The 55,894-nt window shown below is 66.5% G+C and carries 59 protein-coding genes (2 of these 59 running past the window's edge); 44 read left to right on the forward strand and 15 right to left on the reverse strand.

All coding sequences use genetic code 11. The features are described 5' to 3' along the window. From ASE00_RS11475 to tatC, 29 genes are all read left to right on the forward strand, one after another. Positions 1-265: the final stretch of a division/cell wall cluster transcriptional repressor MraZ gene (locus ASE00_RS11475; RefSeq protein ID WP_235538638.1), read on the forward strand. The gene continues 293 nt to the left of window position 1, outside the view; 265 of the gene's 558 nt are visible here — the last part of the coding sequence; the start codon falls outside the window, past its left edge; its stop codon occupies positions 263-265. Beyond that, on the forward strand, positions 262-1,230 hold the full coding sequence (gene rsmH / locus ASE00_RS11480; protein WP_056380334.1) for a 16S rRNA (cytosine(1402)-N(4))-methyltransferase RsmH: 969 nt from the start codon (positions 262-264) through the stop codon (positions 1,228-1,230). Before ASE00_RS11475 ends, rsmH begins: the two co-directional genes overlap by 4 nt. Then, positions 1,227-1,856 (forward strand): hypothetical protein, encoded by a 630-nt coding sequence (locus ASE00_RS11485; RefSeq protein ID WP_156405397.1) that lies wholly within the window; start codon positions 1,227-1,229, stop codon positions 1,854-1,856. Before rsmH ends, ASE00_RS11485 begins: the two co-directional genes overlap by 4 nt. Then, the gene (locus ASE00_RS11490; protein WP_056380338.1) at positions 1,853-3,610 is read left to right on the forward strand and encodes a peptidoglycan D,D-transpeptidase FtsI family protein; all 1,758 of its coding nucleotides are present in this window, start codon (positions 1,853-1,855) and stop codon (positions 3,608-3,610) included. The genes ASE00_RS11485 and ASE00_RS11490 overlap by 4 nt, the downstream gene beginning before the upstream one ends. Then, a complete protein-coding gene (locus ASE00_RS11495; RefSeq protein WP_056380340.1) occupies positions 3,597-5,024 on the forward strand; it encodes a UDP-N-acetylmuramoyl-L-alanyl-D-glutamate--2,6-diaminopimelate ligase in 1,428 nt (475 codons plus the stop codon). Before ASE00_RS11490 ends, ASE00_RS11495 begins: the two co-directional genes overlap by 14 nt. After that, complete coding sequence (locus ASE00_RS11500; RefSeq protein WP_056380342.1) at positions 5,021-6,421, forward strand: UDP-N-acetylmuramoyl-tripeptide--D-alanyl-D-alanine ligase; 1,401 nt, start codon at positions 5,021-5,023, stop codon at positions 6,419-6,421. The genes ASE00_RS11495 and ASE00_RS11500 overlap by 4 nt, the downstream gene beginning before the upstream one ends. Next, entirely contained in the window at positions 6,409-7,479 is a 1,071-nt protein-coding gene (gene mraY / locus ASE00_RS11505) for a phospho-N-acetylmuramoyl-pentapeptide-transferase (protein WP_056380344.1), read from the forward strand. Before ASE00_RS11500 ends, mraY begins: the two co-directional genes overlap by 13 nt. Then, on the forward strand, positions 7,476-8,750 hold the full coding sequence (gene murD, locus ASE00_RS11510; RefSeq protein ID WP_056380346.1) for a UDP-N-acetylmuramoyl-L-alanine--D-glutamate ligase: 1,275 nt from the start codon (positions 7,476-7,478) through the stop codon (positions 8,748-8,750). The genes mraY and murD overlap by 4 nt, the downstream gene beginning before the upstream one ends. Further along, entirely contained in the window at positions 8,747-9,964 is a 1,218-nt protein-coding gene (locus ASE00_RS11515; protein ID WP_056380348.1) for an FtsW/RodA/SpoVE family cell cycle protein, read from the forward strand. The genes murD and ASE00_RS11515 overlap by 4 nt, the downstream gene beginning before the upstream one ends. Then, on the forward strand, positions 9,961-11,121 hold the full coding sequence (gene murG, locus ASE00_RS11520) for an undecaprenyldiphospho-muramoylpentapeptide beta-N-acetylglucosaminyltransferase (protein WP_056381598.1): 1,161 nt from the start codon (positions 9,961-9,963) through the stop codon (positions 11,119-11,121). Before ASE00_RS11515 ends, murG begins: the two co-directional genes overlap by 4 nt. Beyond that, positions 11,118-12,539 carry a UDP-N-acetylmuramate--L-alanine ligase gene (gene murC, locus ASE00_RS11525; protein WP_056380350.1) on the forward strand — a complete coding sequence of 474 codons (1,422 nt, stop codon included), beginning with the start codon at positions 11,118-11,120 and terminating at the stop codon, positions 12,537-12,539. Before murG ends, murC begins: the two co-directional genes overlap by 4 nt. Continuing rightward, positions 12,536-12,736, forward strand: a complete 201-nt coding sequence (locus ASE00_RS11530) for a hypothetical protein (protein ID WP_056380353.1) — start codon at positions 12,536-12,538, stop codon at positions 12,734-12,736. Before murC ends, ASE00_RS11530 begins: the two co-directional genes overlap by 4 nt. Continuing rightward, positions 12,733-13,650 carry a UDP-N-acetylmuramate dehydrogenase gene (gene murB / locus ASE00_RS11535; RefSeq protein ID WP_200957922.1) on the forward strand — a complete coding sequence of 306 codons (918 nt, stop codon included), beginning with the start codon at positions 12,733-12,735 and terminating at the stop codon, positions 13,648-13,650. Before ASE00_RS11530 ends, murB begins: the two co-directional genes overlap by 4 nt. Then, positions 13,647-14,588 (forward strand): D-alanine--D-alanine ligase, encoded by a 942-nt coding sequence (locus ASE00_RS11540; protein WP_056380354.1) that lies wholly within the window; start codon positions 13,647-13,649, stop codon positions 14,586-14,588. Before murB ends, ASE00_RS11540 begins: the two co-directional genes overlap by 4 nt. Further along, positions 14,585-15,502 carry a cell division protein FtsQ/DivIB gene (locus tag ASE00_RS11545; RefSeq protein WP_056380355.1) on the forward strand — a complete coding sequence of 306 codons (918 nt, stop codon included), beginning with the start codon at positions 14,585-14,587 and terminating at the stop codon, positions 15,500-15,502. Before ASE00_RS11540 ends, ASE00_RS11545 begins: the two co-directional genes overlap by 4 nt. A gap of 31 nt (positions 15,503-15,533) precedes the next feature. Beyond that, positions 15,534-16,802, forward strand: coding sequence for a cell division protein FtsA (ftsA, locus tag ASE00_RS11550; protein WP_056380356.1), 1,269 nt, complete (start codon positions 15,534-15,536; stop codon positions 16,800-16,802). A 139-nt stretch (positions 16,803-16,941) separates the two neighbouring features. Continuing rightward, positions 16,942-18,426 (forward strand): cell division protein FtsZ, encoded by a 1,485-nt coding sequence (gene ftsZ / locus ASE00_RS11555; protein ID WP_056380359.1) that lies wholly within the window; start codon positions 16,942-16,944, stop codon positions 18,424-18,426. 110 nt (positions 18,427-18,536) lie between these two features. Continuing rightward, complete coding sequence (locus tag ASE00_RS11560; protein ID WP_235538639.1) at positions 18,537-19,961, forward strand: SPOR domain-containing protein; 1,425 nt, start codon at positions 18,537-18,539, stop codon at positions 19,959-19,961. A gap of 76 nt (positions 19,962-20,037) precedes the next feature. Continuing rightward, on the forward strand, positions 20,038-20,241 hold the full coding sequence (locus ASE00_RS23475; RefSeq protein WP_235538640.1) for a hypothetical protein: 204 nt from the start codon (positions 20,038-20,040) through the stop codon (positions 20,239-20,241). An 80-nt stretch (positions 20,242-20,321) separates the two neighbouring features. Further along, a complete protein-coding gene (locus ASE00_RS11565) occupies positions 20,322-21,485 on the forward strand; it encodes a deoxyguanosinetriphosphate triphosphohydrolase (protein WP_056380362.1) in 1,164 nt (387 codons plus the stop codon). After that, on the forward strand, positions 21,485-23,329 hold the full coding sequence (locus tag ASE00_RS11570) for a M20/M25/M40 family metallo-hydrolase (RefSeq protein ID WP_056380364.1): 1,845 nt from the start codon (positions 21,485-21,487) through the stop codon (positions 23,327-23,329). Before ASE00_RS11565 ends, ASE00_RS11570 begins: the two co-directional genes overlap by 1 nt. Before the next feature lie 60 nt (positions 23,330-23,389). After that, on the forward strand, positions 23,390-25,120 hold the full coding sequence (gene argS / locus ASE00_RS11575; protein ID WP_056380366.1) for an arginine--tRNA ligase: 1,731 nt from the start codon (positions 23,390-23,392) through the stop codon (positions 25,118-25,120). Then, entirely contained in the window at positions 25,120-25,887 is a 768-nt protein-coding gene (locus ASE00_RS11580; RefSeq protein ID WP_056380368.1) for an SPOR domain-containing protein, read from the forward strand. The genes argS and ASE00_RS11580 overlap by 1 nt, the downstream gene beginning before the upstream one ends. Before the next feature lie 10 nt (positions 25,888-25,897). Next, positions 25,898-26,959: a beta-N-acetylhexosaminidase gene (gene nagZ / locus ASE00_RS11585; RefSeq protein ID WP_056380370.1), complete on the forward strand. Its 1,062-nt coding sequence runs from the start codon at positions 25,898-25,900 to the stop codon at positions 26,957-26,959. Positions 26,960-27,003: 44 nt separating this feature from the next. Then, positions 27,004-27,783: a segregation and condensation protein A gene (locus ASE00_RS11590; RefSeq protein WP_056380372.1), complete on the forward strand. Its 780-nt coding sequence runs from the start codon at positions 27,004-27,006 to the stop codon at positions 27,781-27,783. Next, the gene (scpB, locus tag ASE00_RS11595; protein ID WP_056380374.1) at positions 27,780-28,358 is read left to right on the forward strand and encodes an SMC-Scp complex subunit ScpB; all 579 of its coding nucleotides are present in this window, start codon (positions 27,780-27,782) and stop codon (positions 28,356-28,358) included. Before ASE00_RS11590 ends, scpB begins: the two co-directional genes overlap by 4 nt. A 26-nt stretch (positions 28,359-28,384) precedes the next feature. Next, positions 28,385-28,642 carry a twin-arginine translocase TatA/TatE family subunit gene (locus ASE00_RS11600; protein WP_056380375.1) on the forward strand — a complete coding sequence of 86 codons (258 nt, stop codon included), beginning with the start codon at positions 28,385-28,387 and terminating at the stop codon, positions 28,640-28,642. Between the two features lie 32 nt (positions 28,643-28,674). Further along, a complete protein-coding gene (gene tatB / locus ASE00_RS11605; protein ID WP_056380377.1) occupies positions 28,675-29,112 on the forward strand; it encodes a Sec-independent protein translocase protein TatB in 438 nt (145 codons plus the stop codon). Continuing rightward, a complete protein-coding gene (tatC, locus tag ASE00_RS11610) occupies positions 29,109-29,867 on the forward strand; it encodes a twin-arginine translocase subunit TatC (RefSeq protein ID WP_056380379.1) in 759 nt (252 codons plus the stop codon). The genes tatB and tatC overlap by 4 nt, the downstream gene beginning before the upstream one ends. 45 nt (positions 29,868-29,912) lie before the next feature. Here tatC and ASE00_RS22960 read toward each other — a convergent pair whose 3' ends face one another. The 4 genes from ASE00_RS22960 to ASE00_RS11625 form a co-directional block, all read right to left on the reverse strand. Next, entirely contained in the window at positions 29,913-30,044 is a 132-nt protein-coding gene (locus ASE00_RS22960; RefSeq protein WP_082594642.1) for an entericidin A/B family lipoprotein, read from the reverse strand. Positions 30,045-30,148: 104 nt separating this feature from the next. Next, entirely contained in the window at positions 30,149-30,289 is a 141-nt protein-coding gene (locus ASE00_RS11615; RefSeq protein WP_056380381.1) for an entericidin A/B family lipoprotein, read from the reverse strand. A 334-nt stretch (positions 30,290-30,623) separates the two neighbouring features. Beyond that, the gene (locus tag ASE00_RS11620) at positions 30,624-32,174 is read right to left on the reverse strand and encodes a sensor histidine kinase (RefSeq protein ID WP_235538641.1); all 1,551 of its coding nucleotides are present in this window, start codon (positions 32,172-32,174) and stop codon (positions 30,624-30,626) included. A gap of 78 nt (positions 32,175-32,252) precedes the next feature. Then, complete coding sequence (locus tag ASE00_RS11625) at positions 32,253-32,474, reverse strand: NepR family anti-sigma factor (RefSeq protein WP_056380386.1); 222 nt, start codon at positions 32,472-32,474, stop codon at positions 32,253-32,255. Positions 32,475-32,740: 266 nt separating this feature from the next. Here ASE00_RS11625 and ASE00_RS11630 point away from each other — a divergent pair, with 266 nt between their 5' ends. Both ASE00_RS11630 and ASE00_RS11635 read left to right on the forward strand, forming a co-directional pair. After that, positions 32,741-33,535: a response regulator gene (locus ASE00_RS11630; RefSeq protein WP_056380388.1), complete on the forward strand. Its 795-nt coding sequence runs from the start codon at positions 32,741-32,743 to the stop codon at positions 33,533-33,535. A gap of 165 nt (positions 33,536-33,700) precedes the next feature. Continuing rightward, positions 33,701-34,336, forward strand: coding sequence for a sigma-70 family RNA polymerase sigma factor (locus ASE00_RS11635; RefSeq protein ID WP_056380390.1), 636 nt, complete (start codon positions 33,701-33,703; stop codon positions 34,334-34,336). Positions 34,337-34,413: 77 nt separating this feature from the next. Here the strand turns inward: ASE00_RS11635 and ASE00_RS23480 are convergent, their stop codons facing one another. Next, complete coding sequence (locus tag ASE00_RS23480; protein ID WP_156405400.1) at positions 34,414-34,590, reverse strand: hypothetical protein; 177 nt, start codon at positions 34,588-34,590, stop codon at positions 34,414-34,416. A 73-nt stretch (positions 34,591-34,663) separates the two neighbouring features. Between ASE00_RS23480 and ASE00_RS11640 the strand changes: the two genes are divergently transcribed. Both ASE00_RS11640 and ASE00_RS11645 read left to right on the forward strand, forming a co-directional pair. Next, positions 34,664-37,354, forward strand: a complete 2,691-nt coding sequence (locus tag ASE00_RS11640; RefSeq protein ID WP_056380392.1) for a bifunctional [glutamine synthetase] adenylyltransferase/[glutamine synthetase]-adenylyl-L-tyrosine phosphorylase — start codon at positions 34,664-34,666, stop codon at positions 37,352-37,354. 321 nt (positions 37,355-37,675) lie between these two features. Then, entirely contained in the window at positions 37,676-38,137 is a 462-nt protein-coding gene (locus tag ASE00_RS11645; protein WP_056380394.1) for a peroxiredoxin, read from the forward strand. On the opposite strand, the gene ASE00_RS11650 is transcribed toward ASE00_RS11645, so the two are convergent. After that, the gene (locus ASE00_RS11650) at positions 38,138-38,614 is read right to left on the reverse strand and encodes an RNA pyrophosphohydrolase (protein ID WP_056380396.1); all 477 of its coding nucleotides are present in this window, start codon (positions 38,612-38,614) and stop codon (positions 38,138-38,140) included. Next, positions 38,611-39,561 (reverse strand): alpha/beta hydrolase, encoded by a 951-nt coding sequence (locus ASE00_RS11655; RefSeq protein WP_056380398.1) that lies wholly within the window; start codon positions 39,559-39,561, stop codon positions 38,611-38,613. The genes ASE00_RS11650 and ASE00_RS11655 overlap by 4 nt, the downstream gene beginning before the upstream one ends. Before the next feature lie 35 nt (positions 39,562-39,596). On the opposite strand from ASE00_RS11655, the gene ASE00_RS11660 reads away from it, so the two are divergent. From ASE00_RS11660 to ASE00_RS11685, 6 genes are all read left to right on the forward strand, one after another. After that, the gene (locus tag ASE00_RS11660) at positions 39,597-40,508 is read left to right on the forward strand and encodes a histone deacetylase (protein WP_056380400.1); all 912 of its coding nucleotides are present in this window, start codon (positions 39,597-39,599) and stop codon (positions 40,506-40,508) included. Between the two features lie 3 nt (positions 40,509-40,511). Next, positions 40,512-41,363 carry a ferritin-like domain-containing protein gene (locus tag ASE00_RS11665; protein WP_082594643.1) on the forward strand — a complete coding sequence of 284 codons (852 nt, stop codon included), beginning with the start codon at positions 40,512-40,514 and terminating at the stop codon, positions 41,361-41,363. Positions 41,364-41,446: 83 nt separating this feature from the next. After that, on the forward strand, positions 41,447-42,094 hold the full coding sequence (locus ASE00_RS11670) for a M23 family metallopeptidase (RefSeq protein WP_321164020.1): 648 nt from the start codon (positions 41,447-41,449) through the stop codon (positions 42,092-42,094). Positions 42,095-42,167: 73 nt separating this feature from the next. Beyond that, positions 42,168-42,503, forward strand: a complete 336-nt coding sequence (gene erpA, locus ASE00_RS11675) for an iron-sulfur cluster insertion protein ErpA (RefSeq protein ID WP_056380404.1) — start codon at positions 42,168-42,170, stop codon at positions 42,501-42,503. Between the two features lie 52 nt (positions 42,504-42,555). Further along, positions 42,556-43,335 (forward strand): exodeoxyribonuclease III, encoded by a 780-nt coding sequence (gene xth, locus ASE00_RS11680; RefSeq protein WP_056380406.1) that lies wholly within the window; start codon positions 42,556-42,558, stop codon positions 43,333-43,335. A 60-nt stretch (positions 43,336-43,395) separates the two neighbouring features. Next, positions 43,396-44,136 (forward strand): hypothetical protein, encoded by a 741-nt coding sequence (locus ASE00_RS11685; protein ID WP_156405401.1) that lies wholly within the window; start codon positions 43,396-43,398, stop codon positions 44,134-44,136. A gap of 127 nt (positions 44,137-44,263) precedes the next feature. Here ASE00_RS11685 and ASE00_RS11690 read toward each other — a convergent pair whose 3' ends face one another. The 6 genes from ASE00_RS11690 to lptF all read right to left on the reverse strand — a co-directional run bounded on the left by ASE00_RS11690 (position 44,264) and on the right by lptF (position 49,580). Then, positions 44,264-44,557 carry a DUF1244 domain-containing protein gene (locus ASE00_RS11690; RefSeq protein ID WP_056380410.1) on the reverse strand — a complete coding sequence of 98 codons (294 nt, stop codon included), beginning with the start codon at positions 44,555-44,557 and terminating at the stop codon, positions 44,264-44,266. Positions 44,558-44,570: 13 nt separating this feature from the next. Further along, entirely contained in the window at positions 44,571-45,203 is a 633-nt protein-coding gene (locus ASE00_RS11695) for a LysE family translocator (protein WP_056380412.1), read from the reverse strand. Between the two features lie 49 nt (positions 45,204-45,252). Then, on the reverse strand, positions 45,253-46,401 hold the full coding sequence (locus ASE00_RS11700) for a hypothetical protein (RefSeq protein WP_056380414.1): 1,149 nt from the start codon (positions 46,399-46,401) through the stop codon (positions 45,253-45,255). Between the two features lie 17 nt (positions 46,402-46,418). Beyond that, on the reverse strand, positions 46,419-47,126 hold the full coding sequence (locus ASE00_RS11705) for a sterol desaturase family protein (RefSeq protein WP_082594730.1): 708 nt from the start codon (positions 47,124-47,126) through the stop codon (positions 46,419-46,421). A 157-nt stretch (positions 47,127-47,283) separates the two neighbouring features. Continuing rightward, positions 47,284-48,378: an LPS export ABC transporter permease LptG gene (gene lptG, locus ASE00_RS11710; protein WP_056380418.1), complete on the reverse strand. Its 1,095-nt coding sequence runs from the start codon at positions 48,376-48,378 to the stop codon at positions 47,284-47,286. Further along, on the reverse strand, positions 48,378-49,580 hold the full coding sequence (gene lptF, locus ASE00_RS11715; protein ID WP_056380420.1) for an LPS export ABC transporter permease LptF: 1,203 nt from the start codon (positions 49,578-49,580) through the stop codon (positions 48,378-48,380). Before lptF ends, lptG begins: the two co-directional genes overlap by 1 nt. Positions 49,581-49,697: 117 nt before the next feature. Between lptF and ASE00_RS11720 the strand changes: the two genes are divergently transcribed. The 5 genes from ASE00_RS11720 (at position 49,698) to ASE00_RS11740 (ending at position 53,493) form a co-directional block, all read left to right on the forward strand. Next, positions 49,698-50,216, forward strand: a complete 519-nt coding sequence (locus ASE00_RS11720; protein WP_082594644.1) for a DUF2141 domain-containing protein — start codon at positions 49,698-49,700, stop codon at positions 50,214-50,216. A gap of 3 nt (positions 50,217-50,219) precedes the next feature. Next, positions 50,220-51,191 carry a diacylglycerol/lipid kinase family protein gene (locus ASE00_RS11725; RefSeq protein WP_056380424.1) on the forward strand — a complete coding sequence of 324 codons (972 nt, stop codon included), beginning with the start codon at positions 50,220-50,222 and terminating at the stop codon, positions 51,189-51,191. 8 nt (positions 51,192-51,199) lie between these two features. Next, positions 51,200-52,123: a hypothetical protein gene (locus tag ASE00_RS11730; RefSeq protein ID WP_056380426.1), complete on the forward strand. Its 924-nt coding sequence runs from the start codon at positions 51,200-51,202 to the stop codon at positions 52,121-52,123. A gap of 42 nt (positions 52,124-52,165) precedes the next feature. Continuing rightward, complete coding sequence (locus tag ASE00_RS11735) at positions 52,166-52,471, forward strand: hypothetical protein (protein WP_056380428.1); 306 nt, start codon at positions 52,166-52,168, stop codon at positions 52,469-52,471. A 164-nt stretch (positions 52,472-52,635) separates the two neighbouring features. Next, positions 52,636-53,493 carry an OmpA family protein gene (locus ASE00_RS11740; RefSeq protein WP_056380430.1) on the forward strand — a complete coding sequence of 286 codons (858 nt, stop codon included), beginning with the start codon at positions 52,636-52,638 and terminating at the stop codon, positions 53,491-53,493. 96 nt (positions 53,494-53,589) lie between these two features. On the opposite strand, the gene ASE00_RS11745 is transcribed toward ASE00_RS11740, so the two are convergent. Next, positions 53,590-55,575: an ATP-binding protein gene (locus ASE00_RS11745; RefSeq protein ID WP_056380432.1), complete on the reverse strand. Its 1,986-nt coding sequence runs from the start codon at positions 55,573-55,575 to the stop codon at positions 53,590-53,592. A gap of 79 nt (positions 55,576-55,654) precedes the next feature. Next, positions 55,655-55,894: the 3' end of a serine palmitoyltransferase gene (gene spt, locus ASE00_RS11750; protein WP_056380434.1), read on the reverse strand. The gene runs 963 nt beyond the window's last position; 240 of the gene's 1,203 nt are visible here — the last part of the coding sequence; its start codon lies beyond the right edge, outside the window; its stop codon occupies positions 55,655-55,657.

Here is a 55,894-nt window from a genome sequence, read left to right on the forward strand (position 1 = left end):
CATGCATGGCGACGTCCTCGAAGAGGAAGAGGCCAAGGCCTATCCACTGATGAAGGACGTCAATTTCGACGCAGCCGGCCGGATGATCCTGCCCGAGCGGCTGCGCATCAAGGCGAAGATCGACGGCGACGCCTTCTTCGTCGGCCGGGGCCGGCGCTTCCGCATCTGGAATCCCGAGATCCTCCGCGCCACCGAAGGCGGCGAGACCGCCGACGTGATCGAGGAGATGGAAGACCTGCTCGCCCGGCGGAAGGAGCGCGCATGACCGCCCCCGCGCCCCATATTCCCGTCCTCCTCGACGAGGTGATTGCCGGCCTGGATCCCAAGGCGGGCGAGACCCATGTCGACGGCACCTTCGGCGCGGGCGGCTATACGCGCGCGATCCTGCGCACCGGCGCACGCGTGATCGCGTTCGACCGCGACCCCGATGCGATCGAGGCTGGCCGCGCCCTCGAAGCGGGGAATGACGGCGCACTCACCCTTGTCCAGGACCGCTTTTCCCGTCTGGCCGAGGCACTGAACGAGCGTGGCGTCGATCAGGTCGACGGCGTGACGCTCGACATCGGCGTGTCGTCGATGCAGCTCGACCAGGCCGATCGCGGTTTCTCCTTTCAGGCCGACGGCCCGCTCGACATGCGGATGGAGCAGGCCGGCATGAGCGCCGCCGACTTCGTCAACGAGGCCGACGAAGCCGAGATCGCCGACGTGCTGCACGAACTGGGCGAGGAGCCCCGCGCCCGCCGCGTCGCCCGCGCGATCGTCGCCGCCCGCCCGATCAGCCGGACCGGCGAACTGGCCGATGTCGTGCGCCGCGCGCTCGGCCATCGTCCGCACGAGAAAAAGGATCCGGCAACCCGCACCTTCCAGGCGATCCGCATCCATCTCAACGCCGAACTGGACGAGCTCGAACAGGGTCTGGCCGCCGCCGAGCGGGTGCTGCGCCCCGGCGGCCGGCTCGCGGTCGTCTCCTTCCATTCGATCGAGGATCGGATCGTAAAGCGTTTCCTGCGCGAGCGCAGCGGGGCAACCCCCGCCGGATCGCGTCACCTTCCCGATGTGCGCGGCGGGGGGCCGCGCCCCAGCTTCGACGCCGTCGCCAAACCCGTGCGCGCCAGCGAAGCCGAACTCGCCCGCAACCCCCGGTCCCGCTCCGCGACATTGCGCGTCGCCCGCAGGACCGAGGCCTCCGCCTGGGGCCTCACCGCACAAAAAGAAGGACGTCAGGGATGATCACGACCCGCTTTCGAGAGGTGGTGTGGACGGGCGGCATCTGCGCCGCCGCGCTGGCCTTCTACATGGTCTCGCAGACGGTGGCGGCGAAGCGCGCCGAACTGTCCGGGGTGGAGCGGAAGATCGTCGCGACCAACCAGGAAATACGCCAGCTGCGCACCGAGATCGATACGCGCGGCGGGCTCGCGCAGATCGAGAAGTGGAACGCCACCGTCTATGGCCTGCAGGCACCCGGCGCGGAGCAGTTCGTCTCGAGCTCGATCAAGCTGGTCGCGCTGGCGCAGCCGCAGCCCGGGACCTCGGCGCTGCCGCTCGATCCCGCGATCGTCGCCAGCCATGGCGCGGTCAACCAGGTCAGCCTGAACGTGATCGAGGATGGCGGTCTGGACCGCACGGCGAAGCCCACTGCCGTGGCCGCGCCACCGGCCCCCGTCGTCGCGCAGCCCGCGCTGCGCCAGGCCAACTATGTCCAGGCGAAACCATCGGCGCTGGCCCCCGCCACGCCGTCGCCGGTGCGCGAGGTTGCCCTGCGGAAGCCCGCCAGGGCGGCCGCGCTGGGCGACGACTTCCTCGCCGATCTCGGCGACGAAGGCTCGGCGAACCGCTCGCGCAAAGTGAAGCCATGAACGCGATCGCCGTCGGGCTTGCCCCGCCGCGCGACCGCGCCCTCGCCAAGACCAACCACCATAGCCAGACGGCCCATTACCGGCTGATGATCCTGATGATGGCGTTCGCGCTGATGATCGGGGTCATCGGCCTGCGCCTGCTCTATCTCGCCATCTTCGACGCCCCCGACCGGTCGCAGGCGATCGCCAGCCGCGTTCAGCGCGCCGACATCACCGACCGCAACGGCGTGGTGCTGGCCGGCAACATCAAGGGCATCAGCCTGGCGATCCGCCCGCCGCGCATCATCGGCGACAAGGAGAAACTGGCGGTCGAGCTGGCCCGCCTGTTCCCGACGCGTCCCGTCGACTATTATCGCCGCATTCTCAGCGGCCCGAAGAAGTTCGTCTATCTGGAGCGCGGCGCGACCCCCGCCAAGATCCACGCGGTGCGCCTGCTCGGCGAGCCCGCGATCGAGGAAGTGCCCGAGCCCAAGCGTTTCTATCCGCAGGGCACGATGGCCAGCCAGGCGATCGGCTATATGGACCTGGGCGGCGTGCCGGTCAGTGGCATGGAAGCCTTTCTGGACAAGCGGCTGACCAGCCCGGCCAATGGCGGCCGCCCGGTGGCGCTGTCGATCGATAGCCGTGTCCAGGCCGCGATGGAAAATGCGCTGCGCAACCAGGTGATCAAGCATAGCGCGGTCGGCGGCGCGGGCATCGTCCTCGACGTCCATACCGGCGAGATCCTGGCGATGGCGTCGCTGCCCGTGTTCAACTCGAACGCGCCGGGGCTCGTCCCCGTCGGCACCGATCCGCTGCGCCCCGACGCGCGCTACAACCGCGCGATCAGCTCGGTCTACGAGCTCGGTTCGACCTTCAAGATGATCACTTTCGCCAACGCGATCGAGAATGGCGTGATCACCGACTTCGGCAAGCGCTATGACGCGACCGCGCCGCTCCAGGTCGGCAAGTTCAAGATCAAGGACGACCATCCCGAGAATCGCTGGATGTCGATTCCCGACATCATGATCCATTCGAGCAATATCGGCACCGCGCGGATCGCCGACGAGCTGGGCGAGGCGCGTACCGCCGCCTTCTTCCGCAAGCTGGGCTTCGATCGTCCGGTCGAGCTGGAGCTCGGCGCGCGCGGCAAGCCGCTGTGGCCGGGCTTCTGGGCGCGCACCACCGTCATGACCACCGCCTATGGCCATGGCATCGCGGTCAGCCAGCTCCATCTCGCCAACGCCTATGCCGCGCTCGTCAATGGCGGAATCATGCGCCCCGCGACGATGCTGAAGCGCGCGCCCGGCGACGTGCCGCAGGGCCATCGGGTCATTTCGGAAGAGACGAGCCGTCGCGTGCGCCAGCTCATGCGTCTGGTCGTCACGCACGGCACCGGCAAGACCGGCAATGTCCCCGGCCTGCGGATCGGCGGCAAGACCGGCACTGCCGAAAAGAACCTGAACGGCCGTTACATCCACAACAGCCTGGTGACGACCTTCGCCGGGGCCTTTCCGATGGACGCGCCCCGCTATGTCGTGATCGTGACGATGGACGAGCCGCAGGGCATCAAGGAGACCTACGGCTTCCGTACCGCTGCGTGGACCGCGCTGCCCGCCGTCAAGAATATCATCGCGCGGATCGGCCCGATGCTTGGCATCATTCCCGACACCAGCAAGGACATCGATCTGTCCGACATCCTGCCCTATGTCTATGAGGAGCAGCAGAAGGCGAAGGGGGAGAAGCAGGAAGAGACGGTACATGCGATTGATTGACCTTCTTCCCGGCATTTCCCCGGACGGGGGGCAAGCGCGCGTCACCGGATTCGCCATCGATCACCGCAAGGTCGCACCCGGCACGGTCTTCGGCGCCTTCAAGGGGGCGCGCTTCAACGGCGAGGATTTCATCAGCCAGGCGGTCGCCCACGGCGCGATTGCCATCGTGTCCGCGCCGGGCGTGACGGTCGAGGGCGCGATCCATGTCGCCGATGCCGAGCCGCGCCGCGCTTTTGCGAGCCTCGCCGCCAACTTCTTTGCGCCATTTCCCGAGACGACGGTCGCGGTCACCGGCACCAACGGCAAGACATCGACCGTCGAACTTACCCGCCAGCTGTGGCGGATGGCGGGCTATCACGCCGCGTCGATCGGCACGCTGGGCGTCACCACCGCCGACGATCAGGTCTCGACAGGGCTGACGACGCCCGACATCGTCACCTTTCTGTCGAACATGGCCGGGCTGAACCGCGAGGGCGTGACCCACGCCGCGTTCGAGGCGTCGAGCCATGGCCTGTCGCAATATCGCACCGAGGGCCTGCCGGTCCGCGCCGCCGCCTTCACCAATCTGAGCCGCGACCACCTCGATTATCATGGCACGATGGAGGACTATTTCGCCGCCAAGATGCGCCTGTTCACCGAGGTCGTCGATCAGGACGGCGCGGTGGTGGTGTGGGCGGACGATGCCAAATCGGCCGAGGTGATGGCGGCGGTTCGGACCCGGGGCGTCAGGCTGCTCAGCGTCGGTTCCCACGGCGAGACGATCCGCCTGCTCGATCGCACCCCGACCGCGCTCGGCCAGACATTGAAGATCGAGATCGACGGCAAGACCCGTGACCTCAAGCTGCCGCTGATCGGCGCCTATCAGGCCGCCAATTCGCTGGTCGCGGCGGGCCTCGTCATCGCGACGGGCGGCGATGTCGATACGACGCTCGCCAATCTCCAGCGCGTTGCCCCGGTGCGCGGGCGGCTCGAGCGCGCGGCGATCACCAAGACCGGCGCGCCGATATATGTCGATTATGCCCACACTCCGGACGGGCTGGAAGCGGCGATCACCGCGCTGCGCCCGCACACCGCGGGCAAGCTGACCACCGTGTTCGGCGCGGGCGGCGACCGCGACACCGGAAAGCGGCCGCTGATGGGCGAGGTCGCGACCCGCCTGTCCGACCGCGCGATCGTGACCGACGACAATCCGCGCAGCGAGGACCCCGCCGCGATCCGCCGCGACGTGATGGCGGGAGCGCCCGGCGCGACCGAGATCGGCGGTCGGCGCGAGGCGATCGCCGCGGCCATCGCCGAAGCGCAGGACGGCGACATCGTCCTGATCGCCGGCAAGGGCCACGAACAGGGCCAGATCATCGGCGACCGTGTCCTGCCGTTCGACGACGTCACCGTCGCGCGCGAGTGCGCGGCATGACGCCGCTCTGGACCGCCTTCGACATAGCCGCCGCTGCCGATGGCGAGATTCATGGGGATTTCGCGGCCAATGGCGTCGCGTTCGATTCGCGCGAGATCGGCGCGGGCGACCTGTTCATCGCGCTGAAGGGCGAGACGACCGACGGCCACCGCTTTCTCGACAAGATATTCGACGCCGGGGCCGCGGGTGCGATCACCTCCGACGCCTGCAACGGCCCGCATGTTCGCGTCGCCGACACGATGGCGGCCCTCAACGCGCTGGGCGCGGCGTCCCGCGCGCGGATGACGGGCAAGGTCATCGGCGTGACCGGCTCGGTCGGCAAGACCGGAACCAAGGAGGCGCTGTTCGCCTGTCTGGACCGCGCCATGCCCGGCCAGGTCCATCGCTCGGTCAAGAGCTACAACAACCACACCGGCGTGCCGCTGAGCCTCGCCCGCATGCCGGCCGACACCAAAGTCGGCGTCTTCGAGATGGGGATGAACCATCAGGGCGAGCTGGCGTCGCTGACCCGCCTCGTCCGTCCGCATGTCGCGATCGTCACCGCGATCGCCCCCGCGCACAGCGCCTATTTCGCGAACGAGGAAGCGATCGCCGACGCCAAGGGCGAGATTTTTCAGGGCCTCGAGCCCGGCGGCACCGCGATCATCCCCTTCGACAGCCCCCACCGCGACCGGCTGATCGCGGCGGCAAAACCCCATGCGGCGCGCATCCTGACCTTCGGCATGACCCAAGGCGCGGATATCCGCGCGCAGGATGTCATCCCGCTCGACAAGGGCACGCTCGTCTCGCTGATCCTGCCAGATGCCGAGCTGACCTTCACCATCGCGCCGCCCGGCGACCATTGGGTGTCGAACGCGATGGCGGTGATCGCTGCGGTCTGGGCAGTCGGCGGTGATCTCGCCGCGGCGGGGCTGGCCTTTGCCGAGATGCCCGGCCTGGCGGGGCGCGGTCAGCGCAGCCAGGTGCCGGTCGGCGACGGCGAGGCGCTGGTGATCGACGAGAGCTACAACGCCAATCCCGCGTCGATGGCGGCGACGATCAAGGTGCTGGGAGAGCAGCGCGCCGAGCGCCGCATCGCGATCCTCGGCGAGATGCGCGAGCTCGGCCATAGTTCGCCGGCCTATCATGCCGACCTGGAAGCCCCGCTGCGCGCCGCCAAGGTCGACTTCGCTCTGCTCGTCGGATCGGAGATGACGCCACTCGCAAACGCGCTTGAGGGCCGGATCGATTTCGCGCATGTGCCCGACGCCGGCGCGGCGCTCGATTCGATCGGGACCCTGATCGCGCCCGGCGACGCCATATTGATCAAGGGATCGAACGCGATCGGCTTGTCGCGGCTCGTCGAGCATCTGCGCTCGGGGGCCCTGGCCGGCGAAAGGACGACATGCTCTACCTGATTGCCGAACAGCTTGGGTTTCCGGGCGTCCTGAATCTCATCCGCTACCTGACCTTCCGGGCGGGCGGCGCAGCGCTGACCGCGCTGTTCATCGGCCTGATCATCGGCCCGCGCTTCATCGGCTGGCTTCGCGTCCGCCAGGGCAAGGGACAGCCGATCCGCGCCGACGGCCCGCAGACCCATCTGAGCAAGATCGGCACCCCGACGATGGGCGGCCTGATGATCCTGATCGCGGTGATCGTTTCGCTGCTGCTGTGGATGGACCTCAACAACCGCTATGTCTGGGCGTGTATCCTGGTGACGCTCGGCTTCGGTCTGATCGGATTCCTCGACGATTATGACAAGGTTACGAAGCGCAGCCACAAGGGCGTTTCGGGCAAGGTGCGCCTGCTCGGCGAATTCGCCATAGCCGGTGTCGCGAGCTGGCTGATCGTGTCGGGCAACGGCACCCAGCTCTACGTGCCTTTCTATAATGGTCCGGTGATCGACCTCGGCCCCTTCTACGTCGTCTTCGCGGCGTTCGTGATCGTCGCCTTCGGCAACGCGGTGAACCTGACCGACGGGCTCGACGGGCTCGCGACGATGCCGGTGGTGATCGCCAGCCTCGCCTTCTTCGTCATCGCCTATCTGGTCGGCAACAAGGTCTTCGCGCATTATCTGGGCATTCCGCATGTGCCCGGCGCGGGCGACCTGACGATCCTGACCGCCGCGATCATCGGCGCTGGCCTCGCCTTCCTGTGGTTCAATGCGCCCCCAGCGGCGGTGTTCATGGGCGACACCGGCAGCCTCGCGCTCGGCGGCGCGCTCGGCGTCATCTCGGTCGTCACCCATCACGAGATCGTGCTGGCGATCGTCGGCGGCCTGTTCGTGATGGAGACTGTCTCGGTCGTCCTTCAGGTGTTCTTCTACAAGCGCACGGGCAAGCGCATCTTCCGGATGGCGCCGATCCACCATCATTTCGAACAACTCGGCTGGAGCGAACCGACCGTGGTGATCCGCTTCTGGATCATCTCCTTCGTCCTCGCCCTCGCCGGCCTCGCGACGCTCAAGCTGCGGTGATCACAAGCCGCGCCTTTGCGGGGAAGACCTATGCCGTGCTCGGCCTGGCGCGCTCGGGCGTGGCGACGGTCGAGGCGCTGCTCGCCTCGGGCGCGACAGTGGTGGCGTGGGACAGCAAGGAAGAGGCGCGCGCGAAGGTCAGCGGCGTCAGCTTCGCTGATCCGGTCGAGGCCGACCTGACCGGCTTTGCGGGCGTGATCGTCTCTCCCGGCGTGCCGCTCAACAAACATCCGATCGCCGCGCACGCCGCGAGATTCGGCGTCCCCGTGATCGGCGACATCGAGCTGTTCGCCCAGGCGCGCGCCGACCTGCCCGCGCACAAGGTGGTCGGCATCACCGGAACCAACGGCAAATCGACCACCACCGCGCTGATCAAGCATATCGTCGAGACGGCGGGCATTCCGACGCTGATGGGCGGCAATATCGGCCTGCCGATCATGGGCCGCGATCCGCTGCCCGGCGGCGGCGTCTATGTGCTCGAACTGTCGAGCTACCAGATCGATCTGACCTTCAGCCTCGATTGCGACATCGCGGTGCTGACCAACATCACCCCCGACCATCTCGACCGCTATGATGGCTTCCAGGGCTACGCCGACAGCAAGGAACGGCTGTTCGCGATGCAGACGCCTACCCATGTTGCGATCGTCGCGACCGAGGACGATCCCAGCCGGGCGATCGCCGCGCGGCGCAAGGCGATCGGCGTCCGGTCGACCGATGTGGCGGGGCAGGAGAACTGGCCCGCGCTGCAAGGCCCGCACAATGCCCAGAATGCGGTAATCGCGATCTTCGTCGCCCGCGCGCTGGGGATTTCGGACGAGGTCATCGAGCGTGGCCTCGCCACCTATCCGGGCCTGCCGCACCGCATGGAGCGGATCGCGGAAAGGGGCGGCGTGCTGTTCGTCAACGACAGCAAGGCGACCAACGCGACCGCGACCGCGCCCGCACTAGGCGCCTACCCCAAGATCCACTGGATCCTCGGCGGTCTGCCCAAGACCGACGATCTCGACGATTGCGCGCCCTATTTCGATCATGTCGCCGCCGCTTACACGATCGGCCAGGCGGGCCCGATGTTCGCCCGCATCCTGCGCGAGGCGGGCAAGCCGGTCACCGAGAGCGGCACGCTCGACCAGGCCGTGAAGGACGCCGCCGCCGCCGCCCGGCCGGGCGAGGTGGTGATGTTGTCGCCGGCCTGCGCGTCCTTCGATCAGTTCAGCGATTATGAGGCACGCGGCGACGCCTTCCGTCGCGCGGTGGAGGGGCTTTCGCTATGAACGTCACCATGTCCTTCGACTCCTCCGTGCCGACCCACGCCTCCCCCTTCAAACGATCACGCTTCGGACGCGGCAAGCGCACCCCGTTCGCGCGCTGGTTCTGGGAAATCGACCGGGTGCTGCTGCTGCTCGTGACGATGCTGATCGGCATCGGGCTGATCGCAGTCGCCGCGGCGTCGCCCGCCGCGGGCGTGCGCTATTCGGGCAATGGCGTCACCGTCGCCGCCCGCCATTATTTCTGGATGCAGCTGGCCTGGACGGTGATCGCCGTCCCGGTGATGATCGGGGTGTCGGCACTGCCGGTGAAGATGGCGCGGCGCATGGCGTTGATCGGCGGGCTGATCTTCCTGGTGTTGCTCGCATTGGTACCAGTGATCGGCAGCAGCGCCAACGGCGCGCAGCGCTGGATCGGCGTCGGTTCGGCCAAGCTCCAGCCTTCGGAATTCCTGAAGCCGCTGTTCGCGGTCGGCATGGCGTGGCTGTTCTCGCTGCGCGTCCGCAATCCGGGGATTCCCTTCGCGCTGATCTCGGTGGTGCCGATGGCGCTGGTCGCCGGCCTGCTGATGAAGCAGCCCGATTTCGGCCAGACGGTGATCTTCGTCTCGGTGTGGGTGGTGCTGCTGATGCTTTCGGGCGCATCGCTCAAGCTGCTCGGCATGCTCGGCGCGGGCGGCCTCGCCGCGATCGTCTCGGCCTATCTCTTCTATTCGGTGGCCACCGAGCGCATCAACAAATTCCTGTTCAAGCAGGGCGACACCTATCAGGTCGACCGCGCCCATGCGACATTGACCAATGGCGGGCTGCTGGGCACCGGCCCCGGCGCAGGCACCGAGAAGTTCAGCCTGCCCGAACCGCACACGGATTATATCTTCTCGGTGATCGGCGAGGAATTCGGGCTGATCGCCTGCATCGCCATCGCGTGCCTCTATCTGGCGATCGTCGCGCGCGTCTCGCTGCGGCTGCTGCGCGAGGAGAATGACTTCATCCTGCTCGCCTCCGCGGGCCTCGTCTCGCAATTCGGCCTGCAGGCACTGATCAACATGATGGTCAATGTCGGCCTCGCGCCGTCCAAGGGCATGACCCTGCCCTTCATCAGCTATGGCGGTTCGTCGATGATCGCGCTGTCGATCGGCGTCGGCCTGCTCCTCGCCTTCACCCGCGAAAATCCGCATCTGAAGGAAAACAGCTATACGGTGCGGTGGGGCGGCAGATGAGCATCGTTCGCCATTATGCCCTCGCGGCAGGCGGTACCGGGGGCCATATGGTCCCCGCGCATGCATTGGCGGCGGAGCTGATGCGGCGCGGCCATCGCGTCGCGCTGGTGACCGACGAGCGCGGTGCGCGCATCCCCGGCTTGTTCGACGGGGTGCAGACCCATGTCATCCCCGCCGGACGGATGGGCGGCGGCCCGCGCGAATGGCTGAAGGCATGGCGAGACATCCGCGCCGGGACCGCGATGGCGCGGCAGCTCTACGCGACCTTCGAGCCCTCGGCGGTGATAGGCTTCGGCGGCTATCCCGCCCTGCCCGCGCTGCGCGCCGCCTTCAAGGCGAAGATCCCCACCGTGATCCACGAGCAGAACGCCGTGCTGGGGCGGGTCAACCGGTTCGTCGCGGGCCGGGTCGACGCGATCGCCACCGCCTATCCCGAGGTCTATCGGCTTCGCGAGAAATATGACGGAAAGACCTTCCTCGTCGGCAATCCGGTGCGCGACATTGTCAAGGATATCCGTAACCAGCCCTTCCCCGATCTCGGCCCCGACAGCATCTTCCGCGTGCTGGTGACGGGCGGAAGCCAGGGCGCGTCGATCCTGTCCGATGTCGTGCCCGACGGCCTCGCGCTGCTGCCGCAGGGTTTCCGCCGCCGGCTGCAAGTCACCCAGCAATGCCGGCCCGAGGATATCGAAGCGGTCCGCACCAAATATAAGGTGCTGGGCATTCCCGCCGATCTCGCCACCTATTTCACCGACCTGCCCGAGCGGCTGGCCTGGGCGCATCTGGTGATCGCCCGCGCGGGCGCATCGACGATCGCCGACATCAGCGTCGCCGGGCGGCCCGCCATCCTGATCCCGCTGCCGTCCGCCGCCGACGATCACCAGACCGCCAACGCCCGCGAGCTCGCGGCGGTCGGCGGGGCGCGGTCGATCCGGCAGGCGAACTTCACGCCACAGGAACTGGCCAAGCAGATGCAGAAGCTGGCGCTCGATCCCAAGGCGCTGGTCAACGCGGCCCGGCGCGCGCATGGCGTCGGCCGGCCCAACGCAGCCGAAGACCTCGCCGACCTGGTCGAACGGATCGGGCTCAACCCGGTCATGGAACCGATCCCGGTCGAAAATCTCGAACTCCGTCCTCTGAAAGGCGCATTCGCATGAAGGGTGTCGCAATCGACATCGGCACCATCCATTTCATCGGCATCGGCGGCATCGGCATGTCCGGCATCGCCGAGGTGATGCACAATCTGGGTTACAAGGTGCAGGGCTCCGACGTCGCCGAAGGCTATGTCGTCGAGGGCCTGCGCAAGCGCGGCATTCCAGTGATGATCGGTCATAAGGCCGAGAATCTGGGCGATGCCGCAGTCGTCGTCACCTCGACCGCGATCAAGCGCGGCAACCCAGAGGTCGAGCTGGCGCTGGAGAAGCGCATCCCCGTGGTCCGCCGCGCCGAGATGCTGGCCGAGCTGATGCGCCTGAAATCGACCGTCGCGATCGCGGGTACCCATGGCAAGACGACGACCACCTCGATGGTCGCGGCGCTGCTCGACGCGGGCGGGGTCGATCCGACCGTGATCAACGGCGGCATCATCAACAGCTATGGCTCGAACGCCCGCCTCGGCGCGTCCGACTGGATGGTGGTCGAGGCCGACGAGAGCGACGGCAGCTTCTTGCGCCTCGACGGGACGATCGCGGTCGTCACCAACATCGACCCCGAGCATCTCGACCATTATGGCTCGTTCGACAAGGTGAAGGACAGCTTCGTCGAATTCGTCGAGAACGTCCCCTTCTACGGCGCGGCGCTGCTGTGCATCGACCATCCCGAGGTGCAGGCGATCATCCCCCGCGTGCGCGACCGCAAGGTCGTGACCTACGGCTTCTCTGCGCAGGCGGACGTGCGCGGCGACAATGTCACTCCGATTCCGGGCGGCAACCGTTTCGACGTGGTCATCCGCAACCGCGATGGCGAGACGCGGCGGATCGAGGGCGTCATCCTGCCGATGCCGGGCCGCCACAATGTCCAGAACGCCCTCGCCGCGATCGGCGTTGCGCTGGAGATGAACATTGCGGACGCGGTGATCGCCAATGGCTTCGCCAAGTTTGGCGGGGTCAAGCGGCGCTTCACCAAGGTCGGCGAAGTGCCGGTGGGCGACGGCGTGGCGACGATCATCGATGATTATGGCCATCATCCGGTCGAAATCCGCGCCGTTCTGGCGGCGGCGCGCGAGGGCGCGCGGGCGAAGGTGATCGCGGTCGTCCAGCCGCACCGCTACACCCGGTTGCGCGACCTGATGGTGGAGTTCCAGACCGCGTTCAACGACGCCGACACCGTCTATGTCGCTCCGGTCTATCCCGCGGGTGAGGCACCGATCGAGGGCGTCGACGCGGCGGCCCTGGTCGCGGGGCTCAAGCAGCGCGGCCACCGCGCGGCTCAGGTGATTTCCGGACCCGAAGAACTGGCCTCGACCCTTGCGCAGACTGTTGGACAGGACGACATGGTCATCTGCCTCGGTGCGGGCGACATTACCAAATGGGCGGCGGGGCTTTCAGCGGCGATAGCCAAGGAGAAGGCAGCATGACCGATTATTTCGCATCCTGGAAACTCCTCCAGGACCAGGTGCTCCACATGCAGAAGACCGCGGTCGACGCCGCGTTCAAGGCGATGGGCAGCGGCGAGCAGTTCGACAATGCGGCGAAGGCCGCCAAGCAGCTGGCCGATGCCCAGGTCCAGGCCTGGGAGCAGTGGATGGCCATGTGGGGCATCGAGAAGAAATGAACGCAGCCGCCAGCAGCGTGTCTTCGCCGTCCCTGCCGCCCGTGCGCGGCCGGCTGACGGCGGACGCGCCGCTGGCGCCGCTTGTCTGGTTCAAGAGCGGCGGCGCGGCCGAATGGCTGTTCGAGCCCGCCGACGTGGACGACCTGAGCGAATTCCTGGGCGCGCTCGATCCAGCGGTGCCGGTGATGGGCCTCGGCCTCGGTTCCAACCTCATCGTGCGCGACGGCGGCGTCCCCGGCGTCGTGGTCCGCCTCGGCAAGCCTTTCGCGAAAGTCGAACGGCTCGACGCGGTGACCCTGCGCTGCGGCGGCGGGACGAGCGGTATCCTCGCCTCCTCCACCGCACGCGACGCGGGGATCGGCGGGATCGAATTCCTGCGCTCGATCCCCGGCACGGTCGGCGGCTTCGTGCGGATGAACGGCGGCGCCTATGGCCGCGAGGTCAAGGATGTGCTGGTCGAAGCGGACGTCGTCCTGCGCTCGGGCCAGCGCAAGATTCTCGGCCTGGCCGACCTGGGTTACACCTACCGCCACAGCGAGCTGCCCGAAGGCGCCATCGTGGTGAGCGCGACCTTTCGAGGCCATATCGACGAACCAGCCGCGATCGGTGCCGAGATGGACCGCATTGCTGCCGAGCGCGAAGCGAGCCAGCCGTTGCGCAGCAAGACCGGCGGATCGACCTTCAAGAATCCGGACGGCCATAAGGCCTGGCAGCTCGTCGACGCCGCCGGCTGCCGCGGGCTGACGCGCGGCGACGCGCAGGTCAGCGAAAAGCATTGCAATTTCCTGCTCAACCTCGGCGCGGCCAGCTCGTCGGATATCGAGGCTTTGGGCGAAGAGGTAAGGGACAAGGTGAAGGCACAGTCAGGCGTGACGTTGGAGTGGGAAATTCAGCGGGTGGGGGTGGCGAAGTGAGCCATAGCCCCCTTCACATCGCCGTTCTCATGGGCGGCTGGTCCTCGGAGCGCGAGGTGTCGCTGACCTCGGGCAACGGCGTCGCCGACGCGCTCGAGAGCCTCGGCCATAAGGTCACGCGGATCGACATGGATCGCGACGTCGCGCTCAAGCTCGCGCAAGCGAAGCCCGATGTCGTGTTCAACGCGTTGCACGGCACCCCCGGCGAGGACGGCACGGTTCAGGGGATGATGGACCTGATGGGGCTGACCTATACCCATTCGGGGCTGACCACCTCTGTGATCGCGATCGACAAGGAACTGACCAAGCAGCAGCTCATGCCGCACGGCATCCGCATGCCCCAGGGCACGATCGTCGCCAGCGAGAGCCTCTACGAGAGCGACCCGATCGCGCGGCCCTATGTGCTCAAACCGGTCAACGAAGGCTCTTCGGTCGGGGTCGCGATCATAAAAGAGCGTGACAATCACGGCACGCCGATTCATCGTGATTCGCATGGCCCGTGGCAGACCTTCGATACGTTGCTTGCCGAGCCCTTCATCCGGGGGCGCGAACTGACCGTCGCGGTGCTCGGTGATCGCGCCCTGTGCGTGACCGAGCTGGTCCCCAGCAGCGGCTTCTATGACTATGAAGCCAAATATACCGACGGTCTGACCACCCATATCTGCCCCGCCGACGTGCCCCAGGACATCGCCGACGCAGCGATGAAGATGGCGCTCGACGCGCACCGGCTGCTCGGCTGCAAAGGCACGTCACGCTCCGACTTCCGCTGGGACGACGAGCAGGGCGAGGCCGGGCTCTATCTGCTGGAGGTCAACACCCAGCCGGGGATGACCCCGCTCAGCCTGGTGCCCGAGCAGGCGAAGCATATCGGCATGAGCTATGCCGATCTCGTCCAGGCAATCGTCGACGAGGCACTGGCGGAGAAAGCCATCGCATGACCGCCGCCCGCGCCCGATCCGCCGACCGCAGGCCCCGCCCCAAGGCGGCCCCCGCGCGCCGGGCGCCCGCCAAGCGCCGCGCGTCGACGCTGGACAGCGCGATCGAGCAGTTGCCGATCTCCCGCGAGACGCTGCGCCGGACGGGCAACTGGGTGCTCGGCGGCGGCATCACCGTGGCGATCGTCGCCGGCCTGATCGCGATGGGCATCCCGCAGATGATCGGCCTGCTGATCGCCGAGGGGATCGGCGACGCCGGGTTCAAGGTCCGCAACGTCGAGATATTGAACCGCCAGCAGGTCGACAGCGCCTTCGTCTACGACGTCGCGATGCGGCAGCAGGCCCGGCCGATGCCGCTGGTCGATCTGGAGGGCACCCGCGCCGAACTGATGAAGCTGGGCTGGATCGCCGACGCCCGCGTGTCCCGCCGCCTGCCCGACACGCTGGTCGTCGACATCGTCGAACGCGTGCCCACAGCGATCTGGCAATATCAGCACCGGCTGGCGCTGATCGATAAGGACGGCGTGGTGATCGGCCCGGTCGACGACCGCGCGATGCCCGATCTTCCGGTAGTGGTCGGCCCCGGCGCGAACCGGCGCGCGACGCAGCTTTCGGCGCTGATGTCGGCCGCGCCGTCGCTCAAGCCGCTGGTCACCGCCGCCAGCTGGCAGAGCGGCCGCCGCTGGGACATCATCTTCCAGTCGGGCGAGAAGCTGATGCTGCCCGAAGGCGACGACGAAGCCGCGAAGGCGCTTGCCTTCTTCGCGGTGGAGGACCGGCGCGCAGGCCTGCTGGGCAAGGGGCTGGTGTCGATCGACATGCGCGACCCCACCCGCGTGGTCGCGCGCATGTCGCGCGAGCCGGGCAGCAAGATCGAAGCGCCGGCACCGGCGCTCAGTGCGAAATCGGTGACATGAGGGTGGACCGGTGAGCTTGTGGGGAAAAGCCGTGGCATTACCGCAATCGCGTAACGATGGGCTGATCACGGCCATCGATATCGGATCGTCGAAGATATCGGCGCTGATCGCGCGGGCCGACGAGGCCGGCGAGCTCGAAGTGCTCGGCTCCGGCCAGCGCGAGAGCCGCGGCGTGCGGCGCGGCTATATCGCCGACATGGAGGCAACCGAAGCGGCGATCCGCGAGGCCGTCGAACAGGCCGAGACGATCGCGCGCACCAATATCGACCATGTCTGGGTCAGCTTCTCGGCGGGGGGACTCGTCAGCGACGTGGCACAAGTCGAGGTCGACCTGGGCGGCGTGCAGATCGAACAGCAGGATATCGACGAACTGCTTCATCAGGGCCGCCGCTCGCTCAATCCCGAGGGGCGGATGGTGCTTCACGCCCAGCCGACGCTCTACACGCTCGACGGGCTCAACGGGGTGAAGAACCCGCTCGGCCTCCATGCCGACAAGCTGGGGGTCGAAATCCATGTCATCGCGGCCGAGCCTTCGCCGGTCCGCAACCTCGCGCTCTGCGTCCGCTCGGCGCATCTCGGGGTGCGTTCGATCGTAGCTTCGCCGATCGCGACCGGGGTTTCGTGCCTGACCGAGGAAGACCGCGAGATGGGGATAGCGCTGGTCGAGATGGGTGCGGGCGTGACCAACGTCTCGCTGTTCGCGGGCGGTCTGCTGGTTGGCCTGACCTCGCTGCCGATGGGCTGCGCCGACATCACCGACGACATCGCTTCCGCCTTCAACATCCGCCGCGCCCAGGCCGAGCGGCTGAAATGCGTCCATGGCTCGGCGCAGAACTCTCCGCGCGACAATCATGAGATGCTGGAGATCGGTTCGCCCGAGGAGGTCGCCGACGGCTCCGAGCCGCCGCGCATCAGCCGCGCCCAGCTGATCCAGGTGATCCGCCTGCGGCTCGATCACTGGATGGATGCGGTCGCGAAGGCGCTGACCGAACTGGGCTATGTCGGCCCGGTCGGGCGTCAGGTGGTGCTGACGGGCGGCGGTGCGGAACTGCGCGGCATCGCCGATTATGCCCAGGGCGTGCTCGGCCGCAGCGTGCGGATCGGCCGCCCCCGGCACATGAGCGGCCTGCCCGACGCACATAGCGGCCCGGGCTTCGCGACGCTGGTCGGCCTCGCCCAGGTAGCGGCGACTAACCCCGCCGATCTGCGCCCCTTCGCCGCCGAGCCGCAGACCGTTCACCGCACGCAAGCGACCGGGCTGATGGCGCGGCTGATGACCGCGCTGAAGAGCGGCTACTGACCATGGATTGCCACGCTTCACCCCGGTTAACCTCGAAATCTGTGGATAGAGAGATTTTTCGCGTGCTTCGCCGAATCGCGTCTGGCAAGATTCACCGGACGACGTGCTTCAGCGGGCAGGGCCGCCAAGGAGAAAATCTATGACGATCGAGTTCATGCGGCCGCAGGTCGACGAGCTGAAACCCCGGATTGCCGTGATCGGTGTCGGTGGTGCGGGCGGAAACGCGGTCGCGAACATGATCGCTGCCGAGGTGCAGGGCGTCGACTTCATCGTCGCCAACACCGACGCGCAGGCGCTCAACGCCTCTCCTGCGGAGCGCCGGATTCAGCTCGGCCTGAAAATCACCCAGGGCCTTGGCGCCGGAAGCCGTCCCGAAATAGGACGGGCGGCCGCCGAAGAGACTATGGAGATGGTCGAGAAGGCACTCGACGGATCGCACATGTGCTTCATCGCCGCCGGCATGGGCGGCGGCACCGGCACCGGCGCCGCGCCGGTCATCGCCAAGGCGGCGCGCGACCGCGGCATCCTGACCGTCGGCGTCGTCACCAAGCCGTTCAGCTTCGAGGGCAACCGCCGCATGCGTTCGGCCGATGCCGGCATCGAGGAACTGCAGAAGCATGTCGATACCCTGATCGTCATCCCGAACCAGAACCTCTTCCTGATCGCCAACCCGAACACGACCTTCAAGGAAGCGTTCCAGATGGCCGACCAGGTGCTGCAGCAGGGCGTGCGCGGCATCACCGACCTGATGGTGATGCCCGGCCTGATCAACCTCGACTTCGCCGACGTCCGTTCGGTGATGAGCGAGATGGGCAAGGCGATGATGGGCACCGGCGAAGCGACCGGCGACAATCGCGCCATTGAGGCCGCCGAAAAGGCGATCGCCAACCCGCTGCTCGACGGCGTCAGCCTGAACGGCGCGAAGGGCGTCATCGTCTCGATCACCGGCGGCGAGGATATGCGCCTGCTCGAAGTCGACGAGGCGGCGAACCATATCCGCCAGCTGGTCGACCAGGACGCGAACATCATCTGGGGTTCGGCCTTCAACAACGAGCTGGAAGGCAAGATCCGCGTGTCGGTGGTCGCCACCGGCATCGAGGTCGACGCCGCGACGATGCCCGAGCCGGCCAAGAGCTTCAGCTTCCCGCCGCGCACTCCGGTACGCGACGACAAGCCATCGGTCGCGGTGCCGCAGGCCGCCGCCCCGCAACCGGCAGAGCCCGTCGCCGAGGCTGCGCCCGCGCCGCTGACCGCGCCCGCGATCGAGCCGGCCGTCGAGGTTCCCGCCGAGGAGCGCATCGTCCTCGAAGCACCCGAGGCTCCCGCCGAGCCGCTCGAACTGACGAACCTTTTCAACGACGAACTGCTGCTTCAGCCCGAGGCGGCGATGCCGACCCCGGCGCCCGAGACGCCCGAACCCAATGGCCAGGACGACGCGCAGGGCAGCCGCCGCTGGGTGGCCGACGCCGAGCCGCCGCGCCGTCCCTCCTCGGCCGGCGCCACCCTGTTCGAGCGCATGTCGAACATCGCGCGCGGCGCCGCCAAGGCACAGGTCGAGCCCGAGGAGAACAGTGCGGAAAGCACCGAGATCCCGCGCTTCCTGAATCGTCAAAGCAACCAGTAATCGGCCAGCCCCGGCCGGTCGCCAAATGGCGCGGCCGGGTCTCGTCCTGTCGTTCGGCCCCTATTCATCTCTTGCGGACCACACAGCGAATGTCTGTAAGCGATGCGCCTATGAAAATATTCCTCCACATTAGCGCCCTTGCGCTGCTTGCCGGCCTTCCGGCGCTTCCCGCCGCCGCCCAGATGGATGGACAGCTGGGCGAGGAACCGCTGATCGTCGATCCGATGAGTTCGGCGCGCGATGCGATGGCACGTGGCGACCCGGCCGAGGCGCTCGCCCGCTATCTGCGCGTGCTGGCGCGCGATCCCGGCGATCTCGACGCTCTGTCGGGCGCAGGTTCCGCCGCGCTCGCCGTTGGCGATGCCGATGCGGCGATCAACTTCTACGTCCGCGCCGAGAAGATCTCGCCACGTGACGGCCGGGTGAAGGCCGGCCTGGGATCGGCGCTCGTCCAGAAAGAGCAGCCGCGTGCCGCGCTGCGCCTGTTCGACACGGCGACCGATCTGGGCGTCGCGCCCTATGAGGTCGCGCTCGACCGCGGACTCGCCTATGATCTGCGCGGCGACAACCGCAAGGCGCAGGCCGAATATGCCCTGTTGCTGCGCGTTCGCCCGAACGAGGCCGAAGCGAGCCGCCGTCTGGCGCTGTCGCTGGCGATGAGCGGCGACCGTGCGGGCGCGCTGGCGATCCTCGATCCGCTGCTGCGCAAGCGTGACATCCCGGCGTGGCGCGCGCGCGCCTTCGTGCTGGCGATGACCGGCGACAGCGCCGGGGCGCAGGCCGCCGCCTATGCGGTGCTGCCGCGCTATCAGGCCGATGCGCTAAAGCCTTTCCTCGAGCGCCTGCCCTCGCTGAAAAGCGCGGAGAAGGCCGCTGCGGTCCATTTCGGCCACTTCCCCGAGGACAAGGTGCCGCTCGAAATGGCGGCGTCGAGCCCGGTCGCCTCCGTCAAGGCGTCTCCGGCCCCCAACACCCCGCCGCCGCCGCCGAAGTCCGCCAAGCCGGCGTTCGACAGCACCGGCCGGCTGGTGATGAAGGTCGATACGCTGGCCGCCAAGGCCGGATCGGCCCCGATGGCCGGCATCGCCGGCGATGCGAGCGGCGATGGCGCGCCGACGGCGGCCGAGCAGCGCGCCAGCGACGCCCGCAGCCTCGCCGAGGACCGCCGAGCCGCGCAGAAGAAGGCCGCTGCCGAAAAAGCGGCCGCCGAGAAAAAGGCCAAGGCAAAAGAAGAGGCACAGGAGGCGGCCAAGGCCAAGAAGGCCAACCCGTCGCGCTACTGGGTGCAGATCGCCAGTGGCTCCTACAAGCCCGATCTCGACAAGGAATGGGACAAGCAGAAGTCGCGCCACGGCAAATTGCTGTCGGGCAAGTCGCCCTGGACGACGCCCTTCAAGGCAACAAACCGGCTGCTCATCGGCCCGTTCGCGAGCAGCGACGCGGCACAGGATTATGTCAACGAGGCGCGCGCCGCCGGACTGAGCTGCTTCCCGGTGACGACGTCCGCCGGGCAGAAGGTCGAACGGCTCAACTGACGCTTTATTAATCCGGACATGTCATGTTAGCCTCTTCGCGGGGGTTGGCATGCGAAAAGCTGTATATTTTGCGTTGATGGCGCTGAGTGCGGCGCCGATTGGAGCTTCGACAGGACGGATGGAGACGGCGATAGCCGACGCCAAGCCGGTCGACTGGCTCTATCCCGAAATACCGGTGGACGACGAGGGCTGGCGCGGCCTGCTGCCCGTGATCCTGCTCGACACCGAGGCTGTGGTGGATAAGCCCGCGCCAAAGGATGTCCGCAGCGAACGGAAGTAGGATCATCCTTCCCATCGCTTCGCGACAAGGAGGATTTTTGCTCCTCGACTTCGCAATCGCCCTCGGCCATCACGGCGCCGATGCCGACGCTCGCCCCCTATGCCACCGATCCCGCCCGCAGCCGGGGCAGGTTCCACGATCTCGGCGGCGGCGAGACACGAGGCCCGCGTGACGCCTTCCAGCGCGACCGCGACCGCATCATCCATTCGATCAGCTTCCGGCGGCTGCGCCACAAGACCCAGGTGTTCGTCGCCCCTGATGGCGATCATTATCGCGTCCGGCTGACTCACAGCCTCGAAGTGGCCCAGATCGGCCGCACCATCGCCCGCGCGCTCGGCCTGAACGAGGACCTTACCGAGGCGTTGTGCCTAGCGCACGACATCGGCCACCCGCCCTTCGGCCATGCCGGCGAGGACGCGCTGCAGGCGGCGATGGCCGACGCCGGGGGCTTCGATCACAACGCCCATACGCTGCGGATGCTGACGCTGCTCGATTCCCCCTATCCCGCGCACGAGGGGCTGAACCTGAGCTGGGAGACGCTGGAAGGGCTCGCCAAGCATAATGGTCCGGTAAAGCGCCGCACCTGGGCGATGGCGGAAATCGACGCGCAATGGCCGCTCGACCTCGACAGCTGGGCGGGACCCGAGGCGCAGGTCGCGGCGCTGGCCGACGACATCGCCTATGACAATCACGACATCGACGATGGCGTCCGCGCCGGGCTGCTCAGCCTCGATCAGGTACTCACCGATCCGCTCGTCAAATCGAACTGGGACAAGGTTCGCGCCCGCTATCCCGACGTGCCGACCGCACGGCTGCTGGGTGAATTGGTCCGCGAGCAGATCGGCTGCATGGTCAACGACCTGCTCGCCGAAAGCAGCCGCAGGCTCGCCGAGGCCGCACCCCGCTCGGTAGAGGATATCCGCGCCGCGGGCCGCGCGCTGATCGGTTTTTCGGACGAGATGGCGGCGCGGGAAAAGGCACTGACCCGCTTCATGTATGCCAATCTCTATCATCATCCCGAGCAGCTGGAGATGGCGGCGCGGATGGCGGAGATCGTCGCCGGACTTGCCGCGCTCTATAAAGGCGACCCGGATCGCATGCCCGAAAACTGGCGCGCGCGCCTGCCTGCCGCAGAACCCGGTATTACCCGCCATGTCGGTGATTTCATCGCCGGAATGACCGATCGTTATGCCTTGTCCCGTTACCGCGAACTGATTGGTCCCATATCGATCGAGGGCTTCTGATGCATCGGACCTACGCGCTCGCCGCCGCGCTCGCTGCCGCCCTGATCTGGGCGATATTGGCGATCATGCCGCCCGCGGCGCTGGGCTCCGACGCACCCGCCACCGCCTTCTCGGCGAACCGCGCCTTCACCGACATCGAGGCGCTGAGCCGCGCGCCGCGCCCGGTCGGATCGCCGGGCAATGCGGCAGGCGTCACATATCTGACCGAACGTCTCCGCGCGCTCGGCGCGGGAGTGACCGAGCAGCGGACGCCGCTCGACGCGAAGACGCTGAAGGCGCTAAGCAAATGGAGTGGCCGCCCGGAAAGGAACGTCACGGTCCGCAACCTGATCGGCGTGATCCCTGGCCGCGACCGCACGAAGCCCGCGCTGCTGCTGATGGCGCATCATGACAGCGTCTGGGGATCGCCGGGTGCCGCCGATGATGCGATGGGCGTCGCCGCCGCCATGGAGGTGGCGCGCGCGATCAAGGCGCAGGGCCAGCCCGTGCGCGACATGATCCTGCTGTTCACCGATAGCGAGGAGTTGGGCCTGAACGGTGCGGAGGCCTTTTTCGGCAAGCGTCCGCATCCGCTGGCCGCGCGCGTCGGTGCGATCATCAATTTCGAGGCGCGCGGCGCGGGCGGGCGGGCGAACATGTTCGAAACCGGCCCAGGCAACGGTGCGATGATGCGGCTTTACGCCAACAAGGTCGCACGCCCCGCGACCAATTCGCTGTCGGTGCTGATCTATGATCTGATGCCGAACTATACCGATTATACCGTGGCCAAGAAGAAAGGTGTGCCGGGCTTCAACCTGGCGACCCTCGACCGCGCTTTTGCCTATCATTCGCCGATGGCGACCCCGGCGGTCGTCGATCCGGACTCGGTGCAGGACATGGGCGATCAGGCGCTGGCACTCGCATCCGCGCTGGCATTTGCGGCCGACCTGCCGGCGCGCGCAGACAACGCCGCCTTCTCCGATCTGATGGGCCGGGTGACGATCGTCTATCCGGGCTGGGCTGGCTGGCTGTTGCTGCTCGCCTCCGCCACGCTGATCGGCGCGGCGCTGTGGCGCACCCGCTCCGCCACGCGCGCGATCGGCGGCGGGACGATCCTCGTCGCGGCGCTGCTGCTCCACGGCGCGCTGTTGCTGACCACGCTCAATGCGCTGTCCGGCAGCGGCGGCGCGAATTATTATGACCGGCTCGCCGCCCTGCCCCGGCTCGAAACCATTGCCGCGCTGGGCGTCGTCACGCTGATGACCCTGCTCGGCCTGTTCCGCCGCCAGGAGGCGCGCCTTCTCGCCATCGCTCCTGCCATGGCGCTGATGTGGGCGGGGCTCCTCGCAGGCGGACCGCTGGCCGTTCTGGTGGTGATCGCGCTGCTGGCAATGATCGCCGCCTGGTTCCTGCCGGTGGCGCACGAAGATCAAGGCATCGGCGCGGCCTTGCTGCTGCTCGCCGCCGCGCTGCTCGTCCAGGCCTGGCAGCCGACCGCCGGGCCGCTGCTGCAATGGCCGCTGTTGCTGGCGAGCATCGCGATCCGGGCGCGGGCGTCCCTGCCGGAAACTGCCGGGCTGGCCGTCAGCGCGCTCTGCGCCGCGATCGGGGTCGGCCATCTGCTCGCCCAAGCGCATTTCATCTTCCTGGGCATCGGCGCGGAAATGCCAGCGGTGACGATCCTGCTCCTGTTCGCGGCGCTGCCCCTATTGCTGCCGCTCTGGCCCGCACGGATTCCCCGCTGGGTTCCGGGCACCGCATTGGCGGCGGCGCTGGCCCTGACATTATGGGTGCGGCTCGATCCGATCGCCCCGTCGGTTCCGGTCTACAGCAAGGCCGAAGGCGGGACGAAAACTAGGGACTGACGTTTCCGGGATGATCCGCTAAGCGCTTCCACAGTTTGTGAACGCTGAACGGAAATCTCCTTGCCTACCCTCTATGCCAGCTTCGCCGCACGGATCGGCGCCATTCTCGACGAACTCGCCGCCACGGGAGCCATCCCGGCCGGGCTCGATCGACGCAATGTCGCGGTCGAGCCGCCGCGCGACGCCGCCCATGGCGACCTGGCGACCAACGCGGCGATGGTTCTCGCCAAACCCGCCGGGATGAACCCGCGCGCGCTGGCCGAACTGATCGTGCCGAAGCTCGCCGAGCTGCCGGAGATCGCCAGTGCCGAGGTCGCCGGCCCCGGTTTCATCAATGTCCGGCTGACCGAACAGAGCTGGCGCGACGAACTCGCCGGCATCCTGTCCGCCGCCGGAGATTATGGCCGGTCGCAGCTGGGCACGGGTAAGCGCGTCAACGTCGAATATGTCTCGGCGAACCCCACCGGGCCGATGCATATGGGCCATTGCCGCGGCGCGGTCGTCGGCGATGCGCTCGCCGCCTTGCTCGAATATGCCGGCTATCAGGTCACCCGCGAATATTATGTCAACGATGCGGGCGCGCAGGTGCAGACGCTCGCCCGCTCGGCGCATCTGCGTTACCGCGAGGCGCTGGGCGAGACGATCGAGATTCCTGAAGGCTTCTATCCCGGCGACTATCTGATCCCGATCGGCCAGAAGCTCGCCGCCGACTATGGCAGCCGCTATGTCGGCGCGCCCGAGAGCGAGTGGCTCGACCTGTTCCGCGAGCAGACCGTGGCGCAGATGATGGACCTGATCCGCGCCGACCTCGCGCTGCTCGGCATCCATCACGACCTGTTCGCGTCCGAGGCCGCCGTTCAGAAGGCGGGCCGGGTCGATGCCGCGCTCGAGCGGCTGACCGCCAAGGGACTAGTTTACAAAGGCACGCTCGAGCCGCCCAAGGGCGAGCTTCCCGACGACTGGGAACCGACCGAGATGACGCTGTTCAAGGCGACCGAGTTCGGCGACGACAGCGACCGTCCGGTGCGCAAGTCCGATGGCGGGCTGACCTATTTCGGCACCGACCTCGCCTATCACGCCCAGAAGGCCGAGAGCGCCGACATGCTCATCGACATCTGGGGCGCCGACCATGCAGGCACGGTCAAGCGGATCAAGGCGGCGGTGCAGGCACTGACCGGCGGCAAGGTGCCGCTCGACGTCAAGCTGGTGCAGATGGTGCGGCTGCTTCGCGGCGGCGAGCCGGTGAAGATGTCGAAGCGCTCGGGCAGCTTCGTGACGCTCGCCGATGTCGTCCGCGAGGTGGGCAAGGATGTCGTTCGCTTCACCATGCTGACCCGCAAGGCCGATGCGCAGATGGACTTCGACTTCGCCAAGGTGGTCGAGGCATCGAAGGACAACCCGGTCTTCTACGTCCAATATGCCCATGCGCGCGGGCGCTCGCTGCATCGCCGGGCGGGCGAGGCGGGGATCGACCTGGCGCCCCCCGCCGACCTGTCGTTGCTCGACGGCGAGGAACTGGCGCTGGTCAAGCTCGCCGCGCAATTCCCTCGCATCGTCGAGAGCGCGGCGGTGGCGCATGAGCCGCACCGCATCGCCTTCTACCTCTATGATCTGGCGGCGATGTTCCATGCGCTGTGGAATCGCGGCAATGACGATCCCGCTCGTCGCTTTTTGCTGGCCGACAAGCCCGAAATCACCCGCGCGCGTCTGGCGCTCAGCGATGCGATCGGGCAGATTATCCGCAATGGACTTGGCGTGATGGGCGTCGCCGCCGCGGAGGAGTTGCAGTAATGACGGATTACTCGCGCGACCGGCTCGGCCCCGACGACGAGGATCGCCTGCCGTGGCTCGAGCCCGTCGAAGAGGAATATGAGGATAGCGGCAGCGGTTCGGGCCGCCTGCTGCTGTGGATCGCCATCGCGGTGCTGGTGGTCGCCGTGGTCGTCGGCGGCTTCTTCTGGCTGCGCGGCAAGGACCAGGCGTCGTCCGGCGACGGCGCGCTGATCGCGGCGCCCGACAGCTATTATAAGGAACGCCCCGCCGCCGAAGCCCCCGCCGCCGGCGACGACGAGATCGTCTACAGCGCGAGCAAGGGCAACGAGGTCGAAAGCGTGATCGACACCAGCGGCGCCGCCGAGACGCCGGTAAACATCGATCGTCCACCGGTCGCGACGCCCGCCGTGACCCCGCCCGCCGCCAAACCCGCTGCAGCGGCGGCAAAGCCGGCAGCGCCGACGGCAACGGCGGCTGTTACGCCGCCCAAGCCTGCGCTGAAACCGGCCGTCAAAGCCACCGCGCCCGAACCGGTGGCCGAGAAAATCCCGGCTTCGGGAGGATCGATGATCCAGATCGGCGCTTTCTCCAGCGAAGCCAAGGCGAAGGCGGCGTGGAAGACGCTGTCGGGCCGCTTCTCTTTCCTGGCGGGGCTCACCGAGTCGGTGGTGCCGGTCCAGTCGGGTGACAAGACGCTCTATCGGCTGCGGGCGTCGGGCGGCAATGCGCGCGACCTGTGCGGCCGCTTGAGGACCGCAGGCGAAACCTGCTCGGTGGTAGGATAAGCGGCGGCCCATGACGCCACTATTCCTGGGCCTCGCCGGCCCCGCGCTCACCGATGCCGAACGCAGCTTCTTCGCCGGGCTCGATCCGGCGGGCTATATCCTGTTCAAGCGTAACGTCGTCGACGCCGCGCAGCTGCGGGCGCTGACGGACAGCCTGCGCGATCTGTCGGGCCGCGACGACTTGCCGATCCTGATCGATCAGGAAGGCGGTCGCGTCGCCCGGATGCAACCGCCGGTCTGGCCCGCCTTTCCCAAGGCCGAGCTGTTCGACCGGCTCTATGACATCGCGCCGGTGACGGCGATCGAAGCGGCGCGCCACAATGCGCAGGCGATCGCGGTGATGCTCGCTGAAGCCGGCATCAACGTCGACTGCCTGCCGCTGCTCGACGTCCGCCAGCCCGGCGCGCACGACATTATCGGCGACCGCGCGCTAGGCGCCGAGCCGTTGCGTGTCGCCGCGATGGGCCGCGCAGTGATCGAAGGGTTGCGCGCGGGCGGCACGGTGGGCGTGGTGAAGCATGTTCCCGGCCATGGCCGCGCCATGGCCGACAGCCATGTCGAGCTCCCCGTGGTCGACGCCGATGCCGCGGCGCTGGAAACCGATCTGGCCCCCTTCATCGCGCTGAACGGCGCGCCGATGGCGATGACGGCGCATGTCGTCTACCCCGCCTGGGACGCCGATCGGTGCGCGACCATGTCTGCCAAAGTGATCGGCGGGATCATTCGCGGGCGGATCGGTTTCGACGGGCTGCTGATGTGCGACGATATCGGCATGCACGCCCTGTCCGGCGGCTTCGGCGACCGGGCGGCGGGCGCATTGGCGGCGGGGTGCGACATCGTCCTCCATTGCTCAGGCAGGATGGACGAGATGGAGGCGGCCGCCGGCGCAGTCGGCGCGATCAGCGAGACCGCGAAGAACCGGCTCGATCGCGCCATGGCGACAATCGCGGGCCGCAGCAGCGATATGCCTCTCGACGAGCTCATCGCCAAGCGCGACGCGCTGCTCGGCATCCTGCCGGACGCGGGGCAACAATGGGCCGAGGGCCGCGATCCGACCAACTTCGTCCGCTGAGATGATGGTTCCCACGGGCTGCGAATCCTGATTTACTCCCGCCAATGCTGGGGGATGACGAAGACGAGAATTTCGATCTGCCGTTGGCGAGCGCCAGCGACGACGTCCTCACGCTCGAACTCGACGGCTGGGAAGGGCCGCTCGATCTGCTGCTCAATCTGGCCCGCGTTCAGAAGGTCGATCTGCGCGAGATATCGATCCTCGCGCTGACCGAGCAATATCTGGCGTTCATCGAGAATGCCAAGGCGCTGAAGCTGGAGCTCGCCGCAGACTATCTCGTGATGGCTGCCTGGCTCGCCTACCTCAAATCCTGCCTGCTGCTGCCCAAGGATCCCGCGATCGATCCGAGCCCCGAGGAACTGGCGCTTCGGCTTCAGCTTCGCCTGCAGCGGTTGCACGCGATGCGCGAGGCCGGCGCGCGGCTGATGGGACGCGACCGGATCGACCGCGACGTCTTCCTGCGCGGCAATCCGGAGGGACTGAAGCTCGTCCGCAAGGCGGCGTGGGACGCGAGCATCTACGACCTGATCTCCGCCTATGGCGTCGTCCGCGCGCGCGCCGACGTGCCGATGCACGTCGTCCAGCGCCGCCCGGTGATGACCCTCGAACAGGCGATCGAGCGGGTGTCGATGATGGTCGGCACGGTGATCGAGTGGACCAGCCTGGAGGCGTTCCTGCCCAGCGATGCGACCGGCGACTATCGAAAATCGGCGCTCGCCTCCAGCTTCGTCGCCGCGCTCGAGCTGGCACGGCAAGGCCGTGTCGCGCTCATGCAGGAGACGGCCTTCGCGCCTTTGATGTTGCGCCCGCCGGAGGCAGCATGAGCGAGGAGCCCGACAACCTGCTCCGCGCGATCGAGGCGGCGCTGTTCGCGGCCGAAGCGCCGATGGGCCCCGCCGAGCTGATGAACGTCATCGGCGTCGATGCGCTGGGCGACGCGCTGCCGCGTCTCGCCGAACTTTATGCGGGACGCGGCATCGAGCTGGTCGAGCGCGGCGGGCGCTGGCATTTCCAGACCGCCGCCGACCTGGCCCATATCCTGCGCCGGACGCGCGAGGAGCCGCGCAAACTGAGCCGCGCGGGAATCGAGACGCTGGCGATCATCGCCTATCATGAACCGGTGAGCCGCGCCGAGATCGAAGCGATTCGCGGCGTGCAGATATCGAAGGGAACGCTCGACGTATTGCTGGAAGCCGGCTGGATCCGCCCCGCCGGCCGGCGCGAAACGCCCGGCCGGCCGCTGCTTTTCGCCACAACACCGGCTTTCCTGGCCCATTTCGGGCTGGGAAGCCGCAAGGACCTGCCCGGCATCGCCGATCTGCGTGCGGCAGGGCTGCTCGATCCCGTCGATCTGGCTTTCGAACAACTACAGATGGAAAAAGCGGACGAGGACGACTAAATGCACCTCATCCAAGGAGATTTGACATGGGTGGTTTGAGCATCTGGCACTGGCTCATCGTCGGCGTGGTCGTGATGCTGCTGTTCGGCAAGGGCCGTTTTTCGGACCTGATGGGTGATGTCGCCAAGGGCATCAAGAGCTTCAAGAAGGGCATGGCCGAGGAAGACGAGCCCGTTCAGCCCGCGCCGCCGCGCCCGGCGGCCCGCCTTCAGCAGCAACCGCCGATGGAGCCCAACGCCGATCCCAAGCTGCAGCCGATGCAGGATGATCGGCCGCATAGCTGATCCGTCGCAGGACCGTCCGCTGAAGCCGCGCGATGCTTGACGTCGCTCCGACAGAATTGCTGCTGGTCGCGGTGGTCGCCTTGCTGGTGATCGGCCCGAAAGACCTGCCGCGCGCCATGCGGTTCGTCGGTCAGTGGGTTGCGCGCGCGCGCGGTGTCGCCCGGCATTTCCGCAGCGGCATCGACGAGATGATCCGCCAGGCCGAGCTGGAGGAGATGGAGAAGAAATGGGCAGCGGAGAATGAGCGCATCATGCGCGAGCATCCGCCGCAGCCTGCGATGATCGAAGGCGAGATGGTGCCGCTGGGCGGTCCGCCGGAAACCGGGGCAGCAGCCGCGATCGACGCTCCCGCCGCCGATCCCGATCCGGCCCCCGCGCCACCCAAGTCCCTCACGCCGGCCCCTGCCGCTACTCCCGATCTGTTCGATCCGGCCCCGGCCGAATCCCCGTCCAAACCGCCGCTACCATGAACGATATCGACGAGAGCCGCGCGCCGCTGCTCGATCATTTGCTGGAACTGCGCCGCCGTCTGCTGATGTCGGTCGCCGCGCTGGTCGTCTGTTTCGGTATCTGCCTCTATTTCGCCCGGCCGATCTTCGCGTTCCTCGTCCAGCCGCTGTTGCGCGCCGGGCAGGGCAAGCTGATCTACACGCAGATTTTCGAGGCCTTTTTCGTCGAGATCAAGGTCGCCTTCTTCGCGGCGACGATGCTCGCCTTCCCGATCATCGCCAACCAGATCTGGCAATTCGTCGCACCCGGCCTCTATCGCAACGAGAAGCGCGCGCTGCTGCCCTTCATCCTGGCCACGCCGATATTGTTCCTGACCGGCGCGGCGCTCGCTTATTATGTCGCGATCCCGGTGGCGCTGCACTTCCTGCTGAGCTTCCAGGGCAATCTCGGCGGCATCCAGCAGGAGGCCCTGCCCGCCGTCGGCAATTACCTGTCCTTCATCATGCAATTCCTGTTCGGCTTCGGGCTGTCCTTCCTGCTGCCGGTGCTGCTGATGCTGCTCGAACGCGCCGGAATCGTTACCCGCAAACAGCTGGTCGGCGCACGGCGCTACGCTATCGTCGGCGCCTTCGCGATCGCGGCGGTGCTGACCCCGCCCGATGTCGGATCGCAGCTGCTGCTCGCGGTGCCGCTGGTGTTTCTCTACGAACTGGCGCTGATCGGGATCTGGTTCACCGAACGCCGCCGCAAAAACGAAGCGCCCGAAACGGCCTGACCGTCCGGGCGCTCAATCGTCCTGGACTGGACGGTTAGCTTCGTCTCACTTCGCTGCGTCGGATACTGTCCGGCCGACCGAGGAGACATCCTTGCCAACGCCCTCGAATGTGTTGCACGCCGTAACGGCCATAAAGGCGCCGCCCGCGAGCATGAGAGCGATAACGCGTTTGATCATGAAAAAGCCCCTTTCGCTTGCGGGACCGCCGTCCTCTCGAATGGCGATCCCCGGTGGTCGTTGCCGTAACAGACCACATCAAGCGGCACGGGGCCAGCGCTGTTTTACTTGGCGTCGTCCGCCGCGTTGGCAACGGCCTTGCCGGCCGAGGAAACGTCCTTGCCGGCGCCTTCGACGGTATTGCACGCCGCAACGGCGAGCAGGCTGACGCTGACGAAGGCGATAGCGATAGTGCGCTTGAACATGGTGAACCCTCTCGATTGAACTGGGCTTCCACTGGGAAGCTCGACGGTCAATGCGCCCGGGACGGCTTTGTTCCCCATCTGTAATGGAATCGCCATATTTTCTATTTCAGAACAGTGGCTTGCCCCAAAAGAAAATGGGCCCGGCTGCGTCTACGGGGGGGATGACGCGACCGGGCCCTTGTTAAGCGGATAGCGGGAGCGGGGGGGGCAAAGCATCGCTATCCGAATAACAGAACGGCTTGCCGTGCATCGGGTTCCGCCCGCCGAGATTTTTTTATCGTGAACTCGGAACGGCGACAGCGCGGGACAGGATCGGCGAGAAAGCCGCGACCGGTCAGGCCAGGATACTGATCTGGATTTCGAACCGGCCGGCGTCGAGGTCCTGCGTCAGCGGCGACCGGAACTGACGCGCAATGCCGGTGACCACGCGATCGAAGCGGCCGATACCGGGATAGTCGCCCAGCGTGTCGCCGACGAGGCCCACCGTTTCGATTCGCAGCGTCGCGCGTTCGGGCTCCCCGGTCGCTTCCAGCGAGATCAGTACCGACCCTTGCGGGTTGCAGTGCATCAGCAACTCGACAACCTCGGTGATCAGGAACGCCACCGGGACCGCGACGTCCTGCGTCACGTTGACGTCGATCATGTTGAGCGCGATCGGCATGCCTGCGGCGGAGGCGGGTGCCGAGGCACGCAGCGAGGCCGCCAATTCCCCGGCCAGCGCGCGCATCGACACGCCGCGATTCTCCTCGAGCTCGGCATAGTGGTTGCGGTGGACCACCGCGAGCGCATCCACCCGCCGCTGGATTGCGCCATAGGCGTCGGCCACCGCCCCTTCCGCGCCGCGCGCATGGAGGTTGATCAGGCTGGAAACGACTTGAAGGTTGTTCTTGACCCGGTGATGGACCTCGCGCGTCAGCTTGGTCTGGCGGGCAAGCCCTTCCTCCAGTTCGCGTTCATGCTGATAGATGCGCGTCGACACCGCCGCGAAACTGTCCGTCAGATCGCGTATCTCGTGGCTGGGCGTCGTCATCCGGGGCAGCAGCAACGGCCCGCCGGCCCCCTGCCAGGCATCGATCGACTGCTTCAGCTGCGCCAGCGGAAAGAGCAGCAGCCGGTTGACGATGAACCAGCCGGTGAACGCCGCCGCCGCCCACATCAGGATCGGCAGCATCACCAGCAGCATGGTGCGCGCCCGCGCCGGAGCCAGCCGATATTCGGCGATGATCGCCAGCCGGCCATCGCCGACCGGCTGCGACAGCCGCAGCAGTTCGTCGCGGTCGTTGTTCGGCAAGCGGCGGTCGATCAGGATGACTTCGGACTGCCCTTGGCGCAGCGAGAGACGCGTTAGCGGCAGCCCTTCCTTGCGCTGGCCGCCGAGCGCAATGGCGCGAACCGGAATATCGGCCTCGGCGCGAAGGCTCGCATCGCCGCGCGCGGACGTGAAGCGGAAGCGCCGGCCCTCGGGATCGAGCCAGACATGGTCGACGCTGGGATCGGAGGCCGCGATCGACGGGATCGACGGACCCCAGGACTGGCAGAGCTTGCGTCCTTCGCGATCGAACAGTGCGGTCGGCGGCCGCCCGCTGGGATTGAGCCGGGCCTGCCGCGCCAGCGCGGTGCACAGATCGTCGGCCGGCTGGGTACTAACGACCGGTGAGCGGACGGCGTCGAGGCCCACATTGACGACGGCGTCGGCCTGCGCCGCATACATGGCGGTGGTTATCTGCGCCGCCGTCTCGCGCTCGGCGGAGGCTGACCGCGCCATGTCCAGCGAGGTCAATAGCGCGATGAATCCGAGCGGCAGCATCGCGGCCGACAGAATCAGAAGCATCTTGGTACCGGTCGAGAGCCGGGCGAAAAGGATCTTTGCCGGCCAATTCTTCACGACAGGATTCATCCGCCGGCAGCGTCGTGCCTGAGCCGCCAGGCCATCCAGGGGGTAGGCATCACCACCCGCATGGCCTCAGTCCAGCTTGCTCAGCAAATCCAAAAATTCGTCGGGAACGGCTTCGTCGACGGTCTGCGAATAGACCGAACGCAGCGCAGCGCCCACGCTCGCGTCACGCGCCGCCTCGCCGCGCTTACGCTTGGCAGGCTTGCTGCCCCCGCCGTCGTTCGCCGGTGCCTGCATCTGATCTTTTTGTGCCAACCGGCCCGCGCCCCTGAAATTCATGTCGTTGCCCAACGCTCCTCAGCAAAACGGCCCTGGCAGGCGCCGCTCTCCCTGGATCGATCCGGATACGTACCATTTTTCGACTTTCGATAAAATGCACGCATCGGGGATGAAACAAAAAACTCCCCCGATGGTTCCATCATCGTGAATGTCTCTTTTCACACATATCATTACCGGAAGCTTCGGGTGGCTTCCGCGACACGGGCGGGGCTGCTATCTGCGCTCTCTATGTGGCGGCTGTCATCCGGTCCAATTGCCATCAGGGAGTGCTGATACCAATGTCGCTCGGCCAGAAACTCGCCCCCCACCTGCCCTTTCTGCGGCGCTATGCCCGGGCGCTTACCGGAAGCCAGAGCCATGGCGACAATTATGTCCGCGCCGCGCTCGAGGCGATCGTCGCCGCTCCGGACGACTTCCCCAAAGACGTCGATGTCCGCGTCGGGCTCTACCGCACGTTCCAGGCGATCTGGGTTTCGGCCAACTATGACGAGCTAGAGTCGCCCAACGTCGAAGCCGAGCGCGAGGCAATCGCCCAGGCGCGACTTCAAGGCATCACCCCGCTGTCGCGTCAGGCTCTGCTGCTGACCGCGATGGAGGGCTTTACGGTCGCCGACACCGGCTATTTGATCGGCACCACTCCCGAGGAGGTCGAGGCACTGGTCGCAGATGCGATCGCCGAGATCGATCGCCAGACGCGCACCGATGTGCTGATCATCGAGGACGAGCCGATCATCGCGATGGACCTTGAAACCATCGTCCGCGATCTAGGCCACAGCGTCAGCGGCGTCGCCGTCACCCGCGACGAGGCTGTCGCCCAGGCGCATGCCCAGCGCCCCGGCCTCGTCCTGGCCGATATCCAGCTCGCCGACGACAGCTCGGGCATCGACGCGGTTAAGGACATCCTGGCCGAGTTCAGCGTTCCGGTAATCTTCATCACGGCATTCCCCGAACGGCTTCTCACCGGCGAGCGTCCCGAACCGACCTTTCTCATCACCAAGCCGTTCCAGCGATCGACGGTCAAAGCGGCGATCAGCCAGGCGCTGTTCTTCAACGCCGCCACCGTCGAGGCTTGAGCGGGTTCGTTTCGGATACGGTTTTATTGGAACCCGACATTGTTCCCATCGTTCTAGCACTGGAACGGGCACATAAGTCCGTCAGGCCAGTAACGATGGGAATTGATGGTGCTACTGACCAAGCGACGGCCAATGGCATATCCTCACAGCGGGAAACCCAACCATATGAATGATGATGATCGGGACGAGGCGGGCGCGGAAGCCCCCGCCGGCGAACTGGTCGCCCTGTCCGATGACGAATTCAAGACCGAGCTGGCCCGCGTCATACCCCATCTCCGCGCTTTTGGCCGTTCACTGTCCGGCAATCGGGACTTGGCCGATGATCTGGTCCAGGAAACGCTGATGAAAGCCTGGGCCGCGCGGCAACGCTTCCAGGCCGGCACCAACATGCGCGCCTGGACCTTCATCATCCTGCGCAACCTGTTTTTGTCTCAGATGCGGCGCGCCCGTTTCCGTGGCGAATGGGATCAGCACGCCGCTGACAAGCTGCTGGCGGCCCCGGCGTCGCAAGATCGCCATATCGAACTGGCCGATATGCAGCGGGCGCTGCTCCATCTGCCCCAGCCGCAGCGCGAGGCGCTGATCCTCGTCGGTGCGGGCGGCTTCGCTTATGAAGAAGCCGCCGAAATCTGCGGCTGCGCGGTTGGCACGATCAAGAGCCGCGTTGCGCGTGGCCGCGCCGCCCTCGAGCAGCTGCTCGACCATGGCCAGCTGCCCTCGCGCCGGGACCACAAGACCGACCCTTCGACCACGACGCTTCAGCAGATCATGGCCGATGTCGATTTCCTGAGCAAAGAATAGTCGTCCGGACGGCCGACCGAACAATAAAAAACGCCGCGCTGGTCCTCCAGCGCGGCGTTTTTGCATAAGAGCAGTCGTTAGCGGTCGAGCTTGCGGAGCAGCTTCGTGAACTCGTCGGTGAGCCCATAACTCCCCGGGTCGAAGGCGGCGCGCAATGCGTTGCCGATCCCCTCATGGCGCGCGGGCGCACTCACCGTGCGCGACTGCGCGATGCGGGCGTTCGACGCCATGAAGGATGAACTGCGCTTTTCCATGCGAACATAACGCGGTAACCCGGGCAAGTTTCCCAATGTTGCACTCCCGTACGAATAGCCTATTCCCAACCTCATGAATTCACGCGCGAATGTTGCCGACTTTTCCGACGCCTTACGCCGGATCGGCGCCTTTTCGCCCTTTCTCGCCAGCCTGGCCGAGCGTCATCCCGACACGGTCGCGGCGGTGCGGGACCATGGATTGACCGAGGCAATCCGCCTCGGCTTCGCTGCGGTCGAGTCACCTGACGCCGCGGTCGCGCTCAGGCTTCAGCGGCAGAAATTGTCGCTCGCGACGGCGCTGGCCGACCTGGCGGGGCTTGCGCCGCTCGAGGAGGTCGTCGGCCATCTCTCGGCCTTTGCCGATCGCGCGCTCGACCGCGCGATCCGCACCGCGATCGCCGAGCGCACCCCCGACGCCGAACCGCGCGGCTTCGCCGCCCTGGCGCTCGGCAAGCATGGCAGCCGCGAGCTCAACTATTCGTCGGACATCGACCCCATCCTGATTTTCGACCCTGAAGCGCTGCCGCATCGATCGCGCGAGGAACCGGTGGAAGCGGCGGTCCGCATCGCCCGGCGAGTCGTCGAGCTGCTCCAGACCCGGGACGCGCACGGCTATGTCTTCCGGGTCGACCTGCGGCTGCGCCCGTCACCCGAAGTGTCGCCGCTGGCGCTGCCGATCGATGCCGCGCTGAGCTATTATGAATCGGCGGCGTTGCCCTGGGAGCGCGCTGCCTTCATCCGGGCGCGCGCAGCGGCTGGCGACATCGCGCTCGGCCAGGGGTTTCTCGACGCGATCCGTCCCTTCGTGTGGCGTCGTTCGATCGACTTCGGCGCGGTCCAGGAGATCCGCCAGATATCCCGCCGCATCCGCGACCATTATGCTCAAGGCCAGCTACTCGGCCCCGGCTATGATCTGAAGCGCGGACGCGGGGGCATCCGCGAGGTCGAATTCTATGCGCAGATCCATCAGCTGATCCATGGCGGACGCGAGCCGCAGTTGCGCGCGCCGGCCACGCTCGATGCGCTGGCCGCGCTCGGCGAGGCAGGACGGATCGATGCGGAGCTGGCAGCGCAGCTGGCCGAGGCCTATCGGCTTTTCCGCACGATCGAGCATCGCCTGCAGATGGTCGACGACCATCAGACCCATCGCCTGCCGAAGCAGCCCGAGGCGCTCGACAATGTCGCCCGGCTGCACGGCCTGCCCGATGGCGCGGCGCTGGTCGATCTGCTGCGCCCGCATGTCGAAACGGTCGGCATCGCCTATGACGGACTCGACCAGGACGACGAGGCGCGGCTGCCGGTCCAGGCCGAGAAGCTGGAAGAGGCGCTGACGGCGGCGGGCTTTGCCGACCCCGCCGCTGCGCGGCTGCGCATCGACAATATGCGCGACGGCAAGAGCCGCTCGCTGCGCACCCCCGTCGCACAGGCCGCGCTCGAGGCGATGTTGCCGACGCTCGTCGCCGCACTCGGCAAGGCGCCGTCGCCACAGGACGCGCTCAACCGCTTCGAAGACCTGGTCGCCGGCCTGCCGAGCGCGATCAACCTGTTCCGCCTTCTCGAAGCGCGCCCCGCGCTCGCCCGCGCGCTGATCGACGTGCTCAGCCACGCCCCTACCTTGAGTCAGGCGCTGAGCCGCCGCCCCGCGCTGCTCGACGGCCTGATCGACGCGACCGCGCTCGCCCCGCCGCCGCCGTTCGAGACGCTGGTCGAGGAGTTCGCCGCCGCCGAATCGAGCGACAGCTATGAACAGCTGCTCGACCTCGTCCGCCAGCGCGTCGGCGAGCGCCGCTTCGCGCTGGGCGTCCAGCTGATCGAGGGATCGACCGACCCGATCGAGGTCGCCCAAGGCTATGCCCGGGTCGCCGAGGCCGCCTTCGACGTCCTCGCTTGCGCGACGATCGCCGAGTTCGAGCAGACGCACGGCCGTGTCCCCGGCGGCGAACTGCTGGTGATCGCGCTCGGCCGGCTCGGCGGCGGCGCGCTCACCCACGCCTCCGATCTCGACATCATCTATCTGTTCACCGGCGACTTCCTGACCGAGTCCGATGGACGCAAGCCGCTCGGCGCCACCACCTATTTCAACCGGCTCGCGCAACGCGTGTCGGGGGCCCTGTCGGTGGCGACCGCCGCCGGTCCGCTCTACGAGGTGGATACGCGGCTGCGCCCGTCGGGAGCGCAGGGGCCCCTCGCCGTTTCGGTCGAAAGCTTCGCCAAATATCAGTCGGAGAGTGCCTGGACCTGGGAGCATATGGCGCTGACCCGCGCGCGCACGATCTTCGGGTCGGCAGCGGCGCGGGCGGAGGCCGACGCGATCGTCGCTGAAACGCTGGGCCGCGAGCGCGACCAGGCCGCGCTGACCGCCGACGTCGTCAAGATGCGCGGCGACATCGCCCGGCACAAGCCACCGTCGGGGCGCTTCGACGTCAAGCTGATCGACGGCGGGCTCGTCGATGCCGAGTTCACCGTCCATCTCCTTCAGCTGCGTCACCGCACCGGCTTCGATCCGAGATTGCGAACCGCCATGCGGATGCTCGCCGACCAGGCGCTGATCGATCCCGAGGTGATCCCCGCGCATGAACTGATGACGCGGATGCTGGTCACGCTGCGGCTCGTCTCGCCCGCCTCGACCGAACCGCCGGAGGCGTCCCAGCCGCTGGTCGCGCGGAGCTGCGGCCAGCCCGACTGGGAGTCACTGGTTAAGGCATATGAAAGGGCGCGCGACCTGGTCCGTGCCGAGTGGAAACGCGTCTCAGCCGTAAATTAGGCGGGAAAGTCCTCGGATTTCCCGTGCTTTCCACTTTTTCGCATTTTCCTTAGACAAAAGACGGTTGCCGGGATTTTAACCAGACAAAGGCACGCGGATTTAAAGAAATCGCTGCTACCCAGGCAGCATCAACTGTGCGTGTTGCGTAAGCGTCAGAGACATCGGTGGTCGTATTCATCGAAGGGCGCCCCAGCGTATCGGGGCGCCCCTTAGTCTCCCGGCGGCATCCCTGTTGATGCACCGCCCCGCCTGCCTCCCGCGCAGCCTGTTGAACTTTCCCGTCTCGTCGTCCTAAGGATCACCGATCCGCAGGAGACCGACATGCTGAACGAAGGCGACAAGGCCCCCAACGTCACATTGCCGCTGCCCGACGGCAGCAGCACCAGCATCGCCGGGCAGGCGGGCAAGATCGTCGTCCTGTATTTCTATCCCAAGGACGATACGCCGGGCTGCACCACCGAAGCGCAAGCCTTCACCATGATGGCGGACGAGTTCGCCAAGGCAGGCGCCACGATCATCGGCGTTTCCAAGGACACCCCGGCCAAGCACCAGAAGTTCATCGACAAATATGGGCTGAAGGTCCGCCTCGCCTCCGACGGAGACGGCGGCATCTGCGAAGCCTATGGCACCTGGATCGAAAAGACCCTCTATGGCCGCAACTATATGGGCATCGACCGCGCGACCTTCCTGATCGGCAAGGACGGCAAGATCGCCCGCATCTGGCGCAAGGTGAAGGTCAAGGGCCACGCCGAGGAGGTGCTGGCCGCGGCGAAGGGGCTGTAGCTATTTCGGCAGATAATCGCCGAACGCCGCCACCACCTGCGCGTAGAGCGTCTTCTTGAACGGCACGATCAGGTCGACCAGTTCGCGGGCGTCGGCCCATTTCCACGCCCGGAATTCGGGTTCCGCCGTCTCGAGGTCGATATCCTCGTCGCGTCCCAGGAAGCGGGCGACGAACCAGTGCTGCGCCTGGCCGCGATATTTGCCCCCCCAGATCTTGCCCTGCAACTCAGCCGGGAGATCATAGAGCAGCACGTCGGGCGCGCGGCCCAATATCTCGACGAGGTGGGGCCCGATCCCGGTCTCTTCCTCAAGCTCACGCAGCGCCCCGGCCTGCGGGTCCTCGTCGGGATCGAGGCCGCCTTGCGGCATCTGCCAGGCATCGAGCGCATTATCGATCCGCTGCGCGACGAACACCTTGTCCTCGCTGTTGAGCAGCATCACCGCCGCGGCGGGACGATAGGGAAGGCTGGGCTTCACGGACGATATTCCTCGATCATGGTGCGGAAGGCGCGCAGGCAGCCGCGCAGATCCTCCTGTGACGACGGGATAGCCCGGCGCAGCGTGAGCCAGCCATGGATGTTGCCTTTGGTCTCGCGATATTCGGTCGGCACCCCCGCCTCGATGCACGCCATGGCATAGGCCCGCGCCTGATCGAGCAGCGGATCGAGCGTCGCCGCGACGACCAGCGCGGGCGGCATGCCGCGCTGGTCGCCCAGCCGCGGGGAGGCGCGCCAGTGCATGAAGTCGGGCGCATAATGTTCGTTGAACCAGCGCAGCGTATCGAGGCTGAGCATATAGCCTTCGCCCAGCCGCTCGGTCGACGGATAGCGCTTGCGCAGGTCGACCGCCGGATAGAGCGGCCAGATCGCGATCACCGGCAGCGCGGCCGGATGGTTGCGCAGCGCCATTGCGGTGACGATCGACAGCGTGCCGCCCGCGCTGTCCCCAGCGAAGGCCATCGAATTGAAGCGCCGCCCGAACAACGTCCCCTGCTCGGCCACCCAGCGCGCGGCGACTTCGCAATCGTCGGGTGCGCCGGGCCAGGGATGTTCGGGCGSGAGCCGGTAGTCGATCGACAGCAGCGGCAGATCGAGCCCGATTGCGATATCGGTGCAGGCGGCGTCATAAATGTCGAGGTCGCCGATCACGAAGCCGCCGCCATGATAGAAGACGATCAGCGGCCCTTCGTCGCGGCGCGGACGCGAATCGTAGAAGCGCGCCGCGATCGAGCGCCCGTCGGGCGCGGATATGTAGAGATCCTCCCGCGTCGCGATTTCGGAACTCGGCACATCGGCGATATCGCGCAGCCGCCCGGCCATGCGACGCGCGGTTTCAGGATCGACCTCATGGGTCTTCGGACCCTCTCGCCGGTTGATATCGTCTAGAAAGGCCCGGACGTCGGGACGGACAAATTCTTCGCTCATGGCCTTCCATCGGTAAAAGCGGCTAGCGTGGCAAGATGCTGCAACTCGTACATCATCCATATTATGTTTCGCCGACAACGCCGGGCAGCGCATTTAGCTTCGATAAATATGGGTTGGTGATGATCGCGCTGGCCGAAAGCGGCGCACCGCATGCGTTGCACACGCCAGAGCCGATGCCGCGACGATGGATCGAGGCGTTGCACGATCCTGCTTATGTCGACGAAGTCGCCGAGAGCCGGGTGCCGCCCGACAAGACTCGGCGGATCGGCTTTACGGTCACCGAGCGGGTGTCGCGCCGCGCCTTCCTTGCCCCCGGGGGCACCTGGCTCGCCGCGAAACTGGCGCTCGTCCATGGCTATGCCGCGAACAGCGCAGGGGGCAGCCATCATGCGCTGGCCGACAGCGGAGCGGGCTATTGCGTGTTCAACGACCTCGCCATCGCCGCCAACCGGCTCGTCGCCGAGGGCGACGCGCGGCGGGTGATGATCGTCGACCTTGACGTCCATCAGGGCGACGGCACTGCCGTGCTGCTCGCCGGGCGGCCCGATGTCTTCACCTTTTCGATCCACGCCGAGAAGAATTTTCCGGCTCGCAAGGCGCGATCGAGCTTCGACCTGGGTCTGCCCGACGCGACCGGCGACGAAGCCTATCTGGCCGCGCTCGCCATACATCTTCCCGCCGCGATCGCCGGTTTCGGGCCCGATCTCATCCTCTATCAGGCGGGAGTCGATCCACATCGCGACGACAAACTCGGCCGTCTCGCGCTCACCGACGCCGGATTGCGTGCGCGTGACAGCTTCGTGATGCGGCAGGCGCGCTCACGCGGCACTCCCCTCGCCAGCGTGCTGGGCGGCGGCTATGGCGACGACCGCCTCGAAGTGGCGCGCCGGCATGTCCGGTCGATCCTCGCGCTCGACGAGGCGTTTCGCGAGGGACGGGTCGCGTGATCGATGACTGACATTTCTGAAGCCTGCCGTGCGGTGCTCGACCAGCCCGATCCGATCGCCAAGGTGAAGGCCGCCCGCAAGGCCGCGCGCGACTGGCGGATGGGGCGGCTGGAACAGCGCTTCACCGTCGCCATGCCCGACCGCCCCGCCCGCACCGATCGTCCCCCGCTGCTGCCGCCATCGCGCATGCCCAAGCGCGGACGCGCCGGATCGGAGCGCGCGCGCATCGCGATGCTGCATGCATTGGCGCATATCGAATATGTCGCAATTGATCTCGCCTTCGATCTGGTCGGGCGGTTCGGCGCAATGTTCCCGCCGCGCTTCATCGACGACTGGATGAAGGTCGGCGCAGAGGAAGCGATGCACTTCGCGCTGCTCGAACGACGCCTGAATGCATATGGCGCACGCTATGGCGACCTGCCTGCGCATGACGGATTATGGGAGGCGGCGGAGGAGACGGCGGGCGATCCGATGGCACGGCTGGCGGTCGTCCCGATGGTGCTGGAGGCGCGGGGACTGGACGTAACACCTTCATTGATAAGCCGTTTCGAAGCGGCACGCGACATGCGATCCGGCGGTATCATGCGCCGTATCGCCGAGGATGAGATCGGCCATGTCGCCGCCGGGGTCGCCTGGTTTCGATTCCTCTGTGACCGTGAGCGAATCGATTGCGTGCAGAACTGGCAATCACAGGTCCGGCGACATTTCCGAGGAGCGATTAAGCCTCCGTTCAACGACTCGTCCCGTGACAAAGCCGGTTTAACGAAAGAGATGATGGCCGGGGTTGCCGCCCCTTGTGATCTTTCTCACACAGGCCGGGTCGCAGACGGGGGGGCAATTCCTGACAGCGGCTAACAGGGCCCGGCCGGGTGTTCGGTCGGGAATGTTCCGGTTGCGGGGGAATTATGCACTTCTTGGGCAATGTAGTTTCTGCTGGCTTGCGCCTTGCCGCCCAATCGCTTTCATCGACCCGCACGAAGCTGATCGCCGCAGCACTGCTGCTTGCGTCGTCGGTAACGCCCGCCCTGGCGCAGGACGGGGAACTCTCGGATAACGCACGTGGCGCCGCACAGTTCCATGCGCTGTTCCAGTCGTGGAAAAAGCTCGACGCCATGGACAATGGCGCGATCTCGATCCCTTCGATCCTCCCGATCGCCAATTTCTCGGTGTCGAGTTCCTTCGGCGTCCGCTCCGACCCGTTCGCCGGGTCGGCTGCGATGCATGCCGGCATCGACCTCGCTTCGCGCAGCGGCACCCCGATCTACGCCACCGCCGACGGCGTCGTCGATCGCGCCGAGTGGTTCGGCGGCTATGGCAACATGGTCGAGATCGACCATGGCAAGGGCATTGCCACCCGCTATGGTCACATGTCGCGCATCGCCGCCCGCCCGGGCGAGCGCATCAAGCGCGGCGACCTGATCGGCTATGTCGGTTCCACCGGCCGTTCAACGGGCAACCATCTTCATTATGAGGTCCGCATCGACGGCCGCGCCGTCAATCCGCTGCCTTTCCTGCAGTCCGCCGATTATCTGATCGCGATGAAGGAGAGCAACGCGGAGGTCGCGCTGGGCGGCCCCGAGGAATAAGGCTCCAGGAGATAAAAAGGGGGATTGGGCCGCCGGCATTGTCGGCGGCCTTTTCTATGCCTATCTTCACGGCATGAGCGCACAGCAAGATATTGATCTGACTCCCTCCGCCGCGGCGCGGGTGGCGATGATCGCCAAGAAGACCGGCAAGCCGGCTATCCTGCGGCTGGCGATCGATGGCGGCGGCTGCGCAGGCTTCCAGTATAAGTTCGAACTGGCCGACGCTCCCGCCGATGACGACACCGTCACGACGCGTGACGGCGTGTCGCTGGTCGTCGATCCGATGAGCCTCGATCTCGTTCGCGGCGGCGCGGTCGACTATGTCGAATCGCTGGGCGGTGCGGCCTTCCAGGTGAAGAACCCCAACGCCGCCTCGGGCTGCGGCTGCGGATCGAGCTTCTCGATCTAAGCACCTGCATGGACGGGTGACGGCGTCGGGAAGCCGCGCTATCCCTGACCCCATGAAAATCTCGACCTTCAACATCAACGGGATCAAGGCCCGTCTTCCCCGCCTCGTCGAATGGCTGGAGCAAAAGGCGCCCGACATTGCGTTGTTGCAGGAAATCAAGACCTCCGACGAGACCTTTCCGATCGCCGATATCGAGGCTGCGGGCTATGGCGCGATCTGGCACGGGCAGAAGGGCTTCAACGGGGTCGCCATCCTCGCCAAGGGCGCACAGCCGGTGGAGCGGCGCAAGGGCCTGCCCGACGATCCCGACCCTACCCATAGCCGTTATATCGAAGCCGAGGTGAACGGCGTGATCGTCGCGTCGATCTATCTGCCGAACGGCAATCCGGTGCCGGGCCCAAAGTTCGACTATAAGCTGGCCTGGTTCGACAAGCTGATCGATCATGCCGCCGACCTGTGGACGAGCGAGAAGCCGGTGATACTGGCCGGCGACTATAATGTGATCCCGACGCCGTCGACCGACGACGTTTTCTCCGAGCGGGCGATGGCGAGCGATGCGCTGACCCAGCCCGAGAGCCGCTCGGCCTTCCGCCGTCTGTGCAATGCGGGCTGGACCGATGCGGTGCGCACCATCCATCCGCACGGCCCGGTCTACACTTTCTGGGATTATCAGGCGGGGGCGTGGCAGCGCGACGCAGGCTTCCGCATCGACCATCTGATGCTGAGCCCCGCCGCCGCCGACCGGCTGGCCGATGCGGGCGTCGACAAGGATACGCGCGGGCTCGAAAAGGCGAGCGACCATGCGCCCACCTGGATCACACTAAGGCCGTAACGCAACCGTTCCGTCTTACCCGTCGTAACGAAGTGCGTTGCTTAAAAGCGGGGAGTGAACATGGCGACAAAAGCTCAGGGGCGAGCCGCGGCAATAGCGTCCGAACGCAGATTCTACGCAGGCATGGCGATCGCGATGATCGCGGCGATCGTGATCGGCTTCGCGCCGAGCTATTATATGCGCGGCATCGTCCCCGCCGCCTATCCGCTGCCGTCGATCACGGCGCTGATGCACCTCCACGGCGCGCTGTTCACGAGCTGGATGCTGCTGTTCCTTGCGCAGGTGCTGCTCGTCTCCGGCGGGCGGCCCGACATCCACCGCAAGCTCGGCCTGCTCGCAGTGGCGATGCTGCCCGCGATGATCGTGGTGGGAACGCTGGCCGGCCTTTATCAGGTGGCGCGCGCCTCGGGCCCGCCGATCGTCCCGCCACTGAGCTGGCTGTCGATCCCGCTGCTCAGCGTGCCCGTCTATGGCGGACTGATCGGCTGGGCGCTGGTCAAGCGGCGCGATCCGCAGACCCACAAGCGGCTGATGCTGATCGCGATGATCGAGATGACCAGCCCAGGCTTTGGCAGGATGCCATGGCCCGCCCTCGTGCCCGGTCCGGTCATCCTGTTCGGCTTCAGCAACCTGTTTCTTGTCGCGTTGATCGTCTGGGATTACCGGCGCAACGGCGGCATCCACCGCGCCACCGCGATCGGCGGCGGTATCATGGTCGCATCCCAGGTCTTCCGGATCGCGACATGGCAGACCGAAGCCTGGCTCAGCTTCGCACGCTGGGCGGTGAGTTGGGTGGCTTAGTGTTTCAGCATGGCTGAAACATGCGGTGCCGGCCCGCTGCCCCGCCCAACCACCCGATATCGTACACTGATCGGGTGGTTGGGCGGGGCAGCGGGCCGGCACCGCACATCCGCGCGAGCGGATCAAACTAAGCTTTATTCTTCGCGACGCTCGCGTCCATCCGGGCCAGTTGCTCCGGGGTCGCGGGCGGCTGCTGCGCCTTCCACTGCGCATAGGGCATGCCGTAGACGGCTTCGCGCGCCGCATCCTTGTCGAGCGTGCCCTCTGCCGCTTCGCCCACCCAGTCGGACAGGCAGTTGCGGCAGAAGCCGGCGAGGCCCATCAGATCGACATTCTGCGCATCGTCGCGATGCTGGAGGTGGCGGACCAGCCGGCGGAAAGCAGCGGCGGCCACCTTGTCGTCGATATCGTCGATGGTCATTGCGGGCTCCTCTTTATTTTTGACGCCAGGCGAGCAGCGACGCGCCGAACAGCATGAACAGTCCGCCGTTCGCGCGGTTGAACAGCCGTTGCCAACGGGCGTCGGCCATGAACCGGCCGAGCGAACGGCCGCCCGTCGCATAGGTAAGATACCAGCCGCTCTCGATCACCACGAAGGTGCCCAGCAGGATCGCGAATTGCGGGAGTTTGGGCAGCGCCGGGCTGACGAATTGCGGGAAGAAGGCGGCCGCGAAGATCAGCGCCTTGGGGTTGCTGATACTGATCAGGAAACCACCGCGGAACAGTTCGCCCGCACTCTCGCGGCGAGCGCCGATCTCGTCGCCGGCGATATCGATCGGCGCGCTGTCGTCGCGCCACGCCTTGATGCCGACCCAGATCAGATAGAGAGCGCCAGCCACCTTGATCACGGTCAGCAATTGCGGAAGCGCAGACAGCAGCGCGCTCATCCCCATCGCCGACAGGCCGAACAGGGTGAGCAGCGCCAGCATGCACCCCGCCATGGTGAAGACGGCGCGCGCGAGGCCATGGCGCATAGCCTGGGTCATGACGTGGAGCATGTTCGGCCCCGGCATCGCGGAAATCAGGAAGGTCGCGCAGACGAAGAGCCACCAGTTTTGCAGAGTCATCACATCGCCTTCTCACCCTCTCCCCGCCCAACGGCAAGGGGGGGACACATCACAATGTCTTCGAATAGATCCTGTAGATCTTGTTGACCTTGCCCTCGACGGTCTCGGCGATCGAGCGCATTCCCTGGTTGTTCTCTAGGATCCAGCCGATCTCGCCGCGGGTCGCGCCATAGTTGGCGACCGAATCGCGGCGGATATATTCGATCATCATGAAGGCGAGTTGGCTCGCGAGGCGGGTGGCCTGCAGCTTCTTGACCACGCCCATCAGGGGCACACGCATCGTCTTCACCCGCGGCTTGCGCAGCCGCCACAGCAGCTTGGCCCAGCCAAAGGGAAAGAGCCGCCCGTCGAGATCGGCCATCAGTTCGTTGAGATCGGGCAAGGTCATCATGAAGGCGACCGGCTCGCCATCGACCTCGGCGACGCGGATAAGATCCTCGAACACGATCGGCTTCAGCTTCTTGCCTGTATAGGCGATCTCGCTGGCGGTGATCGGCACGAAACCCCAGTTGTCCGACCAGGCGTCGTTGAGGATCGAGAGGATCAGCGCGGCTTCCTCGTCGAAGCGGCTCCTGTCCACCTTGCGGATATGGATGCGCGGGTTGCGCTCACCCGAGGAGACGATCCGCTGGACCAGCGGCGGGAATGGCTTGGCGATATCGAGGTCATAGGTCAGCAGATCCTTGATCCCGCTATAGCCCAACGGCTCGATCCAGCCCTGATAGGCGGGATTGTCGTGCCCCATCATCACCGTCGGCGGATGATCATGGCCCTGGATCAGCAGGCCGGGCTCTTCCCAGATCGAGCAGCTGATCGGCGCCATCACGCTGGTCATGCCCTTGGCGCGCAGCCAGTCCTCGGCCTGCGCGATCAGCGCCGTCGCAGTCTCCTGGTCCACGGCTTCGAGCAGGCCCCAATTGCCGATTCCGGGGCCCCCGCCCTGTTCGGCCGGCATCGCCAGCAACAGCTTGTCGATATGCGCCGAAATCCGTCCGGCCAGCGCGCCATCGCGTTCGGCCAGGAACAGCTGCTGTTCGGCATGTTCGTAAAAGGGGTTCTTGCCCGGCGTGACCAGCTCGAGCGCCTCCATCCGGAGCGGCGGCACCCAGTTGGGATCGGCTGCGTTCAGCGTGTAGGCGAGTTCGACGAAACGCTTCCGGTCCGCCTTGCTGCTGACGGGGCGGATCGAGACGGCCATGCGCGGACTATCCTGTATCAGTGCGGGATGCGCTGGCTGGGATGGCCGGTGGCAACCCCGCCCGAGAGGCGCGCGACGTGCGGATAGCGCTCGGCGACCTCGGGCGTGTAGCCGAGGTTGAACACCGTCTCGCTCTTCTTGTCCTTCTCGATACGCTCGTAATAGGTGCCGAACAGCTTATCCCAGAAATAGTTGGTGATGCCGAAATTGCCGCGCTCGTCGTGGAAATGATGCGCCATGTGACGCGCCTTCATCTCGATCAGCATCTTGTTCTTCGGCTTGTAGGCCAGATGCTGGATGCAGTGGCAGAACTCATAGAAGCAGGTCGTCAGCAGGCCGGTGGCGAAGGCCGCCAGCGCGCCGCCGGGGCCGCCGATCCAATAGCCGATCGGTGCGGTCGCCAGCGCGATCGTCGGCAACGTGGTGTGCAGCGCGCCGAACAGGATTTCCAGACGGTTCGGATCCTGATGATGATCATAATGGATGCGCTTCCAGGTCGCGGCCAGGAGGGGCACCTTGAACATCCAGCGGCTGTGCAGCACCCAGCGGTGCAGACAGTACCAGACCAGCGGATAGACGAGCAGCGCGACGCCGATCGACGCGAGCGTCGGCACCAGCGGCGCGGGATAGCGGAAAAACAGGCCGATCGCGACGATCGCGCTGGTCAGATAGCCGATGATCGCGGGATATTGGAAATAGGCGATCACCAGCTCGCGCAGCGTCATGCGGTCGAGATGGTGTTCCTTGGCCCAGAAGGCCGGCTTGATGGCGGTGAGCTTCACGTAAGTCCTCGAAAGTCGATCGACGCCCCATCCGGGCTAATATGGTGATGCCCTCTGGCGTGGCAATGCGGCGCTTTTGCGACTTTCGCGAGACGAGATACTATTCTTCGGTCCGGATCAGGACGGCTTCGCCGATGAGCAGGAACAGCAGGAAGGGCGCCCAGGCGGCAAGCATCGGCGGATAGGCGCCGAGATTGCCCATCGCGAGCGCGAAATTGTCGGCGACGAAATAGGCGAAGCCCAGCGCCATGCCGATCACCGCGCGAATGAACAGATGCCCCGACCGGGCCAGGCCGAAGGCGGCTACCCCCGCCAGCAACGGCATCAGCATCGCCGAAAGCGGCCCCGACAATTTATGCCATAATCCAGCCCGGAGCGGCCCGGTGGGGCGTCCCGCGGCATCGAGATCTTCGATCGCGCCGCGCAGCTGGAGGATCGAGCGCGAAGCCGGATCGACGCTGGACAGGGTGAAACGGTCGGCGGTGACGCCACGCGCGAAATCGAACCTGGGCAGCTGGGTGGTCACCCCCCGGGCGACGTCGAATTGCGCCGCATCGGTGATCCGCCAGCCGCCATCGGCCTGAACCGCCCGCGTGCCCTTGACGATCGAAATCAGCCGCCCGCCATCGCGATCGTACAGGGTGACGCGGTCGAGCTCGGCGCGCAGCCCGCGCCCGCGCGCCGTGGCGGCGTGGATCAGATCGTCGCCGTCGCGGACCCACACATTGTTGGCGATGCCGCGGTCGCGCGGGATCGGGCCATAGTCGGCGTTGGACCAGGCCGTCAGCGTCGCGGTCGACCGGGCGACGACGCGTTCGTTGAACAACAGCGATACCATGGCGATACCCATGCTGGCGACGATCAGCGGCGCAAGGATCTGGTGCGCCGAGATTCCCGCCGCCTTCATCGAGATGATCTCGCTGTTCTGGTTGAGGGTGACGAAGGTGATGAGCGTTGCGAGCAACGCCGCGAAGGGCAGGAAGCGGGCGATGATCTGCGGCGTCCGCAGCGTCACATAGAGCCACAGCTGCGCGTCGCCATTGCCAGGATAGGCCAGGATATCGCCCGATTCGCCCAGCAGGTCGAGCGCCATCAGCACGATCACCAGCGCCGCCAGCACCGCCGCGAAGCGGACCAGGAACATCCGCGCCATGTAGAAGGTGATCGTCCGCGAGGCGAAGAAGGAGATGTTCATCACGCGGCCTCCTTCCGGCTGAACTTGATCCAGCGGATCACCGCCTTCACCGCCTTGTCGGCGGCGCGCTCGAGCGCCCCGATCGGCTGACCGCCGGGAACATGGGCAATCGTACGGTACATCCACCACACCAGCGCCGCAAAGCAGAGGAAGGGTATCCACAGCGCCAGGATAGGTTCGATCCTGCCCAATGCGGCGACCGAAGCGGCATATTCGTTGATCTTGTGCTGGGTGACGATCATGATGATCGACAGGAACACGCCGAGCGCCGAAGAGGACCGCTTGGGGGGTATGGCGAGCGCGAGCGCGAGCATCGGCAGCAGGAACATCGTCGCCACCTCGACCAGCCGGAAATGGAACTCGGAGCGCAATTCCGAGCGCAGCTTCTCCGGCGTGTTCGGCTTGTGGGCGGTGACAACCAGTTCAGGCATCGTCATTTCGAGGTCGCGGCCGCCGCGCTGGCGGAAGGCCTCCATCTTGGGCAGGTCGATCGGCAGGTCATGGCCGACGAACTGGAGCACACGCGGCTCCTTGAAGCTGGGTGCGTCGTGGACGAGGACGCCATTACGCAGGCGCAGGATGATCGTGTCAGGGTCGTCCGTCGCCAGGAACTGACCATGTTCGGCGGTGACCGCGAGGCTCTTGCCTTCGTTAGATTCGGTCATCACGAAGATGCCCGAAAGCTCGCGCCCGCCGTCGCGGCTCGTTTCGACCCGGATTGTCATCCGTTTGCCCAGCTTGGTGAACTCGCCGACCTTGATCGATGCGCCAAGCGCGCCCGATCGCAGCTCGAAGCGCAGCCCTTCATAGGCATAGCGCGAATAAGGCTGGATGAAGCCGACGATGGCGAGATTGAGCAAGGCGAGCGCAATCGCATAATAATAGGGCACGCGGAGCAGCCGCCCGTAGCTCATTCCCACTGCCCGCAGCACGTCGAGTTCCGACGACAGCGCGAGCTTGCGGAAGGCGAGCAGGCAGCCGAGCATCAGCCCGATCGGGATGCCGAGCGACATATATTCCGGAATAAGATTGGCGAGCATGCGCCATACGACGCTGACCGGCCCGCCCTCCGACACGACGAAGTCGAACAGCCGCAGCATCTTGTCGAGGGTGAGGAGCATCGCCGCGATCACCAGCGTGCCGATAAGGGGCGTGGCGATCAGGCGGGCGACATATCGGTCGGTTAGCGTGTCAAATCTCAACTTTTCGACGCCCCGTGACCATGTTCTGGCCGCAATCGCAGCCCAATTTCCGACTCATGGGGCAGTGTACCGGCCATGGGTTCGCGCATGGCTATAGCTTCCAGGAGTAATGAGGTCATGTCGAAACTTGTGGCAGGGATGGCGGGAATGTTGATCGCGGCGGCAATGCCCGCCAGCGCGCACGCCGCCGTGCTCGGCCCCGACGCGAGCGCCTGCAAGGGCGACGGCCCGGCGATGCTCGTTCATATCGAGGGTCTGAAGAAGCGCGGCGGAACGCTGCGCGTCCAATCCTATGGCGGCAATCCCAATCGCTATTTCGAAAAGGGCGCGTGGCTGCGTCGCGTCGACGTTCCCGTCCCCGCGACGGGCCCGGTCGAGATCTGCGTCGCGGTGCCCGCCGAAGGCACTTATGCGGTGTCGGTGCGGCACGACGTCGATTCGTCGGGCAAGACCGGCATGAACGATGGCGGCGGGATGTCGGGCAATCCGAAGATGTCGCTGTTCGACGTGATGTTCAAACGCAAGCCCAGCCCGGACCGGGTGAAGGTTGCGGTGCACGGCGTGGTTCGCGTTCCGGTCACGATGAACTATGTCCAGGGCGGCTCGTTCGGCCCTATCGCGATGGCGGCGAGGTAGTCGATGGCCAGCGTCGCGCTCCTCTCCAATCCGCGCTCGACCGGCAATCTGTCGATGTTGCCGCGGATGCGGAGCTATTGCGCGGCGCATAGCGACGTCTTCCATTATGAGGTGGAGTCGATCGAGCAGATCGGCGAGGCGCTGCGCACCATCGCCCGGGTCAATCCCAAGGTGCTGGTGGTGAATGGCGGCGACGGCACCGTCCAGGCGGCGCTGACCGAACTCTATCTGGGCGGCCATTTCGACGGATCGCCACCGCCGGTCGCGGTGCTGCCAAATGGCAAGACCAATCTGATCGCGCTCGATCTGGGCGCGGTGGGCGATCCAATCGCGGCGCTTGCCAAGGTGATCGAGATCGCGCGCAACGGCGTCGAGGAGCATGTCGTCGACCGCGAACTCATCGCGCTGTCGGACGGCACCGATGGCGCGCGTCCGGTGCTGGGGATGTTCCTTGGCGGCGCGGGGCTCGCCGACACGATCCTCTATTGCCGCAACAAGATCTATCCGCTCGGCCTGCCCAACGGGATCAGCCATGTGCTCACCGCCATCGCGGTGCTCGCGACACTGATCCTTGGCATCCGCACCGCCTTCCTGCCCCCCGCCGCGACTCCACTGAAGGTGTCGATGATGCGCCAGGGCCAGTTGCACGGCCGCTTCTCGCTGCTGATCGTCACCACGCTGCATAAGCTGCTTCTGGGCAGCAGCACCGGCGGCGCGGCCTCGGCGGGCCCGTTGCAGATGATGGTCGTCGAACAGCGTCCGCTGCCGCTGCTGCGCGCGCTCTTCGCGGGCATCTTCGGACGGGTCGGCCGCAACCAGATGGACGGCGTTCATTTCGAGCGCGGCGACGAGATCCGCATCGAAGGCGAGCGTTCGAGCGTGGTGCTCGACGGCGAAATCTTCCAGGCGGACGCCGGCCGACCGATCATCCTCAAGACCACCCCGCCGGTCCCCTTCCTGCGCCTCGCCGCTTAAGGCCGTTCATGGCGCTCGAAACGCTGGTCGCGGCCGAACTGGCCGAATCCGTCGATCCACGCGTCACCGCCATGGCCACAGCCTTGGCCGCGCGCTACGGGCGGGCTTCGCGGTCGGTACTGTTCTACGGCTCCTGCCTGCGCGAGGCCAATCTCGACGGGCTGATGCTCGATTTCTATCTGATCGTCTCGGACTATGCCGAAGCCTTCGGCAAGGGCTGGCTGGCTTTCGCCAACCGGCTCATCCCGCCGAACGTTTTCCCGTTCGAGCATGACGGGCTGATCGCGAAATATGCGGTGCTGAGCGAAGCCGACTTCACCCGCCTCGCCTCCTCCTCGACGCGCAACGTGTCGGTCTGGGCCCGCTTCGCCCAGCCATCACGCCTCGTCTGGGCGGCCGACGACGGCGCGCGGGCGCATGGCGTCGCCGCCATCGCCGGGGCCGCTCCCGCACTGCTCGCCGCCGCGCGGCCGATGCTCGCCGATACGGTGACGCTCGACGAACTGTGGGGCCAAGCCTTCAACCTCACCTATGCTGCCGAACTGCGCGCCGAGCGCAAGGGCCGGGCGACCTCGGTCGTCGCCGCCGATCCCGTCCGCTACCGCTGCTTCACTGCGCCGGCCCTCGCCGCCGCGGGCCTCCCCGCGACGATCACGGGGGATCGCATCGCTTTCGAGGAGGCGTTGACCGCGGCTGAGCGGCGCGCCGGAGCAGCCCTGTGGGTGCGCCGCCGCCGCGAGGGCAAGGCGCTGACCATCGTCCGGCTCGCCAAGGCGAGCACCACCTATGCCGGGGGGATCGATTATCTCGCCTGGAAGATCAACCGCCACGCCGGAGCCGCGATCGAGATTCGCCCCTGGCAGCGCCGCTGGCCGATCCTCGGGGCGATCAGCCTGCTGCCCCGCCTGATCCTGCGCGGCGCGGTGCGCTGAACGCGCGCTTGCGCGGAAACTCTCGCGGATTATCTTACGATCATGGTCTGGGATCTGCGCGGCGCGCTGCTCAAGAAGCAGGAAGTGGAGACCGCCCGCCTCGCCGACTTCGACTTTCGCCTGCGCGCCCGGACGATGCGGCTGCTCGCTCCGATCGTCGGCGTCGATGCGGTCTGGCTGGTCGGCCTGATCGCGGAAAGCGACGACGCTTCGATCCTGGCCCGGCTGGCGGAAAGCCTCCGCATCCCATCCGCCGACCTGGCCCGCCATCATGCGGCATGCAATGTGCAAGCGCGGGCCGAGCTGGTCGACGAAATAGGCGATCCGACTCCGCATCGGCTGGCATAGCCGACCATCTTTCTCCTACCCGAACGGCGCCTTCGGCAACGGTTCGTCGCACGTGATGACCCAATTACCGGCTCGGCCCACGGCCTGCGGGGCCATGTTCATCTGCCAGACAGGTCGATCTGAACACGCAGGATTTGCTGGGGGTAGGATAGAGGAGTCGCGATATGCGTGTCATTTCCCAAACATCGGGCGTTTGTATCGTGCTTGCCGCGTTGGCGGCATCGGGCAGCGTGTCTGCACAGGAGCAAGTTTCGGATCCAAGCATCCTGGTGAACGCGCCGGTGATGGCCAAGGGGCCGGAGATCAAGGGCGTCATCTCGGCCCGCAAGGACGACAAGATCAAGGTCACCGCACCCGACGGCAGCAGCACCATCATCGCCGTCAACGACGCCACCCGGATCAAGACTGGGGGCGGCCTGTTCGGCGGTCGCAGCAAGCAGGGTACGGCAGCGCTGCTCAACGGACTCCCCGTCACCATCAAGACGCTGCAGGCGGCCGATGGGCAGTCGACCGAGCTGGTGGCGAGCCAGGTCACTTTCCGGAATGCGGATCTGAAGACCGCAACGATGATCCGCAACGCCACCGACCAGCGTTTCGAGGAGCAGACCGCGGCCACCGAGTCGCTGCGTGGCCGTCTGGGCGATATCGACAAATATAATCTGAAAGGCACGACGAACGTGCATTTCGACACCGGCAAGACCGAATTGTCCGCCGAGGACAAGGCGCAGCTCTGCTCGACGGCGGCCTCGGCCGAAGCGATGGACAACGCCCTGCTGCTGGTCGTCGGCTATACCGATTCGACGGGAAGCGATGATTTCAACCAGCAGCTCAGCGAGAAGCGCGCCAGCCGCGTCATCAACTATCTCCAGCAGCAGTGCGGATGGAAACCCTATCGCATGCTGACGCCGACGGGGATGGCCGAGGCCGATCCGGCCGCCAGCAACGACACCGATGAAGGCAAGGCACAGAACCGTCGCGTGGCGGTGAACGTCATGGTCAGCAAGAGCGTCGACAATATGTGATGTGCGCGGGCCGGGCGGGGAGTGTCCACGCCCGGCCCGGCTTTAATCGCACCGCGCGCGCAGCCCCTTCCGGAACAAAGCTTTTCGCGCCCGCGATCACGCGGCCTGCGAGGCAGTAGGATTGCCCCGGCGATCGATCGCATGGGTGATGGCGTTACCCAGGCCCGCGATGGTGAAGGGCTTGCGCAGCACCTCATGACCAGTGAAGTCTTCGGTCTGCCCCGCCTCGCCGACATAGCCGGTGACGAACAGCACCGCGATATGCGGGTAGTCGCGGCTGATCCGGCTGACCAGTTCGGGACCTGTCATCCCCGGCATCATCACGTCGGTCAGCATCAGGTCGAAGCCCGATCCGGTCGCCAATATCTCGAGCGCCTCGTCACCCGAGGCGCAGGCGCGGACGCTGTGTCCGAGTTCGACAAGCCCGGCGCGGGTTGAGGCCTGCACGCGCGGATCGTCCTCCACCAGCAGGATCGACAGCGGACCGAATTGCGGCTTGATGATCGTCGCGCCTTCCTGCGCCGGCCGCTCGCCCGCCGCCCCGTGGTAGCGCGGCAGGAACAGCGAGATGGTGGTGCCCTGGCCCACCGTCGAAGCGACGCGGACATCGCCGTGCGACTGACGGACGAACCCGAAGATCTGGCTGAGCCCGAGACCAGTGCCCTTGCCGACAGGCTTGGTGGTGAAGAAGGGTTCGAAGGCCCGCTCGATCACTTGCGGCGGCATACCGCAGCCGGTGTCGGCGACATCGATCCGGACATAATCGCCCGGCGCAAGCCCGCCCGGATCGTCTGTCCCGATCGCCACATCCTCTGCTGAGATGTCGAGCCGCCCGGCGCCCTCCATCGCGTCCCGCGCATTGACCGCAAGGTTTAGAATGGCGTTTTCGAGCTGATGCGCGTCGGCCCAGATCGGCCAGCGCGCCCGGCCGACGTCCACCCGGACCGTGATCCTCTCCCCCAGCGTACGATCGAGCAGGACGTTCATGCCGGTGACCAGCTTCGACGGCTGAACTGCATCGGGCAGCAGCGGTTCGGCGCGCGCGAAGGACAGCAGACGCCGCGTCAGTGCGGCGGCGCGGTCCGCTCCTTCCATCGCACCGTCGAGATAGGTGCTGACGTCGCCCGATCGTTGCGCCAGCTTGCGCCGCGCCAGATCGAGCCCGCCGACGACGACCGCGAGCATATTGTTGAAGTCATGCGCAATGCCGCCGGTCAGCTTGCCGACCGCTTCCATCTTCTGCGCCTGGGCCAGTTGCGCCTCGGCTCGCGCGCGAGTCTCGGTTTCCTCGCGCAGCTTCTCGTTGGCGCTGCTCAGTTCGCGCGTGCGCGCGGCGACTGCGGCTTCGAGCTGCGCGGCGCGATCGCCCTCCTCCTCGGCCATCTGGTCGGCGCTGGCGCGTTGCACCGCCTCCGACGCGGCAAGCCAGCCGAGCAATATGGCGAGCCCGGTGAGCACGATACCGAGCACCGACAACAAAGTGGTGAAACGCTTGGCGCGATCAGCCGACGCGATCGTCGCCTCGGCGCGCTGTCCCAGCCGCTGGCGTTCGTTGGCGCTGATATGTTCGAGCACCCGGTCGATCGCCGCGACGTTCGGCGATTCCGCGGCGCGGTTGTACATGCCGATAGCATACCAGCCCTTGCCGACATTGGCGAAAGCCGCCGCTGCCGCCAGCTCCTTTTCGCGGGCAGCGAGCAGGTTGCGGAGTTCAACGACCAGCGGCCCCTGAACCTTCCGGCGGCCGACCAGCTTCTCCAGGGCGCGCAGATGCGTCGCCGCACGCCGCCACTCGTCATAATAAACCGTGCCGGTACGGCGGTCGGCATTGACAACATAGCGGCCAAGCGCCGCTTCCGATCGTGCCAGCGAGGCGTCGAGCGAGCGGGTCAGCATCATGATGTCGTAACTGCGCTGCTCCTGCGCCAGCGCCGCATCGCGCGCATCGTTGGTACGGGCGACCATCATGACGACGACGATCAACAGGCCTAGCGCGGTCAATGCCAATAAGCTGGCCGCCACCACCCGCCCGGAGGCAGGAGACAACCCCCGCTTCAAGGTCTCGGGAGAGAATGTCGCCATTGGCGCTTTGTACCGTAGCCGGAGCGACGGGCAAAGCCACCAATGCGACGAAGCGTGCGGCTTTATAGCCCGTATCGGATCAGGCGATCACACCCGTAGCCCGGCCCGCGCGCTCAAACATGCCGAGGATCTCGTCGACCTGCTCGTCGCTATGTTCGGCACAGAGCGAGCAGCGCAGCAAGAACATACCCGCCGGCGTGGCGGGCGGGCGCGCCGTGTTAACGTAAAGGCCAGCCTCGAGCAGCCCCTGCCACAGCGCCACCGCCTGAGCCATGTCGGTGAGGATCACAGCGATGATCGCCGACTGGGCGGTCTCGGT

The organism is Sphingomonas sp. Root710, from assembly GCF_001429065.1.
Classification (GTDB): domain Bacteria; phylum Pseudomonadota; class Alphaproteobacteria; order Sphingomonadales; family Sphingomonadaceae; genus Rhizorhabdus.

Excerpts from the sequence above, each read along its gene's own strand:
- ASE00_RS11740 (WP_056380430.1), top strand. The coding sequence starts at position 52,636 with ATGCGTGTCATTTCCCAAACATCGGGCGTTTGTATCGTGCTTGCCGCG.
- ftsZ (WP_056380359.1), top strand. The coding sequence starts at position 16,942 with ATGACGATCGAGTTCATGCGGCCGCAGGTCGACGAGCTGAAACCCCGG.
- ASE00_RS11735 (WP_056380428.1), top strand. The coding sequence starts at position 52,166 with ATGGTCTGGGATCTGCGCGGCGCGCTGCTCAAGAAGCAGGAAGTGGAG.
- tatB (WP_056380377.1), top strand. The coding sequence starts at position 28,675 with ATGCTTGACGTCGCTCCGACAGAATTGCTGCTGGTCGCGGTGGTCGCC.
- ASE00_RS11645 (WP_056380394.1), top strand. The coding sequence starts at position 37,676 with ATGCTGAACGAAGGCGACAAGGCCCCCAACGTCACATTGCCGCTGCCC.
- ASE00_RS11545 (WP_056380355.1), top strand. The coding sequence starts at position 14,585 with ATGACCGCCGCCCGCGCCCGATCCGCCGACCGCAGGCCCCGCCCCAAG.
- ASE00_RS11635 (WP_056380390.1), top strand. The coding sequence starts at position 33,701 with ATGAATGATGATGATCGGGACGAGGCGGGCGCGGAAGCCCCCGCCGGC.
- ASE00_RS11500 (WP_056380342.1), top strand. The coding sequence starts at position 5,021 with ATGACGCCGCTCTGGACCGCCTTCGACATAGCCGCCGCTGCCGATGGC.
- ASE00_RS11490 (WP_056380338.1), top strand. The coding sequence starts at position 1,853 with ATGAACGCGATCGCCGTCGGGCTTGCCCCGCCGCGCGACCGCGCCCTC.
- ASE00_RS11720 (WP_082594644.1), top strand. The coding sequence starts at position 49,698 with ATGTCGAAACTTGTGGCAGGGATGGCGGGAATGTTGATCGCGGCGGCA.
- ASE00_RS11515 (WP_056380348.1), top strand. The coding sequence starts at position 8,747 with ATGAACGTCACCATGTCCTTCGACTCCTCCGTGCCGACCCACGCCTCC.
- ASE00_RS11580 (WP_056380368.1), top strand. The coding sequence starts at position 25,120 with ATGACGGATTACTCGCGCGACCGGCTCGGCCCCGACGACGAGGATCGC.
- ASE00_RS11700 (WP_056380414.1), bottom strand. The coding sequence starts at position 46,401 with ATGGCCGTCTCGATCCGCCCCGTCAGCAGCAAGGCGGACCGGAAGCGT.
- scpB (WP_056380374.1), top strand. The coding sequence starts at position 27,780 with ATGAGCGAGGAGCCCGACAACCTGCTCCGCGCGATCGAGGCGGCGCTG.
- ASE00_RS11730 (WP_056380426.1), top strand. The coding sequence starts at position 51,200 with ATGGCGCTCGAAACGCTGGTCGCGGCCGAACTGGCCGAATCCGTCGAT.
- ASE00_RS11570 (WP_056380364.1), top strand. The coding sequence starts at position 21,485 with ATGCATCGGACCTACGCGCTCGCCGCCGCGCTCGCTGCCGCCCTGATC.
- tatC (WP_056380379.1), top strand. The coding sequence starts at position 29,109 with ATGAACGATATCGACGAGAGCCGCGCGCCGCTGCTCGATCATTTGCTG.
- ASE00_RS11745 (WP_056380432.1), bottom strand. The coding sequence starts at position 55,575 with ATGGCGACATTCTCTCCCGAGACCTTGAAGCGGGGGTTGTCTCCTGCC.
- ASE00_RS11600 (WP_056380375.1), top strand. The coding sequence starts at position 28,385 with ATGGGTGGTTTGAGCATCTGGCACTGGCTCATCGTCGGCGTGGTCGTG.
- ASE00_RS11560 (WP_235538639.1), top strand. The coding sequence starts at position 18,537 with ATGAAAATATTCCTCCACATTAGCGCCCTTGCGCTGCTTGCCGGCCTT.
- ASE00_RS11640 (WP_056380392.1), top strand. The coding sequence starts at position 34,664 with ATGAATTCACGCGCGAATGTTGCCGACTTTTCCGACGCCTTACGCCGG.
- lptG (WP_056380418.1), bottom strand. The coding sequence starts at position 48,378 with ATGAACATCTCCTTCTTCGCCTCGCGGACGATCACCTTCTACATGGCG.
- ASE00_RS11495 (WP_056380340.1), top strand. The coding sequence starts at position 3,597 with ATGCGATTGATTGACCTTCTTCCCGGCATTTCCCCGGACGGGGGGCAA.
- ASE00_RS22960 (WP_082594642.1), bottom strand. The coding sequence starts at position 30,044 with ATGATCAAACGCGTTATCGCTCTCATGCTCGCGGGCGGCGCCTTTATG.
- ASE00_RS11485 (WP_156405397.1), top strand. The coding sequence starts at position 1,227 with ATGATCACGACCCGCTTTCGAGAGGTGGTGTGGACGGGCGGCATCTGC.
- mraY (WP_056380344.1), top strand. The coding sequence starts at position 6,409 with ATGCTCTACCTGATTGCCGAACAGCTTGGGTTTCCGGGCGTCCTGAAT.
- ASE00_RS11705 (WP_082594730.1), bottom strand. The coding sequence starts at position 47,126 with ATGACGCTGCGCGAGCTGGTGATCGCCTATTTCCAATATCCCGCGATC.
- ASE00_RS11665 (WP_082594643.1), top strand. The coding sequence starts at position 40,512 with ATGACTGACATTTCTGAAGCCTGCCGTGCGGTGCTCGACCAGCCCGAT.
- ASE00_RS11725 (WP_056380424.1), top strand. The coding sequence starts at position 50,220 with ATGGCCAGCGTCGCGCTCCTCTCCAATCCGCGCTCGACCGGCAATCTG.
- ASE00_RS11690 (WP_056380410.1), bottom strand. The coding sequence starts at position 44,557 with ATGACCATCGACGATATCGACGACAAGGTGGCCGCCGCTGCTTTCCGC.
- murG (WP_056381598.1), top strand. The coding sequence starts at position 9,961 with ATGAGCATCGTTCGCCATTATGCCCTCGCGGCAGGCGGTACCGGGGGC.
- nagZ (WP_056380370.1), top strand. The coding sequence starts at position 25,898 with ATGACGCCACTATTCCTGGGCCTCGCCGGCCCCGCGCTCACCGATGCC.
- ASE00_RS11530 (WP_056380353.1), top strand. The coding sequence starts at position 12,536 with ATGACCGATTATTTCGCATCCTGGAAACTCCTCCAGGACCAGGTGCTC.
- murC (WP_056380350.1), top strand. The coding sequence starts at position 11,118 with ATGAAGGGTGTCGCAATCGACATCGGCACCATCCATTTCATCGGCATC.
- ASE00_RS11695 (WP_056380412.1), bottom strand. The coding sequence starts at position 45,203 with ATGACTCTGCAAAACTGGTGGCTCTTCGTCTGCGCGACCTTCCTGATT.
- murB (WP_200957922.1), top strand. The coding sequence starts at position 12,733 with ATGAACGCAGCCGCCAGCAGCGTGTCTTCGCCGTCCCTGCCGCCCGTG.
- ASE00_RS11615 (WP_056380381.1), bottom strand. The coding sequence starts at position 30,289 with ATGTTCAAGCGCACTATCGCTATCGCCTTCGTCAGCGTCAGCCTGCTC.
- ASE00_RS11590 (WP_056380372.1), top strand. The coding sequence starts at position 27,004 with ATGCTGGGGGATGACGAAGACGAGAATTTCGATCTGCCGTTGGCGAGC.
- rsmH (WP_056380334.1), top strand. The coding sequence starts at position 262 with ATGACCGCCCCCGCGCCCCATATTCCCGTCCTCCTCGACGAGGTGATT.
- xth (WP_056380406.1), top strand. The coding sequence starts at position 42,556 with ATGAAAATCTCGACCTTCAACATCAACGGGATCAAGGCCCGTCTTCCC.
- ASE00_RS11565 (WP_056380362.1), top strand. The coding sequence starts at position 20,322 with ATGCCGACGCTCGCCCCCTATGCCACCGATCCCGCCCGCAGCCGGGGC.
- ASE00_RS11660 (WP_056380400.1), top strand. The coding sequence starts at position 39,597 with ATGCTGCAACTCGTACATCATCCATATTATGTTTCGCCGACAACGCCG.
- ASE00_RS23475 (WP_235538640.1), top strand. The coding sequence starts at position 20,038 with ATGGCGCTGAGTGCGGCGCCGATTGGAGCTTCGACAGGACGGATGGAG.
- erpA (WP_056380404.1), top strand. The coding sequence starts at position 42,168 with ATGAGCGCACAGCAAGATATTGATCTGACTCCCTCCGCCGCGGCGCGG.
- ASE00_RS11630 (WP_056380388.1), top strand. The coding sequence starts at position 32,741 with ATGTCGCTCGGCCAGAAACTCGCCCCCCACCTGCCCTTTCTGCGGCGC.
- ASE00_RS11685 (WP_156405401.1), top strand. The coding sequence starts at position 43,396 with ATGGCGACAAAAGCTCAGGGGCGAGCCGCGGCAATAGCGTCCGAACGC.
- ASE00_RS23480 (WP_156405400.1), bottom strand. The coding sequence starts at position 34,590 with ATGGAAAAGCGCAGTTCATCCTTCATGGCGTCGAACGCCCGCATCGCG.